Origin of the sequence: Peribacillus frigoritolerans, assembly GCF_004358755.1 — a bacterium.
GTDB lineage: Bacteria > Bacillota > Bacilli > Bacillales > Bacillaceae > Bacillus_P.
The window spans coordinates 57,672-114,133 of record NZ_SMZY01000006.1 but is presented as its reverse complement, the minus strand read 5'-3'; the positions used below and the strand labels follow the sequence as shown (position 1 = coordinate 114,133).

At 34.7% G+C, this 56,462-nt stretch carries 72 protein-coding genes and 4 pseudogenes (2 of these 76 cut by a window edge); 66 read left to right on the top strand and 10 right to left on the bottom strand.

The genetic code is table 11. The features are described from left to right. From E2R53_RS21010 to E2R53_RS23710, 8 genes and pseudogenes are all read left to right on the top strand, one after another. Positions 1-676: the final stretch of an ATP-binding protein gene (locus E2R53_RS21010; RefSeq protein ID WP_133313674.1), read on the top strand. Its footprint begins 1,901 nt before the window's first position; only the last 676 of its 2,577 coding nucleotides appear in the window; its start codon lies off the left edge, out of view; its stop codon occupies positions 674-676. Then, a complete protein-coding gene (locus tag E2R53_RS21005; RefSeq protein WP_133313673.1) occupies positions 673-1,110 on the top strand; it encodes a hypothetical protein in 438 nt (145 codons plus the stop codon). The genes E2R53_RS21010 and E2R53_RS21005 overlap by 4 nt, the downstream gene beginning before the upstream one ends. Then, on the top strand, positions 1,107-3,482 hold the full coding sequence (locus E2R53_RS21000) for a CD3337/EF1877 family mobilome membrane protein (RefSeq protein WP_206197417.1): 2,376 nt from the start codon (positions 1,107-1,109) through the stop codon (positions 3,480-3,482). The genes E2R53_RS21005 and E2R53_RS21000 overlap by 4 nt, the downstream gene beginning before the upstream one ends. Positions 3,483-3,506: 24 nt before the next feature. Beyond that, on the top strand, positions 3,507-4,139 hold the full coding sequence (locus E2R53_RS20995) for a hypothetical protein (RefSeq protein WP_133313672.1): 633 nt from the start codon (positions 3,507-3,509) through the stop codon (positions 4,137-4,139). Next, on the top strand, positions 4,126-5,328 hold the full coding sequence (locus E2R53_RS20990) for an NlpC/P60 family protein (protein ID WP_133313671.1): 1,203 nt from the start codon (positions 4,126-4,128) through the stop codon (positions 5,326-5,328). Before E2R53_RS20995 ends, E2R53_RS20990 begins: the two co-directional genes overlap by 14 nt. A 349-nt stretch (positions 5,329-5,677) precedes the next feature. After that, positions 5,678-6,358: pseudogene (locus E2R53_RS20985) on the top strand (hypothetical protein). A gap of 232 nt (positions 6,359-6,590) precedes the next feature. Beyond that, complete coding sequence (locus tag E2R53_RS20980) at positions 6,591-7,904, top strand: hypothetical protein (protein ID WP_133313670.1); 1,314 nt, start codon at positions 6,591-6,593, stop codon at positions 7,902-7,904. Between the two features lie 143 nt (positions 7,905-8,047). After that, a pseudogene (locus tag E2R53_RS23710) lies at positions 8,048-8,279 on the top strand (arsenate reductase); the annotation flags it as partial. Between the two features lie 251 nt (positions 8,280-8,530). On the opposite strand, the gene E2R53_RS20970 reads toward E2R53_RS23710, so the two are convergent. Continuing rightward, positions 8,531-8,860 carry a YolD-like family protein gene (locus E2R53_RS20970; protein ID WP_133313669.1) on the bottom strand — a complete coding sequence of 110 codons (330 nt, stop codon included), beginning with the start codon at positions 8,858-8,860 and terminating at the stop codon, positions 8,531-8,533. A 709-nt stretch (positions 8,861-9,569) separates the two neighbouring features. On the opposite strand from E2R53_RS20970, the pseudogene E2R53_RS23825 reads away from it, so the two are divergent. The 3 genes and pseudogenes from E2R53_RS23825 to E2R53_RS20960 all read left to right on the top strand — a co-directional run. Continuing rightward, a pseudogene (locus tag E2R53_RS23825) lies at positions 9,570-9,810 on the top strand (ArdC-like ssDNA-binding domain-containing protein); the annotation flags it as partial. After that, complete coding sequence (locus E2R53_RS20965) at positions 9,802-10,407, top strand: zincin-like metallopeptidase domain-containing protein (RefSeq protein ID WP_353653495.1); 606 nt, start codon at positions 9,802-9,804, stop codon at positions 10,405-10,407. The pseudogene E2R53_RS23825 and the gene E2R53_RS20965, both read left to right, overlap by 9 nt. A 232-nt stretch (positions 10,408-10,639) precedes the next feature. Then, entirely contained in the window at positions 10,640-10,882 is a 243-nt protein-coding gene (locus E2R53_RS20960; RefSeq protein ID WP_165971063.1) for a YolD-like family protein, read from the top strand. Positions 10,883-11,154: 272 nt separating this feature from the next. On the opposite strand, the gene E2R53_RS20955 is transcribed toward E2R53_RS20960, so the two are convergent. Beyond that, on the bottom strand, positions 11,155-11,355 hold the full coding sequence (locus tag E2R53_RS20955) for a DUF1272 domain-containing protein (protein WP_133313667.1): 201 nt from the start codon (positions 11,353-11,355) through the stop codon (positions 11,155-11,157). A 145-nt stretch (positions 11,356-11,500) separates the two neighbouring features. Between E2R53_RS20955 and E2R53_RS20950 the strand changes: the two genes are divergently transcribed. The 3 genes from E2R53_RS20950 (at position 11,501) to E2R53_RS20940 (ending at position 13,214) form a co-directional block, all read left to right on the top strand. Continuing rightward, positions 11,501-11,920 carry an Lrp/AsnC family transcriptional regulator gene (locus tag E2R53_RS20950; RefSeq protein ID WP_133313666.1) on the top strand — a complete coding sequence of 140 codons (420 nt, stop codon included), beginning with the start codon at positions 11,501-11,503 and terminating at the stop codon, positions 11,918-11,920. Positions 11,921-12,399: 479 nt separating this feature from the next. Beyond that, complete coding sequence (locus tag E2R53_RS20945) at positions 12,400-12,840, top strand: hypothetical protein (RefSeq protein WP_133313665.1); 441 nt, start codon at positions 12,400-12,402, stop codon at positions 12,838-12,840. Between the two features lie 185 nt (positions 12,841-13,025). Continuing rightward, positions 13,026-13,214 carry a hypothetical protein gene (locus E2R53_RS20940; protein WP_133313664.1) on the top strand — a complete coding sequence of 63 codons (189 nt, stop codon included), beginning with the start codon at positions 13,026-13,028 and terminating at the stop codon, positions 13,212-13,214. Positions 13,215-13,320: 106 nt separating this feature from the next. On the opposite strand, the gene E2R53_RS23420 is transcribed toward E2R53_RS20940, so the two are convergent. After that, entirely contained in the window at positions 13,321-13,494 is a 174-nt protein-coding gene (locus E2R53_RS23420) for a hypothetical protein (RefSeq protein WP_165971062.1), read from the bottom strand. A 175-nt stretch (positions 13,495-13,669) separates the two neighbouring features. Beyond that, on the bottom strand, positions 13,670-13,885 hold the full coding sequence (locus tag E2R53_RS20935; protein WP_133313663.1) for a DUF6366 family protein: 216 nt from the start codon (positions 13,883-13,885) through the stop codon (positions 13,670-13,672). A 187-nt stretch (positions 13,886-14,072) separates the two neighbouring features. Here E2R53_RS20935 and E2R53_RS20930 point away from each other — a divergent pair, with 187 nt between their 5' ends. The 6 genes from E2R53_RS20930 to E2R53_RS20905 all read left to right on the top strand — a co-directional run bounded on the left by E2R53_RS20930 (position 14,073) and on the right by E2R53_RS20905 (position 16,602). Beyond that, positions 14,073-14,501: an HIT family protein gene (locus E2R53_RS20930; protein ID WP_133313662.1), complete on the top strand. Its 429-nt coding sequence runs from the start codon at positions 14,073-14,075 to the stop codon at positions 14,499-14,501. Positions 14,502-14,581: 80 nt separating this feature from the next. Further along, positions 14,582-15,013 (top strand): hypothetical protein, encoded by a 432-nt coding sequence (locus tag E2R53_RS20925; RefSeq protein ID WP_133313661.1) that lies wholly within the window; start codon positions 14,582-14,584, stop codon positions 15,011-15,013. A gap of 214 nt (positions 15,014-15,227) precedes the next feature. Then, positions 15,228-15,524: a hypothetical protein gene (locus E2R53_RS20920; protein WP_133313660.1), complete on the top strand. Its 297-nt coding sequence runs from the start codon at positions 15,228-15,230 to the stop codon at positions 15,522-15,524. An 88-nt stretch (positions 15,525-15,612) separates the two neighbouring features. After that, complete coding sequence (locus E2R53_RS20915) at positions 15,613-15,840, top strand: hypothetical protein (RefSeq protein ID WP_133313659.1); 228 nt, start codon at positions 15,613-15,615, stop codon at positions 15,838-15,840. Between the two features lie 97 nt (positions 15,841-15,937). Next, positions 15,938-16,207, top strand: a complete 270-nt coding sequence (locus tag E2R53_RS20910; RefSeq protein WP_133313658.1) for a hypothetical protein — start codon at positions 15,938-15,940, stop codon at positions 16,205-16,207. Between the two features lie 101 nt (positions 16,208-16,308). After that, positions 16,309-16,602, top strand: coding sequence for a hypothetical protein (locus E2R53_RS20905; RefSeq protein WP_133313712.1), 294 nt, complete (start codon positions 16,309-16,311; stop codon positions 16,600-16,602). Positions 16,603-16,988: 386 nt separating this feature from the next. On the opposite strand, the gene E2R53_RS20900 is transcribed toward E2R53_RS20905, so the two are convergent. Then, complete coding sequence (locus tag E2R53_RS20900; protein ID WP_133313657.1) at positions 16,989-17,489, bottom strand: hypothetical protein; 501 nt, start codon at positions 17,487-17,489, stop codon at positions 16,989-16,991. 27 nt (positions 17,490-17,516) lie between these two features. After that, positions 17,517-18,089 (bottom strand): annotated as a pseudogene (locus E2R53_RS20895) (IS1595 family transposase); the annotation flags it as partial. Positions 18,090-18,407: 318 nt separating this feature from the next. Here E2R53_RS20895 and E2R53_RS20890 point away from each other — a divergent pair. The 34 genes from E2R53_RS20890 (at position 18,408) to E2R53_RS20730 (ending at position 41,566) form a co-directional block, all read left to right on the top strand. Then, positions 18,408-18,923, top strand: a complete 516-nt coding sequence (locus E2R53_RS20890) for a hypothetical protein (protein ID WP_133313656.1) — start codon at positions 18,408-18,410, stop codon at positions 18,921-18,923. Positions 18,924-19,056: 133 nt separating this feature from the next. Beyond that, the gene (locus E2R53_RS20885) at positions 19,057-19,431 is read left to right on the top strand and encodes a hypothetical protein (protein WP_133313655.1); all 375 of its coding nucleotides are present in this window, start codon (positions 19,057-19,059) and stop codon (positions 19,429-19,431) included. Positions 19,432-19,570: 139 nt separating this feature from the next. After that, positions 19,571-19,999: a hypothetical protein gene (locus E2R53_RS20880; RefSeq protein ID WP_286166353.1), complete on the top strand. Its 429-nt coding sequence runs from the start codon at positions 19,571-19,573 to the stop codon at positions 19,997-19,999. 137 nt (positions 20,000-20,136) lie between these two features. Then, a complete protein-coding gene (locus E2R53_RS20875; RefSeq protein WP_133313654.1) occupies positions 20,137-20,604 on the top strand; it encodes an NUDIX hydrolase in 468 nt (155 codons plus the stop codon). Positions 20,605-20,655: 51 nt separating this feature from the next. Then, positions 20,656-21,123: an NUDIX hydrolase gene (locus tag E2R53_RS20870; RefSeq protein ID WP_133313653.1), complete on the top strand. Its 468-nt coding sequence runs from the start codon at positions 20,656-20,658 to the stop codon at positions 21,121-21,123. Between the two features lie 612 nt (positions 21,124-21,735). Continuing rightward, a complete protein-coding gene (locus E2R53_RS20865; RefSeq protein WP_133313652.1) occupies positions 21,736-22,179 on the top strand; it encodes a hypothetical protein in 444 nt (147 codons plus the stop codon). Positions 22,180-22,318: 139 nt separating this feature from the next. Continuing rightward, on the top strand, positions 22,319-22,942 hold the full coding sequence (locus tag E2R53_RS20860; protein WP_133313710.1) for a DUF3885 domain-containing protein: 624 nt from the start codon (positions 22,319-22,321) through the stop codon (positions 22,940-22,942). A 206-nt stretch (positions 22,943-23,148) separates the two neighbouring features. Further along, entirely contained in the window at positions 23,149-23,514 is a 366-nt protein-coding gene (locus tag E2R53_RS20855; RefSeq protein ID WP_133313651.1) for a lipoprotein, read from the top strand. Positions 23,515-23,567: 53 nt separating this feature from the next. Further along, positions 23,568-23,924, top strand: coding sequence for a hypothetical protein (locus E2R53_RS20850; RefSeq protein ID WP_133313650.1), 357 nt, complete (start codon positions 23,568-23,570; stop codon positions 23,922-23,924). Positions 23,925-24,020: 96 nt separating this feature from the next. Continuing rightward, a complete protein-coding gene (locus E2R53_RS20845) occupies positions 24,021-24,593 on the top strand; it encodes a hypothetical protein (RefSeq protein ID WP_133313649.1) in 573 nt (190 codons plus the stop codon). Positions 24,594-24,863: 270 nt separating this feature from the next. Then, positions 24,864-25,052, top strand: coding sequence for a hypothetical protein (locus E2R53_RS20840; protein WP_133313648.1), 189 nt, complete (start codon positions 24,864-24,866; stop codon positions 25,050-25,052). Between the two features lie 261 nt (positions 25,053-25,313). After that, a complete protein-coding gene (locus E2R53_RS20835) occupies positions 25,314-26,156 on the top strand; it encodes a tyrosine-type recombinase/integrase (protein WP_133313647.1) in 843 nt (280 codons plus the stop codon). Between the two features lie 279 nt (positions 26,157-26,435). Next, positions 26,436-27,533, top strand: coding sequence for a hypothetical protein (locus E2R53_RS20830; protein ID WP_133313646.1), 1,098 nt, complete (start codon positions 26,436-26,438; stop codon positions 27,531-27,533). Positions 27,534-28,203: 670 nt separating this feature from the next. Then, on the top strand, positions 28,204-28,518 hold the full coding sequence (locus E2R53_RS20825; protein WP_133313645.1) for a hypothetical protein: 315 nt from the start codon (positions 28,204-28,206) through the stop codon (positions 28,516-28,518). 37 nt (positions 28,519-28,555) lie between these two features. Then, positions 28,556-29,158, top strand: coding sequence for a hypothetical protein (locus E2R53_RS20820; RefSeq protein ID WP_133313644.1), 603 nt, complete (start codon positions 28,556-28,558; stop codon positions 29,156-29,158). Positions 29,159-29,297: 139 nt separating this feature from the next. Further along, the gene (locus E2R53_RS20815; protein ID WP_286166352.1) at positions 29,298-29,768 is read left to right on the top strand and encodes a GNAT family N-acetyltransferase; all 471 of its coding nucleotides are present in this window, start codon (positions 29,298-29,300) and stop codon (positions 29,766-29,768) included. A gap of 114 nt (positions 29,769-29,882) precedes the next feature. Then, positions 29,883-30,173, top strand: a complete 291-nt coding sequence (locus tag E2R53_RS20810; RefSeq protein WP_133313642.1) for a hypothetical protein — start codon at positions 29,883-29,885, stop codon at positions 30,171-30,173. 87 nt (positions 30,174-30,260) lie between these two features. Continuing rightward, positions 30,261-30,848: a hypothetical protein gene (locus E2R53_RS20805; RefSeq protein WP_133313641.1), complete on the top strand. Its 588-nt coding sequence runs from the start codon at positions 30,261-30,263 to the stop codon at positions 30,846-30,848. A 128-nt stretch (positions 30,849-30,976) separates the two neighbouring features. Next, positions 30,977-31,441, top strand: a complete 465-nt coding sequence (locus E2R53_RS20800; protein ID WP_133313640.1) for a hypothetical protein — start codon at positions 30,977-30,979, stop codon at positions 31,439-31,441. Between the two features lie 28 nt (positions 31,442-31,469). Then, positions 31,470-31,886, top strand: a complete 417-nt coding sequence (locus tag E2R53_RS20795; protein WP_286166351.1) for an ABC transporter permease — start codon at positions 31,470-31,472, stop codon at positions 31,884-31,886. A 328-nt stretch (positions 31,887-32,214) separates the two neighbouring features. Further along, positions 32,215-32,739, top strand: coding sequence for a sigma-70 family RNA polymerase sigma factor (locus tag E2R53_RS20790; protein ID WP_353653493.1), 525 nt, complete (start codon positions 32,215-32,217; stop codon positions 32,737-32,739). Continuing rightward, positions 32,729-33,775, top strand: a complete 1,047-nt coding sequence (locus E2R53_RS20785) for a DUF4030 domain-containing protein (protein ID WP_133313638.1) — start codon at positions 32,729-32,731, stop codon at positions 33,773-33,775. The genes E2R53_RS20790 and E2R53_RS20785 overlap by 11 nt, the downstream gene beginning before the upstream one ends. Before the next feature lie 296 nt (positions 33,776-34,071). Beyond that, on the top strand, positions 34,072-34,614 hold the full coding sequence (locus E2R53_RS20780) for a DUF402 domain-containing protein (RefSeq protein ID WP_133313637.1): 543 nt from the start codon (positions 34,072-34,074) through the stop codon (positions 34,612-34,614). A 457-nt stretch (positions 34,615-35,071) separates the two neighbouring features. Then, entirely contained in the window at positions 35,072-35,338 is a 267-nt protein-coding gene (locus E2R53_RS20775; protein WP_133313636.1) for a DUF4279 domain-containing protein, read from the top strand. 216 nt (positions 35,339-35,554) lie between these two features. Next, positions 35,555-36,043, top strand: a complete 489-nt coding sequence (locus E2R53_RS20770) for an NUDIX hydrolase (protein ID WP_133313635.1) — start codon at positions 35,555-35,557, stop codon at positions 36,041-36,043. A 119-nt stretch (positions 36,044-36,162) separates the two neighbouring features. Beyond that, on the top strand, positions 36,163-36,630 hold the full coding sequence (locus tag E2R53_RS20765) for an NUDIX hydrolase (protein ID WP_133313634.1): 468 nt from the start codon (positions 36,163-36,165) through the stop codon (positions 36,628-36,630). 146 nt (positions 36,631-36,776) lie between these two features. Next, positions 36,777-37,442 carry a GNAT family N-acetyltransferase gene (locus E2R53_RS20760; protein ID WP_165971061.1) on the top strand — a complete coding sequence of 222 codons (666 nt, stop codon included), beginning with the start codon at positions 36,777-36,779 and terminating at the stop codon, positions 37,440-37,442. A gap of 77 nt (positions 37,443-37,519) precedes the next feature. Beyond that, complete coding sequence (locus E2R53_RS20755; RefSeq protein WP_286166350.1) at positions 37,520-37,840, top strand: hypothetical protein; 321 nt, start codon at positions 37,520-37,522, stop codon at positions 37,838-37,840. 148 nt (positions 37,841-37,988) lie between these two features. Next, positions 37,989-38,315: a hypothetical protein gene (locus tag E2R53_RS20750; RefSeq protein WP_286166348.1), complete on the top strand. Its 327-nt coding sequence runs from the start codon at positions 37,989-37,991 to the stop codon at positions 38,313-38,315. Further along, positions 38,293-38,448: a hypothetical protein gene (locus E2R53_RS23695; protein ID WP_286166347.1), complete on the top strand. Its 156-nt coding sequence runs from the start codon at positions 38,293-38,295 to the stop codon at positions 38,446-38,448. The genes E2R53_RS20750 and E2R53_RS23695 overlap by 23 nt, the downstream gene beginning before the upstream one ends. A gap of 120 nt (positions 38,449-38,568) precedes the next feature. Further along, the gene (locus tag E2R53_RS20745) at positions 38,569-38,982 is read left to right on the top strand and encodes an HIT family protein (protein ID WP_133313632.1); all 414 of its coding nucleotides are present in this window, start codon (positions 38,569-38,571) and stop codon (positions 38,980-38,982) included. A 253-nt stretch (positions 38,983-39,235) separates the two neighbouring features. Continuing rightward, positions 39,236-39,769, top strand: coding sequence for a uridine kinase family protein (locus E2R53_RS20740; protein WP_286166363.1), 534 nt, complete (start codon positions 39,236-39,238; stop codon positions 39,767-39,769). A 78-nt stretch (positions 39,770-39,847) separates the two neighbouring features. Beyond that, complete coding sequence (locus tag E2R53_RS20735; protein ID WP_286166346.1) at positions 39,848-40,717, top strand: GNAT family N-acetyltransferase; 870 nt, start codon at positions 39,848-39,850, stop codon at positions 40,715-40,717. A 408-nt stretch (positions 40,718-41,125) separates the two neighbouring features. Then, complete coding sequence (locus E2R53_RS20730; RefSeq protein ID WP_133313631.1) at positions 41,126-41,566, top strand: hypothetical protein; 441 nt, start codon at positions 41,126-41,128, stop codon at positions 41,564-41,566. A gap of 99 nt (positions 41,567-41,665) precedes the next feature. Here the strand turns inward: E2R53_RS20730 and E2R53_RS20725 are convergent, their stop codons facing one another. Beyond that, on the bottom strand, positions 41,666-42,061 hold the full coding sequence (locus tag E2R53_RS20725) for a DUF3888 domain-containing protein (protein ID WP_133313630.1): 396 nt from the start codon (positions 42,059-42,061) through the stop codon (positions 41,666-41,668). 259 nt (positions 42,062-42,320) lie between these two features. Between E2R53_RS20725 and E2R53_RS20720 the strand changes: the two genes are divergently transcribed. The 4 genes from E2R53_RS20720 (at position 42,321) to E2R53_RS20705 (ending at position 45,076) form a co-directional block, all read left to right on the top strand. After that, on the top strand, positions 42,321-43,094 hold the full coding sequence (locus E2R53_RS20720) for a Cof-type HAD-IIB family hydrolase (RefSeq protein WP_133313629.1): 774 nt from the start codon (positions 42,321-42,323) through the stop codon (positions 43,092-43,094). Between the two features lie 451 nt (positions 43,095-43,545). Beyond that, the gene (locus tag E2R53_RS20715; RefSeq protein WP_286166345.1) at positions 43,546-43,869 is read left to right on the top strand and encodes a 3-deoxy-8-phosphooctulonate synthase; all 324 of its coding nucleotides are present in this window, start codon (positions 43,546-43,548) and stop codon (positions 43,867-43,869) included. Positions 43,870-43,995: 126 nt separating this feature from the next. Next, positions 43,996-44,415: a GNAT family N-acetyltransferase gene (locus E2R53_RS20710; protein ID WP_133313628.1), complete on the top strand. Its 420-nt coding sequence runs from the start codon at positions 43,996-43,998 to the stop codon at positions 44,413-44,415. Positions 44,416-44,476: 61 nt separating this feature from the next. Further along, the gene (locus tag E2R53_RS20705; RefSeq protein ID WP_286166344.1) at positions 44,477-45,076 is read left to right on the top strand and encodes a GNAT family N-acetyltransferase; all 600 of its coding nucleotides are present in this window, start codon (positions 44,477-44,479) and stop codon (positions 45,074-45,076) included. Positions 45,077-45,648: 572 nt separating this feature from the next. On the opposite strand, the gene E2R53_RS20700 is transcribed toward E2R53_RS20705, so the two are convergent. After that, the gene (locus tag E2R53_RS20700) at positions 45,649-46,014 is read right to left on the bottom strand and encodes a YunG family protein (RefSeq protein ID WP_133313627.1); all 366 of its coding nucleotides are present in this window, start codon (positions 46,012-46,014) and stop codon (positions 45,649-45,651) included. 59 nt (positions 46,015-46,073) lie between these two features. Next, the gene (locus tag E2R53_RS23820) at positions 46,074-46,274 is read right to left on the bottom strand and encodes a GNAT family N-acetyltransferase (protein WP_435796808.1); all 201 of its coding nucleotides are present in this window, start codon (positions 46,272-46,274) and stop codon (positions 46,074-46,076) included. Between the two features lie 160 nt (positions 46,275-46,434). Between E2R53_RS23820 and E2R53_RS20690 the strand changes: the two genes are divergently transcribed. Beyond that, positions 46,435-47,667: an ATP-binding protein gene (locus tag E2R53_RS20690; protein ID WP_133313626.1), complete on the top strand. Its 1,233-nt coding sequence runs from the start codon at positions 46,435-46,437 to the stop codon at positions 47,665-47,667. Positions 47,668-47,694: 27 nt separating this feature from the next. On the opposite strand, the gene E2R53_RS20685 is transcribed toward E2R53_RS20690, so the two are convergent. Next, positions 47,695-47,883, bottom strand: coding sequence for an aspartyl-phosphate phosphatase Spo0E family protein (locus E2R53_RS20685; RefSeq protein ID WP_133313625.1), 189 nt, complete (start codon positions 47,881-47,883; stop codon positions 47,695-47,697). A gap of 995 nt (positions 47,884-48,878) precedes the next feature. Here E2R53_RS20685 and E2R53_RS20680 point away from each other — a divergent pair. The 7 genes from E2R53_RS20680 to E2R53_RS20650 form a co-directional block, all read left to right on the top strand. Beyond that, positions 48,879-49,331, top strand: coding sequence for a JAB domain-containing protein (locus tag E2R53_RS20680; RefSeq protein WP_133313624.1), 453 nt, complete (start codon positions 48,879-48,881; stop codon positions 49,329-49,331). 203 nt (positions 49,332-49,534) lie between these two features. Next, positions 49,535-49,915 (top strand): hypothetical protein, encoded by a 381-nt coding sequence (locus tag E2R53_RS20675; RefSeq protein WP_133313623.1) that lies wholly within the window; start codon positions 49,535-49,537, stop codon positions 49,913-49,915. A 341-nt stretch (positions 49,916-50,256) separates the two neighbouring features. After that, on the top strand, positions 50,257-50,667 hold the full coding sequence (locus E2R53_RS20670; protein WP_133313622.1) for a hypothetical protein: 411 nt from the start codon (positions 50,257-50,259) through the stop codon (positions 50,665-50,667). A gap of 93 nt (positions 50,668-50,760) precedes the next feature. Then, a complete protein-coding gene (locus E2R53_RS20665) occupies positions 50,761-52,224 on the top strand; it encodes a hypothetical protein (RefSeq protein WP_133313621.1) in 1,464 nt (487 codons plus the stop codon). Between the two features lie 185 nt (positions 52,225-52,409). After that, complete coding sequence (locus E2R53_RS20660) at positions 52,410-53,651, top strand: ABC transporter substrate-binding protein (RefSeq protein ID WP_133313620.1); 1,242 nt, start codon at positions 52,410-52,412, stop codon at positions 53,649-53,651. 2 nt (positions 53,652-53,653) lie between these two features. After that, positions 53,654-55,396 (top strand): cache domain-containing sensor histidine kinase, encoded by a 1,743-nt coding sequence (locus E2R53_RS20655; protein WP_133313619.1) that lies wholly within the window; start codon positions 53,654-53,656, stop codon positions 55,394-55,396. Further along, on the top strand, positions 55,389-56,462 hold the 5' portion of the coding sequence (locus tag E2R53_RS20650; protein WP_133313618.1) for a response regulator transcription factor. It continues 51 nt past the right edge of the window; the window shows 1,074 of its 1,125 coding nt (coding positions 1-1,074); its start codon is at positions 55,389-55,391; the stop codon falls past the right edge of the window. The genes E2R53_RS20655 and E2R53_RS20650 overlap by 8 nt, the downstream gene beginning before the upstream one ends.

Below are 56,462 nucleotides of genomic sequence, written 5' to 3'. Positions count from 1 at the left end.
TGGAGATGGTGAGAATGATTCGGCCATCAATCTCAGAACAGCTTTAAATGTATTGCAAATCCAAAACCTTGAGCTTCCGGCGCCGGATACGCCGCAAGAGAAATACAATCTGTCAGAAATGCTTTCTGTTGCAATGATGCTTCCTATTTCATCATTTGCGCTAAAGTTCATTTACAGTGACCGCAGAATTTTTAAAACGGTGCTCTTGGATGAGGCATGGGCTGTCTTGAACACAAGCCAGGGAAGCCATCTGGCCTCACGTCTTGTCCGTGCAGGACGTTCAATGAATGCCGGCATCTATTTTGTGACCCAAAACGCGAATGACCTTCTTGATGAAAAAATGAAAAACAATATCGGAATGAAATTTGCATTCCGCAGCACCGATCCAAACGAGATTGAAAATGTTCTTTCGTTACTCAACCTGAAAAATACGGAGTACAACGCGTCTACCTTAAGAGAGCTTCAGAACGGTCAATGCCTGTTCCAGGACATTACAGGACGTGTGGGAGTCGTATCGATAAATGCCTTATTCAAAGACCTTTTTGACGCTTTTGATACACGGCCTCCAGCAGAAGAAGAATTGGAAGAGGGAGATATTGTTCCTGATGGTAATCTTCCGGTAAATGGACATCAGCAGAAAGAAGAAAAACACAAGAAGGAAGGCGTGTTTGTATGAAAAAATTGTTCTTAATTATGAGTTTATCAGTATTGATGGTGGTTGCTGCGGCTTGCGGTAGCAATGAAGTTAATGGAAAGGGACCTGAAGATATACCGCTTGAATGGGCGAATGCAGATACACAGCGAGATCAGTCCAAATTACTTTCACTTCTTGATAAAAAAGAGACAGCTTTAGATCCTGAAGATAAGGCAGATAATAATAAAACCGTTGAGAAATATAAATTAATTGAATGGAAAGGTAATAACAATAATTATTTCTATGAGATTAGTTATGAAAATCCAATTAAGAAAGACACATTAAAGATTGAACAAATGGAAGTAATTAAAACAGATGATGGCTGGAAAAGAACTGCTTTTGGTGATTTAAAAGATTTTGATAAATTAGTTGAAGATTTAAAACCAAAAGTACTTAGAGAGATGAATGATAAATGAAAAAAATAATAAGGTTTTTCTTGTTATCTGTTACTATCCTTTGGGCATTTCAAGTATCAGTTTCAGCAGAGAGCCTTCAAGATAACTTAGTTCCACAAGATTCCGATGCAGAATCGGTCGGAGAAATTGATCTAGAATACAATGAATATCCTCAACACCACTATAAATTAGACACTTGGGTAGATACCAATGGTGACTGGATGCCTTGGAATTGGGCTGACGGAGCCGGCAAACAAATTTACATTGCCTTGATGGAAATCATCAATTCCATTTGGAATGTCAATATTCTATTAGCTAACTTCACGATGAAAATAGTCCAAGAAGCATTCGAGCTTGATTTTGTTTCAAATTTAACCGAAGAGATTGGCACAGCTATTCAAAATATCGCAGGGTTTGGTCCCGGCGGTTTTGCGGGGGATGGGTTATGGCCGTTACTTGTCACTTTTGTAATCGCGATTGTAGGTGCTTGGGCAACATTTGTGGGAATGGTAAAACGTGAAAGCAGCCGTGCCTGGGGCGGTTTAATTTCTTCCATGATTATTTTTGTTTTTGCACTTGGTTTTTTCTCAAATGCACCAACTATATTAAAAGGGATTAATGACTGGTCCAGTGACCTTCAAAGTGATGTTTTAGCTGTTTCGGCGAGTGTCGTAAACCCTGGTGCCTCTTATTCTAAGGAAGAAGGAATTGCGACTATCCGCAATCAGATGTTTGATTTGATGGTGAAGAAACCTTATATGCTCATGCAGTATGGAACGACTGACGTTGAAGAAGGAAGAGTAAATGATCTACTTGCGGTAGACCCTTTTACGAATTCAGAAGATAGAAATACCAAAGCTGAAGTAGAAGTAACTCAAAATGATAATATCATGATGTCTATTGACGGAATTTCGCAGCGTGCAGGATTTGTCCCTTTGCTTTTTGTAGCAAATAGCATCATTGGCATTTTCCTTCTCATGGTGTCAGGAACGATCATTCTTTATCAGATGGTTTTTCTTGCTTTGGTCCTTTTTGCACCGGTTCCGTTGCTGATGGCATTGGTGCCACGCTGGAAGAATGCAGCCTTTGATTGGGGTATGAAGGTGCTTCATGCTCAGCTGATGAAAATCTCCATTGCTTTGTTGCTTACGATTTTATTCGGTATATCAGCCATCCTGTACCGTGCGACAGAAAGTTCAGATTTAGGATACCTTGGCATGATGCTTCTGCAAATTATCTGTTTTGTTGGGGTTTGGGCGAAACGAAAAGAACTGTTTACTATTGTATCAACGGCTGTAAATAATGTTGAAAGCAGTACAGGAGCTACTTTGCAAAGCTACCGGCAGAAGTTCAGCCAGGCAAGGAGTATAGCCCGAAATGCCAAGATCAGTATGGATACAAGCACCAGTAAAGGGCGAATTCGCAATCTGCCCCTAACAGAACGGAAGCCTTTAGGGCAGCGAAAGATAGGCATACTTACAAAAGAGCAGTTAGCAGAAAGACAACAGCAGCTGAAATCATCAAAAGAAGGTCTCCTTAACAAAAAGGATGCTGTAGCTGCAGGAGCGAACGAAGTCGTGATGGCGGAACGAAGCAATCAGGAGATACAAAGCGGCATGGAAGATTACCGAAAGCTGAAAAGTCCTACAGGAGTTGAAAATGCAAGTGCAGATCGTGAACAGCTGATGGATCGTACCCAAGGCTCTCAACCTGAAACTCAAAAAGGAAACATTACGTCAATTGAAGATTTAAGGCGCCGCAGTCTAGGCAGTCGAGGCCTTCCAATCACCCCATTAGCAAATCGTCAATCGCTGGAGGATGCGCGAAGAGAAATTGCCACCTCATTAGAACGGCCGGAAACGCAGGATGCAGAGATGTCAGATCGAACGCAAAGTGAGCGTAACGTGAACTTGATCAATCAAAACAGCCATGAAGATAAGATTCATGATGAGCAGCGTAATCGATTAGCTGAACGAAGAGTGCTGGACCGGCAGGCGGACCAAGAAGTTTCTGAAGATACGACTAGTCGTGAACGGGTAGTTCAGACAAATAACGACCGCACTATCAATGATAAAGTTAAGCGTCAATCTATTAATCAGGAAGGGCATGAACGTACTATCAATGAGACAGCGACTCGCAATCTAATAGACAATGAAAATAACGATCGAACCGTTAATCAAATGACTGAACGGAATAACGTTGAGACGGAAACGCATCGCAGGTTACAGGAGAACATTACAAACACGGAGACACTTTCTCAAGAAGTTAATCGCCGCAATGAACAGCATGTGAATGGTTCTGAAAATGTCGAAAACGTGGTAAAACGCGATAAACATATTACCCAGTGGGAAGCTCAACAGCAAATTAATGCAAGAAACCGAGAGAAAGAGTAGGAGGAGAAAACAGGAGGCTAGATTATGTTTGGATGGGATTTCCAAAACAGTAAAAGTGATCGGATCAAGTTGTTTCTTTTTCTTCTCGTGCTTTTTCTGGCAGTAGGCTTTACTATGTCAACGCTTCTTAGAAGCTTAAACCAAGAAACAGCTAATGCGAGAGGAGAAAATCCTACAGATTTAGAGAAATCATCTTTAACAGTCGATTCCTCTAGTCAATCTAATTTAAACCTTAGCTCTTCGGAAGATAAGGTCAATGAGTATGATCAGACAGAACATTTTTCCGCAGAAGAGCTTGAGGCTACTAAAAAGATCGCTGTTCAGTTTGTAACAAAGTTTCATACCTATGATGCAGATAAACCGATGGATTACCTTGATAAGGCAAAACCTTATATGACAGAAGCTATATATGAAAAAATGAAACAGAACGGCAGACGCGAAGTACTTGAACGCTCATATTTGACTGTAAAAGAAACGGATGTGACACCAGTTGTTAACAAGAGCAGCATGATTGTTCGCTGGAATGTCATTGTCAGAGGAGAAGCGAAGTCAGTTGATGGAAAAGTTTCAAAAACAGAAGATTGGTACTTAGTGGGCCTCCGAGACGTTAATGGCGAATGGAAAGTAGAGGATGTGCGAGTGAATGTCCCAAATTAATGATTCCAACGCTCACGAGACTGATGGAAGTTCTGCATTAAAGAATGCGGCAGGTACAGCCGGAAAAGGCGCGGCGAAAAAGATTGCAAAGAAAGCTTTGAAAGCAGCAACTGTAAAGGCAGCCTCAGCTACTGGTTCTACCATTAGTCTTCCTGTCATCTTAGGTATTGCAGCTGCCGCCATTGTTCTCATTGGAGGACTTATCATTATCGCTTTTGTTATCCTGTCTTCAACCGGTGGAGAAGAAGAAAAGCAGCCAGGTATGGGTTATTACGGAGGGGAAATCTCAGAGCTCGGAGCAAATGAAATTCCGGCTCAATATCTGCCAATCTATCAAGCTGCAGAAGAAAAGTATGGGGTGCCTTGGAATTTGCTTGCTGCCCATCACAGGGTAGAAACGAGATTTTCAACGTTAGAAGTAATGGTTTCACCAGTTGGGGCAACTGGGCATATGCAGTTCATGCCTTTGACTTGGATTGGGTGGTCCTATCCGGGAGGAAATCGGTTGGGCAATGCCAATATTCCGAATGAAACCTTAACTGATCCTACCATGATTAAAAAGTATGGAGGATATGGCGTAGATGCAAATGGAGATGGAAAAGCAGATCCATGGGATATTGAGGATGCCATATATTCTGCGGCTAACTATCTTGCTGCAAACGGTGCAGCTGAAGGTGATTTAAGACGAGCAGTATTCGCTTATAATCACGCAGATTGGTATGTGGAAGAAGTCCTCGGTTTTGCCGATCAGTATGTGAAAGGTTATGTAACGGTGGGCGGTGAGAGTGGCGGAAATACAGGCATTGAAGTGGTTGACGTGGGCAACAGATGGATTGGAAACTCTGAATACGTATTTGGCGGAGGAAGGAATCAAAGTGACATATCCAGAGGACGTTTCGACTGTTCAAGTTTTGTTCATTGGGCGTTTAAAGAAGTCGGAGTTGATTTAGGTCCATTAACATCGACCAGCACAGAAACCTTGAAGCATCTAGGCAAACCTGTGTCAGCAAGTGAAATGAAGCCAGGGGATGTTGTTTTCTTCGATACGTATAAAAAAGATGGGCATATAGGGATTTACGTTGGAAACGGGAAGTTTATTGGAGCTCAATCGAGTACAGGCGTTGCAATTGCTGATATGACAAAAGGATATTGGAAAGATGTTTTTAATGGTCGTGTGAAAAGGATATAAACAATTTAATAGTAAATATCTCAATTTAATTGGATATAAGTAATGAATAAGGAGTAGAAACATCACGTGAAAAAATTTAGAGATTCAAAATTTATTTTAATTAGTGTGTTTGTTATATCATTTTTCATTGTGCTCTTCTTTACAACACCATAGCCTAATAAAAGCTGAAGTGCTCTTCAGCTTTTATTAGGCTATTTTTAATACGAAGGCTGGTTATATCCAGTAAGACAGAATAAATAATCTTCAACAATCGGGCCATTAATGGAATAAGAGGAAAGGTCTCATCTCAATTTAATAGACCTTCGGATTCGCATACTGATAGAATAATCAGAAATATATTAGAGGTGGAATGGAATTGAGAAAAAGATTAGGATGCTTACACGCACATTATTCGAATATAGAATATATAGAAAATGAACTTTCCCTATTTAACATTGATTTAATACATTTTGTTGACCCAGCATTAATGTATCGAGTTACATCAGATGAAAAATTCCAAGAATCAGATGCTCAAAATAAAGTTATAGAGCAAATAGAATGGATTGCTTAATGTAAAGTTGATGCTATCCTTATTACTTGCACAAACTATATTGCAATTTTACAAGAAGACCAACTCTCAATATCAGTGCCAATTATTAAAATTGATGAACCTTTCTTTGATTTCATCTGCAATTTACAGCAACCTCAGACAATTCTTTTTACAAATCCTGCAACTGTGGAAGGTACAGTGGAACGTCTTAACCATTATGCTAATAACCATCAAAAACCTTTAGATTTAGAGGTTATTGTTATAAATAATACTTTTGAATTGATAATGCAAGGACAAAAAGAAGAATACAATCATGAAATTTCCAAGTTCTTAAACCAAATCATTAAAGATGAAAAGAAAGTTATCTCCGTTGCTCAATTATCTATGGTTGATGCATCTCGGCAAGTGGAATATAAAACATCTAAGACTATTATTAACCCATTGAATACATTAGTATCTTCTATTGTTAATCAATTAGAATTAGAGAAGAAAATTCAATGATGAACTTATGTGGCTTTCTTCAACAATCGGGCCAGATTGTTGAAGAACGCTTTAACGTACTTATTCAATTACAATTAGATGCAGTATTAGCTAAGAGAGCAAACGAAATTTTATGTAATAAATGTAGGTAATGCTGAAAAATCACATAAGAATCCCAAGATATAATTGCTATAATTTTATATAGTCAATAGATGTAGAAGATATTTCAAACTAGAAGTGAAAGGATGAAAAAATGGATTACTTATATATTGATGAAAAAGGTCCGCAAGAAACAATTAGGATAACGACTCCCTATGATGGAGAGAAGAAAATTAAGTTAGGAAATGATAGCATGTATGTTTATGTTGCTGACTTAATCAAGATAAAAGAGGAATGTCTTCATGAAATTGAAGAGAAATATGAAATGTTAGAAAGAAATTACATGTCTTCTAGAAATTTTCTTGACAATAAAAAGGAATTAAAAGGAAAAGATATTTTGGACAAGAATTTCAAGTATGGTATAGCTAGTCTAAAAGGTCTTGAAGTAGATTTTTATAATTCCTTGTTTGACCTACTCCTTGAAAATGACGTTGATAATTTATTATTTTCAATTAATAAAATGTCTCTAGTTGCAGACAATAGATTGTCAGATTGGATTCTTAAAATAGAAGAAAAAAGGTTCATACCATCAGCAAAGCTTTTAAAATATTCTCTTGTAAAATATTTGGAGATTGAAGCTAGTAATATTGTGATTCAATCTTTTTTTGATTCGAATAAGGGGAATAGAGAAGTTCTTACAGAAATTCAGAAAGACATGATAGCATTCGTTGAAAAGAACAAGCATATCCAGAGAATGAAAGTCCAAATACAGAATTATAAGGAGATAATTCAAACAATTAGAAAAACCAAGCATTTAATTCAAGAAGCTCCTTTTGCTGTAGTTTCATTTGATTGGAACAAGGTATCTTTTGACCTTGACTTATGGATTACAGAAATGGACCTTATTAATAAAATTAATATGCAGTCGGCAGAACTTATTCTTGATGAAGGGATCCCCTTAGAACCGTTCAAGAAATTAAATTTTCCATCAATAAAAGAAAATGAAGATTCTGCTACTCATGTTGGACTTCGAATTTCTGATGTTTTGGTCGTAATTGCAGGAAAATATATTTCAAAATTAGCAATTGAAGTCAGGTACGATAAAAACAATCCAGAAAAAAGGAAACTTTTGTCTAGTGATTGGTTTCAATTAAATGAAAAGCAATTTAATTTATTGAAAAAGATGAATAAATATTTTTTTCCTAATGATTCAACCTACTGTTTTGTTGTTGATACGTATTTTGATGATGCACTTCTATTTGAAACTTATTTTAGATATATAGGCTCTTATGAAACTTTTAATGCTTATAAGGAACATTTAGAAGCACATGTAGACCAACATTTTAAATATTTAGCAGGGAAATTTAGTTCCAAATATGAACTAGCATTAGAAAACGATATAGTAACGAGAAAGGTATATGGGAGTACGCTTTCTGGTATTAAAGCTGGAATTGTACGTACTATATGATCAAACTAGTACCAGAGTTATTGAATAATGAAATATACAATTGAAGGATTAGCAGATAATGTGTACCACCATAAAACAAAACAATATTTTGAGCAAGTTTTCCAAAATCAAGGAATAAATACAAAATAATTACTAAACTAGGTAACGCTGTTAAAGCAAAGCAAGAAAGAGGTATTGATTTTTCAAACCAAACATCAGATGTGGTTAATCCTGAAATCTTAAATAATGCAGATTTGGTTGTTATACTATGCGGACATGCAGCTGACAATTGACCTGTTACACCTCCCAATGGAGGGAGAAGAAAAATGGGAGTTCTTCCAGTGTGTGCGTGATGAGATTGGTGAAAGAATTGAGATTTTTGCGAAGACTGGCGATGCCCCCGGCTTTTCTTCTATCAGAAGTATAAGCAAATCATTTTATATTATAAGTTATTAATGTTAACTATATTGATTTTAACTTTGTAATATACAACAACATATATATTATTATATATGTTGTATTGTTGATGTTTAAAAATATATACTGTACGTTCTATAACTAAATAGGTGCTGATAGTCCAACCTGGTTATCCAGTTTTTTATTGTTTTACCTTTTACAGCTGTTTTTAAGCAACTAGTTTCATAATCTCATTTCACTTTCACATCCACAATGTCATAAAAGTTCAGTCTTATCTCTGCATCCCATTCATCTTGTATAATCACTTTTTTTGCGTAGCGATCAATCTTTGTTACTGTTCCAATTCTTGTCGTATTGTATCCTTTTTTCCATATGGTGATTTTGAGTAATACTTTTTCTTGCAGGCTCTCTGCAAGAAGGCGTTCCAAGTCTTCTATTTGTCCCTCATCTAACAGTGGTCTAGCTGTTTTAAGATATTCTTCTTCCATATCCCACAGCAGCTTTACATGTTCCGTCATAAAGAAACCTTGCCACTTTATGTTTCCCCGGTCTCTAAGCATTGGATCATCGCCACCTTTCAATTAACCTATTATACAAACATATGTTCTTTTTTATCAAGGTGTAATTTATGGATTCTCTAATTAATTGATCTTTTCCATATACCAAGGCAGTCTTAAGACTGTATATTTCTTTAGAAATTAGGAATGGATTTTCAATTAAAATATTTATACGATTTAAGCGGCTGCACGACAGACTGATCAGAAAGGAGAGAGCGCCTTTCTGTCAGTCTGTACGTGTCGCTTCGGCATTAAATGAACCGATAGCAACGGTCTGTAAGGGCTTTGCCTACATTCCGTAAGTTCCTGTTCCATTTGCGGCAAGCCGCCATACCGAACGAGCCGGAAAAAATACAGAGTAAAGAAATACAGATAAAAGAATAAGAGATCAAAAGGAAAGCAGCCATTTCGGCTGCTTTTTATTGTGCTTTTCCCTTTTGAATCCGAATCGTAAAACAGCGCAAGCCGGCTACATCTCCATCCGGCAGGAACCCGAACCTTTCCGGCTGAAGACGAAGGCGGCGAGCCAACCTGTCAAGGGGCACAAAACTTTTTTAAAGGCGCCTGCCGCATAAAAAACTTTTGTGCTCAAACCGCCCTTGACCACTTGCCTATGCGTGCTTTTCGTTCTCCTTGCAAAAGGGGAAAAATCATCCCCTTTGGGGAACATCAGCGCTTCTGATTCCAAAGGGAAATTAAAGGAGGAAACAAAATGGCAAAAAGCGTATATGAAATCATTACAGAGAAGATTATTGAAAAACTTGAAAGTGGGGTGGTGCCATGGCGGAAGCCGTGGTCAAATGCCAGCGCAGTTAACTGGAAAACAACCTTACCGGGGCATTAATACATTTCTTGTTGAACCGGGCGAATATGCTTCAAAGAAGCAGATATTAGAAGCTGGCGGACGAATAAAAAGAGAGGAAATGAAGCATTCGCATATTATTGTGTATTGGCTTTGGAAGGAGAAAGAGGACGAAGAGTCAAAAGAGAAAAAGAAATATGCCAAACCCTTCTATTACAGGGTCTGGGAGATTAATAAACAATGTACCGGCTTAAAAAGCAAAAACACTTATGAAACATTTAATCATGACCCCATTGAAAAAGCAGAAGAAATCTTTAAAGGGTATGTCTATTCACCCGATTATACATTTCAGTCCGGGCAAGCTGTTTACTATCCAACATTGGACCGGATTAACTGTCCTCCTATCAGCGATTTTAAGGTCTCAGAAGAATACTACTGCACCTTGTTTCATGAAATGATCCACAGCACCGGACACACTAGCCGTCTGGCCCGTACTGGCATCACGACAAAAGGCGTTGCGTTTGGAGATGAGGTCTATTCAAAAGAAGAATTAGTGGCAGAAATGGGCGCGGCCATGCTGTGCGGGATAGCAGGGATTGACAACAGTACGATAGATAACAGTGCGAGCTATATTGATTCTTGGGTGAGAGTTCTAAAGAAAGAAAATCGTTTAGTTCTGCAGGCTGCTTCACAGGCTCAGAAAGCCTCAGATTATATTCTGGGAGAAACTTGGAAGGATTCAGTATAAGGATGAAAGAATTAATAAATGGCGCCAGCATAATCGCTGGTGCCACCTCCACGCATGGTTAAAAAACGTACGTTTTTTCTTTTTGGGGATACAGGCATACGAGCCTGTCTTTTACATTCAAAGGAATAGTTCTCATGAATAAATGGATTCTTTAATGCATAAAATGATCATCGAAAAAGGGAACAAACATTCGTATACTGAATAATAAATGAACGGTAAAGGCGGTAATGGTATGAATACAATGCCAAACGAAAAAGCAAGGAGCATTCAGCAAACTGTCGTTCTAGCGATGGAGTTTCATCATGAAACGTCCATTATTTATTTGCAAAACGGTCAGGTTCTCCATTTCATCGGATTCATCCATTACTGGAATGAAGAAACGGACGAGGTTAGAATCATTAACCAATTTGATGACATTGTCCGTATTCAGCTCAATGAGATTGTTATTCTGTATGTATTGGATAATCATGACTAACTATGAATATCTTTATCTTTCAATTCAGGTGAAAATGATTAGACTCATTCAGTATAAAGGCTTTGCACCAAATTAGGGTTTTATGAAAACTTTAATTATTCTAAAAAGATAGTAGCATTAAATAATGTTAAATACAAAATATACAATAACATATATGTTATTGTATATTTTGTCGTATATTTCATCATGTCCTTTTATTTAATCTGCTATATTCCCTTTGGAATTCTAAAATCCTAAAGCTAAAAAGCAACCTTAATGGCTGCTAAAGAGTGTTACATACTAACTGGTGCACTGATAGGGCAATAACCAGCTTTCTCAGGTCTCCTAACAAGTTCTCCTGAACAATTAGGACAAACCTTTAGCATTTCAATGGTGCAGTCCTCGCAAAAAGTACATTCATTTACACATATATATGCATTTCCTTTTAATTCCCCTTCGCATTTCTCACATACAGTTTTCATTTCTAATCCCATGTAAAAACCTCCAATGTTTTAATTATCCTTATTTTAGTTTAATAATGAAGATTGAAACATACTTTTCTTATGGAGTTTAGCTCGTTATACTTAAGAAAATAATGTATTTTTGGAAATTTAAATAAAATAATAAAGGTGGCGTCTCATGGACCCAACTAATCGTCAAATACTAAATATATTGCAAGCAGATGGAAGAGTTTCAATGACAGTGCTAGGAAAGAAAGTTTCTTTATCCGTTCCTGCAGTCACAGTACGAGTAAGGAAGTTGGAGGACCAAGGAATTATTAAAGGGTATAAAGCTGAAATTGACAATGTGAAGATTGATAAACCGGTTCAAGCATTTGTTTTAATGAAAACGCACCGGTGTAAAGCTTTTAGAGAATTTTGCAGAGAAAATCCTTTAGTTATTGAATGTCATAGATTAACTGGAGAGTACAGCTATCTTGTTAAGATCGTGACTAAGTCGTATGAGCTATTGGAGGGGTTTATTGATTCATCCATGGAGTACGGGGAACCTCTTACCATGATGAATCTTTCTTCTCCTGTTTCTAATAAAGTTATTTAGACGTTTGTTAATATAATTCTTTGAGCACTAATTCTCAAAACTTTGTCAGATTTGTTCATTCAGCTCAATATTGTCAGAAATAATGACATCATATACAACACAATATAAGTTAACATATATTGTGTTGTATATGAAAATAGAAACTTATCCACCCAGATATTCAATTGTTCGTTTAAATATAAATATTTAATACATTTGGAACAATAAAAAGCAGAGAATTGACTAACAGGTTCGGTTCAGAGGTGCAAAATAATAAAAACGTATACTAAAAAACGCACTATTTAGCACACCATTTAGCAAATGAAATGGTGTGTTTTTTCAATTTTATAATGAGTTATTTGCAGAGCTTTTATATTAAAATGGAAATATCAGTTAATCCATTAAAGGGCAGGATTGTGGAATAAGAAGTTAGGCCAATAATTACCAAATAAATGAAATTTAGTGTAAAATAGGTACATATTACTTAAAGGGGTGATTATATGGAATACACTTTAAATCAATATATAGCTGTACTACAAGGCAATGCTTTTATTAAAGAAACAAAAAAGATTGGTAATAACTTGGTTGTTACCTACTACAGTACATTTGATGAATTCATCACCGATAATCAAGATTCAAGTTTTACTAGAGAAGAATTTGATAATTATTTTTTAACTGGAGATAAAATTAAAAAAATCATCGTAGGAGAGCCGGTTAGAATCTTACGTGAATTTCCTGAAATTTATGCTGTAACTCTGAATATTAATGAATACCACACTCATGTATATAGGACAAAACTATTTAAATATCTTGGTTTTGATGTTAGTGAGCTTTCTGTTGAAGATGGATCATGGAATGAAAAATTTGCAAATAAATACATAGGTGATAAAGAAGGCAGAGAAAAATTCTTTATTGATTTTATTTGCAATCAGAAGTATTAATACGTTACAAGAGGGATTGTAATCTAGTATTATATATTTTTATATTTGGCTTATTACATTAAAGGGGGCTTATCCGGAACAAGATAAGTCTTTTTTTTATACAAATAGTATTGTTATTATGATTATCATTTGAAATAATTGGTAGTATCTAATAGAAATTTCTATTGTCTGAAAAGGAGCTTTCGATGGAAAAGTTAAAAATGAAATTAAATATCCCTCAAGTAATACTTATGTCCTTTTTTGCTGCCACAGTAGTTACAATTTCAAATTCTCTTATAGACTGGGATAAAAAGATATATGCTGGAATTTTTGCTGGATTGACAACTATTGTAGGTGGGATACTAGCCAAGGTTATTATCAGGGATAAAGATTAAAAACAAAAAATTAAAATTCTTTATCAAACAATCGGGGGCAATTCTTGAATAAGGATAATTAGAGGGAAATTAAAAAGAAAGAGTAATTTACTCTTTCAGCTGGAAATTAATAATTAGTATTATTAGAATCTAATTTATCAGAAATCTTTCTTAAAATTTGATTCTTTTCCTGTTGTATTTTTAGAAATTTTAAAAGAAACCAAATAACAAATACAATGGGAGCTATATAAAACAGAATAGTTATAATTGGAAAAAGAGCAAATATCGCATCACCGTTCATTTTTTCACCTCCTTAATTGGATTATTATACCATATAAATTTTGAGGACAAGTGAGCAATTTTTAAAAGCATTAATAGGTTATTTTACAGTCGGGGGCAATTTTAGCAAAGTGTGATTGCTTTTTTGAGGAACGAATGTTAAGAAGTGCATAATAAAAACCTCAAAAAGAGGTTTCTTACTTTAAGAATATTGCTGCTATTATTAAACCTTTAATCATTATCAAAATAAGTATCCCAGTACCTTTCCATCCTAAACTACCAACTAAATCAGTAAGGTTTCCGGTTTCATCCCTGTTGAAAGCATCTTTCACATATCCAGAAGAGTTTCTTTTTAATTCTTCTTGTCTTAGTTTTTCCCTTCTTATCTCAGGTGTCTGTTTCTCTTCAATCATTATCACACCTCCATTTTCTAGATATTAACATATGTTTCAAATCTCTTAAGAGAATTGAGATGATTAAGGCAGAAAATTTTCCATATTCAACAATCGGGGGCGATTGCTTAACAAAGTGTCGCCATTCTTATTGAAGTATGGGGCCAGCATTCCTGTAAAAACAATAAATTAGAAAGGAGATGTAAATATGTCCATAAATTTTGGATGCTTGGGCTGCAAGCTTGCTAATAAAATCGAACCGGTAAATGTTGTATATGAGAATGAATATATTTGTTGTTTTTTAGATATTGAACCATTTAATGAAGGTCATACGTTAATCCTTCCAAAAAAGCACTATCTAGATGTCGATGATCTAGATATAAAAACGGCAAATGCCATTATGGAAGCATCTATGAAGATTTCAAAAGCCATAAAGAAAATATTCGCCCCAGACGGAATTACTATTTGCCAAAATGGTGGGAAATTTAATGATCTAAGTCATTACCATATGCATATTATTCCGAGGTTTGAAGGCGAACCGTTTTATTATGAAGAACAGATAGATAATGCGAAAGAGAAAAATGAATTTTTGGAAACTAAAGCAAAATTAAAGAGGCAAATAGAATTACAATCTTAAGTTATCGGGGGCTTTACTTCAAAAAGAGTAGAGCATTTTTCTTTTGAACTAACGTCGCAGTTTAGTTCAACAAGAATGAATTGAAACAGGAAGAAAAATGGGGTGATTTTATTTTAGAAAAACTCAGGAAAATTAATATGAAAACTGCTGTATTTATGGGAATTATTTTTTACTCTTTGACTATCTTAATCCACTTTCTTATTTTAAACAAAAGTATTCCATTCATATGGGTTAATGGTGGAAGGTCTGAATCATTCGCTGAACAGCTACCAATATTTGTTATAAGTATTGTTATTTCTATTATTGGAGTAGTTTTTACGTTGATTGTTGGTAGAATTAAACTATATAAATACAAAAGAGGAATAACCGTCATATGTTGGTTTTTTGTTGTACTTTGGTCTTTTGGATTTATACTACAATTGTTTGGAACACCTTTTGAAAAAATGGTTTGTTCGTTAGTATTGCTTATTGGAGTTATCTCGAACTTGCGTATGGCGATTGAAAAAAAATAGATGTAACTAATTAATTAATAAATTTGTGAACAATTACACTTAAACTAAAGGGTGCGTTAGTTAAAGAAGAATTGTGAGTTGAGCAATTTTAGGACTGAGGCCATATTGTAGTTATTCCATTAAAGGGGGCGATTGCAGCAAAGTGGATCGCCTTTTCTGATTGAGGAATTGGGCAGGATTGTTGAATAAAAGAATTGAAAAAGGAGAGAACTAAATGACCTTTAAGTACAATTCGTTTATGTGGGTTGGTTTTACATTGCAACTGTTTTTCATATTAATGTTTATCAGTTCGTTGCTTTCTGTTTTGCCTCCTGTTTTAGCTGCTACTTCCTGTTTAATATTTGGAATTACAAGCTTGCTTTGCGGCATCCCATTACTGAAAATAAATAAGCCAAACTACGTTTTCTCAATAGGTTTAGGGATGGTCTTAATTGCATCAATTATCATATTGTTCACTATCTTTGCCTATTTTCTCGGTGAACCTGGATTCAGTTTTAGGCCTATTGCTTAAAAGTTATCGCATCTTCTAATTGAAGTGAAGTGAAGAATGTTGTTTAATAATTCAATTCAATGTCATTACATAGATGGAGGAATTTATTTTGGAGAAAATTTTAGTTAAAACTGCTATTTATTCATTTATTTCTTCTTTTTCATTGCTATTAGTATTCTTAAATAGAACAAAGTTCACAGAAGATGTAAACGGTATGGGTTCACCTGAAGTAACTTCTTATCAAGATTTTTTCTTTGCGATATTAGAGTACTCAATAATAATTTCAATAATTGCTATCATACTTGTCTTTGTTTATTTGCAATTTAATAAGAAATAATTTAAAACCGTATAAGGGGGCGTTAATCCAAGAAGGATTGACGCTTTTTTTGGAGAAATTTAGTAGAATAGCTTATTAAAGGAGCAATAAATAAGTAATGAAAAAACTATTAGCCGCTGCACTACTATTACTCGGTTGTTTAATGTATTTGATTTTTGCCTTATTCCAAAGTGAACTTTATCTTCCCCACTTCTCTGTAGAGGCGGTAAACCCCATTAGTTTGGACTGGAATAACATCAACATAGATACTAAGTTTCAAGATGGAGAGCCTGGATCAGTCTACCGTATTTGGTTAACGCCCATATACGGAATTGTATGTTTGTCTTTAGTATTAATTGCTTTGTCATTTAGAAGGAAAAATACATAGTTATAAATTTTCCGCAATCGGGGACGTTTGCTTAACAAAGCGTCTTTAATTTAGGGTTAAAGAATAAAAAAGGTAATGAAAAAAGAGAGTTGAAATTGAGTATGAATCAATTATATGTGTCTTTGAATAAAGCAGGTTTGATGTTTAAGGGACAGACAGAACAGGGAGAGGCTGATTTTATTCATCTTGAAACTGACGAGAATGGAATTACACACTCTGTGGACGTGAATACATTTGAAACGCTCTTTGGTGATGTGGAAGGTAATCCAAGTTATGAAGCCTTGTCAGGATCTCATACTTTTAAATTAGAAAATACGCAATGCACTATGACAGCAGAGGAAATGGGTTATCAAAAGTATTTTGACAAATGGAAAGAGCAAGGATTGTTTAATTAACGGATATGTTAGTTAAAGATTTAGGAATGAGGCTATTTTTTAGTTATTCCGTTAAAGGGGGCGATTGCAGCAAACTGTGATTGCTTTTTCTTTGAAGGACTAGGACAAAGGGGTGTTTTATTAGGGGAGAAATTATTAACATTACAGCATTAAAGTACCCAAATATCATTCATTATGAATGGCAAGGAGAGTTAATTAAGAAATCATCTGAATACGTCCTAGTGATTTGTAAACCAGGAAGAGAATTAAAACATCATACAAAAGGGAAAACATTTACAATTAATAATTCATCATTAGAATTCTTTTCTTTTAAGCTATGCTAATCTTTAATGTTGATTTTTGGGTGATAAAAAAGAATGCCTTGAAATATAGGCATTCTTAAATGTTTATGACCATTTTTCTTCATCATCAATCCATTTATTATTCTTTAAATCAAACGATTTATAATCATCCTGAAAAACAAAATACGATGGTAAACCCAATGAAGCTCCACCTGCTTTTTCCCAACATTGGCTAAACCATTCCGTAAAAACTTTTTGCTCTTGTGGAACTAATGTCTCTTCATTTTGCTCATAAAACTCAAAAAAATCATCTAACTGACTGTCGTTTAACTGATGATATTCGACTTCTGGTAATATCTCTTCGCTACCAGCAAAAACCGTTGTATCATTTCCTTCATTGAAAACTTCGTTGGCTTCTTTATCCATTGAGAACATTCTTATTGATAACTCGAACCTCGTAGGTTCAATGAATGCTGAGAAGTCCAATAAATCTATATCATTTGAGAAGTTGTAAGCAAAGATATTTTTGAGATTACTCACTAACAAATCAGATTGCTTTTCAAGGTTGGTTTTAATAGAACCAATATAATTATCGACTGTAAACATAATAAAAACCCCCACAAAAAATTAAAGTTAAGCGGTAAAACGGGATAGTCTTAGTGTTTGATTTGTTTCATTAACTGGGTACAAACAAGATGTAATCACCATGTCCTTTAAATTCTTCACAGAGCCTTCAAATCCCTCTATTTCAAGAAAACGAAACTATGCCAAATAATGCTCCAAATATTTTGAAGCTACCCCGTTAAATCTTTTCATCCAGCGTTTTAAACGACTGTGGAAGTTATTGACGTTTTGAATATGATATATACCTTTAATCACACGAACTTTCCCATCAGACTTAAAACGATAGTGTTCAACACTCTTTTCATTAGAGTATGTGCTAAATGCCCTCCATGAGTCAGTGCAAAGAATGTTGTCTTGAGATAGTTTTTCTCCTACTTTTTTTTTTATTCTTCCTCTACCTAATACTGAGGATAAAGTTGTCTTTTGACGGTCACGAGCTACAAGAACACATACTTGGTCTTTGCTAATGCCTCTATATTCCGAAGAACCTCCACGTTTTCGAGGCTTTCTATCAGTAATTTTTCTCTTTCCCTTTTCAGAGTAAAGAAAGTATGTTTCATCCATTTCCACAATCCCGTTGAATTTTACTTTAAGGTTTCTAATGGGGATGAATTGTATTCAGTAACTGCCGTTTATTTAACCAAGGATTATAAAGGGGAATTAATTATTGATAAAGAGGAATCATTGGATTTAAAGTTCTTTAATTTGAATGAATTACCTAAGGGATTGACCGAAGAATATCGAAGTTACATAACTCCATTCCTTGAAAAAATATCTAAATAAAGATTGATTTTGTTTTTCAACAATCGGGGGCGATAGCAGCAGATAGTGATCACCCTTTAGATAAGAATTGGGCAATTTAAAAGGAATAATTATTGTTTTAGAATAAGGAGACTAGTAATGAGAGCAGCAATTGAAATTGAATTAGGTAAAATAAAAGGTTTGAAATTACAGTATGCAGGAAGAGCCTCTAACCTATTTTGGCTGGGATTTGGAGAAATGGTTCAAATTATTAGGAGAGGCCAAACAGAAGAAACAGCAGAATATGCATTACATATACAATGTTCGTGGAGGATTACATTAGAAAACAAAATTGTTATAGCTTCTCGCGATTTCTATTCTCCAAACTCGAAGTGGGACGACCTTAATGAGGATTTCGATTGGGATATTCAAGGTAACAATCGATTTGATGAACGGATTAAATCTTTTTTTAACGATAATGAACAATTAATAGTAGAAGAAATTGAAGCAGATGATATCGGGGGATTCTCGGCCATTTTATCAAATGGTTATAAGTTAGAAACCTTTCCAGACAGTTCAGAAGACGATGAGGATAGTGAGCATTGGAGGTTCTTTAACCCAAAAGAAAAAAGCCCTCATTTTGTTGTTTCTGGAGAAGGGATTGAAAGAGTTTAATCTTCCACAATCGGGGGCGATTGCAGCAGAGTGTGATTGCTCTTCTCTTTATTGAAGACTAGGGGACGATTGCAGTATATAGTGTTAGATCTTCGCTTACTTAAGATAAGTATTATTCTAGGGAGGGGTTTTAATGTCAAAAGAATACTCGAATGAGCAAAACCAAGTATTTATTGAAAATATAGAGGAATATCGTAGTTTAATTGATGGAGAATCACCAAAAGAAACCGAAAGAATTACGAAGCAATATGCAAAAATACTTATGAAGAGTATTTTGCTCCTTTCTGACCGGAACATTGAAGGAGATGGGGTGGCACAACGACTTGTTTATTTCGATAATCTTCTGGCTGGGGTCGAGTTTCCATATCAATATTATTTAGATGGTACATATGAAAAGTATTTCGGTAAGATGCCTAGAAGAAACGGAAGTAAGAATCCAAATAAATGGAACACCATACATCAGAAGAGTAGAGAGAAGAAGTACAGACAAAATATTAGGCCCAATTAGGACTAAATTGGATCTTTACTGCCTTCTTAAACAATCGGGCGCGTTTGCGGAAGTCGTTATTTAGTAAGATCTGTTCAAGTTTGTAGTGGCTGAATAATAACTTCTTTTCTAATGTGAAATATTAGTAAAGAGGTGAATTATGAAGAAATCGATGCTTATTACTTTATTCCTGCTACTATTAAATCCAGCAGCTTTTTCAGTAAATGCTCAACCAAAAGAATGTCCAGAATTGGATAAGTTAGAAGATACATCAATTAAGGATAAAAACGACGTGGTTAATGCGTTAAATAAACTCATTCCAGAGACTTATGAGGTAGGAATCTACCCTGATATCTATTCACAGTGGAAAGTTTTATCGGTAGTCCCTTTTTTTACTGTGGGTGGAAATCAAGAAGAAGAGAACTATTACGGTATGGCTAAAAATTTTTGCGGTAAGCGAATTGCAGATAAGTCTTGGCTGGTACGTTTAGAATTTCCGCTTTCTAAAGGGGCTAGTTCAAGTCAGGGTCAAATTTTTTTAGCGAAAAGTAAGGATCAAGGTTGGTTTGTCTGGTTTAGGTACCACTAAAGAATTGCAGAAATTATACGTTAGTGTTATTCCGTTATCGGGGGCGTTAATCCAAGAGGGATAACGCTCTATTTGTTGAATTAACTATGAGAAGTATTTTAAACCAGTTAAAATTCTAACTTTCAGAGAGGGCTATTATGAACGATTACGTAAAAACAATGAGAAAATTCATTGGTCAAGAAACCCTACTCACTGTAGGTTGCGGAGCCATCATTGAAGATGAACAAGGAAGAATTCTGTTGCAACAAAGGACAGATTATGGGTTTTGGGGAATCCCCGGAGGTATACTGGAACTTGGCGAAACTTTTGAAGAAACAGTTAAAAGAGAAGTCCTAGAGGAAACAGGTCTGTTCATAACCAAATTAGATCTGTTTGGTATATATTCAGGAGAAAAAGGCTTTGCTAAATATGCTAACGGTGATCAAGTATATAGTGTACAAATCATCTTTTATACAACGGATTATACAGGTATCTTAGAATCTAACAATGAAAGTAAAGAGTTATGCTTTCTACATAAAACCGAATTACCGAAAAATATTAACCCGCACCAATCTTCCTTTATTTTAGATTGGAAAAATGAAGTACCCAAACCCGTTATAAAATGAATTTTAATTGGATGTGTATTAGATTCTTAAATTAAAGTATGGGGTAATCTTGTGGATTATATAAAACATTTAAGGTCAATGGTAGGGAATGAAAAAGTAATTATGGTAGTAGCAGGTGCCTTGGTGTTCAATCCAAAAGGTCTTTTGTTGTTGCAGCTAAGATCGGATAATCAAAAGTGGGGACTTCCAGGTGGCTTTATGGAATTAAATGAATCTGTTCAAGACACTGCCAAAAGAGAAGTGTTTGAAGAGACTGGATTGCATCTTGGAGAGATTTCTTTGTTTGGAATCTACTCAGGTCCAAACAAAGAAAAAACATTTCCTAATGGAGATCAAGTAGCTTTAGTTGAAGTATTTTTTAAATGTAATAATTATACTGGAGTTCTAGTTGAAAAAAATGAGGAATCTCTACAAAATAGGTTTTTCTCGTTAGATGAGTTGCCTAATAATATATTTTTAGAACATATAGGAGTAATCAATGATGTGTTGTCTGAGAAGAAACTACCTGTTGTTGGTTGAAAGTTGGAACCTTGGAACCTCTTACTTGATCAATTAGTATTCTACAGTCGGGGGGCATTTATGGAATATCAATGAACCGTGGATGTTCCTGAAGGATCTTCAACAATCGGGGGAGATTGCAGCAAAGTGGATCGCCTATTTCTTATTGAGGAATTTGGGCACTAATGGAGCAGCCATGAACAGGCATAAACAGAAAAAAGTCTCAGAATGGAACGAGCCTTTTTAGTAATCAGCGTTTAAATTTTATTAGTAAACCTTATGAACAAGATGTTTGTAAAACAAAAATGTTTATGCGAAGAAAGTAACAACTCCAATAAATCCTAATACAAGAAAGATTACTGATGCAGCGATAATAAGTAATTTTTTCAATTATTCCAACTCCTTCAGCTTTCATATTTTATCATTTTCAGGTTTTTAATAAATTGTAAATTATTGTATGATTTATTCTGCATTTTTAATTCATTTTCCTTTATAAAATATAAAAATGATCTTATTGTATTACTGTTAATAGAAATCAGGAGTTATTCCACAATCGAGGGCAATTGCTGAATAAAACGAGCAAAATAGGTCAATAACATTTTCTAAATATTAACCAAGCTAAGGAGGGCGATTATGGAAGGCTCTTGGGAAGGTTTCTTAGATATAATTGGTTTAGATCAAGATATAAGACAAAAAGCTGATTTAAAGGAATTGATACAATTCCCATTAGCAAAACCAAATACAGACTTGTTAATAGGCTTATTTGACTACATAAAAAGTATTTATGGTTCTGAAAAATTCACTATTCTTTGGTGGTATGAGCCAAGCTGCATTAATGTTAAAAACATAAGTAATCCATATACTAAAATCATTAGCAAAGCAGATTTAAAATATTTACAGGGTTTATGGGAAAGAATTGCTGGGGATTATATTTTGTTTTTGCCTGAAGAATTCAATGCAAAAGTTGATACCAGTGATGAAGAGGAATTTATTGGAGTATGCTTAACCAAATACTCTCAATTGCTACTAAAAACTCCTGATGCAAATGAAGTACTGTATTTACGTCTAAATGAATGAATTGTCTTATTCAGCTACAGGGGGCGGTTGCAGCAAAGTGGATCGCCTTTTCTTATTGAGGAATTGTTGAAGATTGCGGAATAAAGATTGATAAAACAAAAGAAACAAACGAGGTGCGGATTTGTTTTTAAATGACTATATGAAAGAGAATTTTTCAAACTTAAATCTTCGGCCACCTTTATTTTATAATTGGGAAATTGGTATACGGTTCGAATTAGGTGTCGAGTGGAATAGAGAATATTATTACGAAAACAGCCAATATTTAAAAGGGGTTTATCATAGGGCTTTAACTTTATTTAATTCATTACATTCAGCAGAAGAAGAAATTTTGGTTGTAATAGATGTAAATGACTTTGGAGATAGAAAATCCTATTTACAAAAAGGGAGGCTATTTTCTCCATATGTTTATGAAAAATCAGTCCTATATAAAATAGAGCATACAGTGACACCTTATATTTTCCCGGAAGACAATGAAGATGGAAAATATAAAACACATAGGTTTATTCTTAAATGTAAGACATCTGATATAAAATACATTTCAATGTTAAAAGCAATATGTCATCAAGATTTAGGAATTAAACCAAGTATTTTTCATAGTATTTATTTTTTAAATATTGAAAGAAAAACCATTTTTAATGTTTATGATGACAGAGGGTGTGATCTGCTTGCTGCTTCTCCTGAATCCATACGATATCTATATAACCAATTCAATGATTGGATATTAGATTACGACAGGGATGAAATAGATATGGTGTTCAAATAAGGAATTACCCTTATTTAACAATCGGGGGCGATTGCAGCAAAGTGGATCGCCTTTTCTTATTGAGGAATTGTGCAGGATTGTTGAATAAAGATTATGTAAGCAAAATTGATATTTCTGAAACTTACAGATAATTCATACGTAATATATTAAAAGAACAAGCTGCCTTTAAGTTATAGAAAATCTAATTATGGAAGGGACGATTTGATTTGAAAAGATTTATTCTTTTTATTCTATTGCTATTTGTTTTATCTGCCTGCCAGAGTGAGCCTCCCAAAACAAAATTTATAGGAGAAACAGAAAATTGGAAGGCAATTGCGGAAGTTAAAACTGAAGAAAAAAAGAATAAGTTCATTATTCAATACAAAGGAAATGAAATAAATTCTATAGGAGAGATCGAATTTAAACTTAGCAGTTCTAACGGGCAATGGGGGATGGGAGCAATTGAATTAAACTCTGACGGAACATTTAAGGAAGAAAATAAAAATGCAGATACTTTGTCAATATTTAAAGCGAGCGAAAAGAACGTAACAATAAAGTGGGACGGTAAAGAAGAAACATTCTCTTTAAATTAGTTCCTGTAGTATTCGATAAAAGGGCTTATCTGGTGAAAGGTAAGTCTTATTTTATGGATATTGTTATTCTTTATTCTTTACTGCTGTTTAAAATAGTTTCTAGAGAGGGAAGAAAATTTGGCAGGACCAAATTAAAAAAGGATGGTAGCAGTTTGAATACAATAGTTCAAGCAATTATAGGTTCTGTTATTTTACATCTGATCTACTATATAATCACATTCACAATAGGATATATAAAGACTAAAAGATATATCCCGGATATAGGAAGAGCGTGGGAAAATGCAAATAATCTTCCCAACGAAGTGGAGTTTGAAAGAAAAGCCTCACCTGCAATATTCATAGGTTCTTTTATTGGCGTAACGTTAATTTGTGGTTTGATAATTTTCACTCTGAAAATATCCTTCATTTAAGCAAAAACTACTTGTAACGCATTTCTATTGATAAGAAAGTGGAAATTCATAAATCAATTAAGATAAAGTTGATTGATCGCGAAGGGGGGAATTAAATTGAAAAAGCGTTTGCTATTGTTGTTCATCTTTATTTACCTTTTTATTTTACTTGCAGCTTGCTCTTCTAAACCACCGGTCGAACTAATTCATTCCACTGTAGAACTAAAAAACGATAAGTCACACCTTGGCTCAATGACGATTATGAATGGAGAAAGAAAAGGGGAAGAAGTTATTCCAACAGCTCTTTATTATTCCATTAGACTTAAAAATACCAGCTGGAATGAACTTGGTGAGGAAGATCCAAAAAATAAGGTTACTGTTAAAATTATTCCAAGTGAAAAGTTGATTGAGGCTTCTAGGGAAATTATTGGATTCAATATTTTTAATTCTGATGAGTATGTGGATTCAGGTGTAGGTTTTGGCGAGTCAATCGATGGAATCATCCCAAAAGGAAAAACGGGAAAATATGATATCTATTATGAATTGGGAGTACAGGATGCTAACCAATCAGAATTTAAGGTTGCTCCTTCAAGAGAAGCGATGGGAGAGTTATTAAAAATCTCCTCAGATGCAACCGTCGTTGTATATGAGGGAAAAAAAGAAGTTGCTCGGTTTAATCTGAATAAATAAGAATTACTGCACACTTGCTACGCTATTGTCATATCAACGAGAAAGTTCAATTTGGTGTGTTTTTTCTTTTTGCTGGGACAACAGAATATTTGCTGGAATCTTTGTTGGATTGACTATTATTGTATGCGGAATTCTATCCAAAATTATAATTAGGGTTAAGACCTAACATTGACCCTTATTAAACAATCGGGGGCTTATCTGGAAAAAGATATGTCTATTTATAAAAATATTATTCTTCAGAAAATTGTACGATCCAAAAAGAAGCTATCAATGGAAAAGTTTAAAATGAAATTAAATATCCCTCAAATGATACTTATGTCCTTTATTGCTGCAACTGTAATTACAATTTCAGATTCTTTTATAGAATGGGACAGTAGATTGTATGCCGGAATTTTTGCCGGAACAACAATTATTTTTTCCGCAATTCTAACCAAAATCGTAATTAGGGATGCAGAATAAAATTATTTTTACTTAACAATCGGGGGCGTTAATCCAATAAAAGGTTAGCGTCCTTTTTGTTTAATTTTTTTATGTAGCCTGGATAGCTCAGGTTCAATTTAATAATTAATAATGGAATTCTACAAAATTGGTCTAGTCCTTGCTGACTCCTTATATAAATGCTCTTTTTCCCATATTGTTGAATAAGTATGTTTGTAATTCACACGAATAGCCTATATTAATAATAAGATTAATTGGCTTATAGGGTAGGAATGTGATTATATGCTATTAACGGAAGTCTGGGAAAAATACCAGCTGGATAAAACGATTGAAGGTTATTCCGTTCTGACAGTAAAAACTTACTGTTTTCAATTCAATTTACTAGTCCGCTACTTTGGAAATGTTGATGTGAACGATATAACTACGAGTAAGCTCAAAACTTATCTAATCAATAAAGGAAACCATTTAAAGCCCTCAAGTCTTGGCCATAGAGTTCGTTGTATCCGATCTTTATTTAGATGGACTTATGAAGAAGGGATCATTAAAAAGAATCCGGCAGCGAAATTAAAAGAACCTAAATTAGGTAAGAGAATTCCAAAGTTCCTTAATGAAGTAGAAATTGAGCAATTGCGTGAGGCTTGTCGTAGCACGTTAGAAAATGCATTATTTGAATTTATCTATTCAACCGGATGCAGGATTGGCGAAGTAGTGAAGCTAAATAGAGATGATATTGATTTCTTTACGAATTCTGTCATTGTCCAAGGTAAAGGAGATAAAGAAAGAGAAGTTTATTTTAATACACGATGTGCAATATGGCTGAAAAGGTACCTTGAGGAAAGAAGTGATCAAGAAGTTAGCTTGTTTGTTACAGAAAGACGTCCTAACAGAAGAATGAGCATAGACTTAATGAGATACATTATTAAACGAATATCAAGCAAAGCAGAGATAAAAAAGAACATACATCCACATCAGCTTAGACACAGCTATGCAACTCATATGATAAATAACGGTGCTCCTATCGAAGTTATCCAAAGTTTACTAGGTCACGAAAAAAGCGAAACCACTAAAATTTATGCTCAGCTAAGCGGTAAACTCAGACAAGATCTGTATAGCAAATACTTTTGATTAATATTAGACGCATCTAAATGAGTGCGTTTTTTTATTGTTAATTTTTACATATTCTGAAATAATTGATATTAAGCAATTGGGCAGTTTAATGGAATAAGACTTCCAAACAAAACAGGATATTTATGTTAAAATCGGTGTGAGATTGTGAAGAAATGTACTTAAACTAAGGGGCAGGTTAGTTCAATAAGAAGAAGAAGTTGGTTTTGGTTATATATTATGTACCGAATCTTTTTAAAAGAGAAAGATAACGTAAGAGAATAGATACCGAGGTGTTATATGGATTTACTGCAAATCTCCAGAAGTCAGTTAATTAGTGAAGTATACGAAAGTGAAAAGATGCTAAAACGATTAAATAATGTACCGTTAGATAGTCGTTCGTATTTTTCAAGTTCATTATTACCTTATTTGTCAATGATTTGCGATGGTATTGATAATCTCTTTCCATATGAAGATACGGTTGCACTTTCTAGTGAATTTGAAGATATAAATGGAATGAGCTTTACTACGCTTATCAAAAAAATAAGAGCCAGTTCAAAATTACTTACTGATAAAAAAAACATAAAAACTTCAATCAAGATATTAGATAGTGAAATGACAAAATTTCATGATGAGTTAATAAAAGATTATTATATGTGGCAATTAGCTTATGTGAAGATATTGGGGCAAGATGACTTAGGCGTTTTCTATTACAAAAACAAACCTTTTGCCAACAGCAGTCAAATAAACTTATATATTAAACCATTTAATTCAAGTGTAATGGGAGTTAGGGAGAGTTTATACAAATTTGGTTGCCAGTCCGCAAGATACATAAGCAGGTTTTGTTCTGAATTAGAGGATGGCGTACCACAGCTGAAGAAAGAGGCTTACATTACTACTATAGATTGTAATGATTTCACTTACCGAGATTATGTTTACAGCCAAAAAAAACACAGAAATATTTTTAACAATGCTATCGATAGAGGAGTGGCATTATATTTACTGAATATGCAATGCCAATTAAACTTTGCCCTCATGCTCTTAGATTTACTAATAGAGGAACATCCACTGAAATACAGAATTCAATTATTGATTTACTATTACTCCGTCCAAGCAATAGATTTCGCATTTAATTCGGGCTATTTAGCAGAGTTGGAAGAACATCAAGAAACAATTACCACAGTTATACAGACTCATAAAAAATTATTTAAAGAAAATACTTTGAGAAACAATCTGTTTCATTATAAGCTCTCGGAGGAAGTTAAACCGTCATTTGGTGAAAGTTATTTCCAGGCTATGGTGGAAACACATACAGCTAAGTCTTTAGAAGATTTGCTAGCCACCGTCTATGAGGAAATGGATATCGTTGAAAAATTAATTGAAGAAATTATCTACTAATGTTCGGTTGTATCTTCAACTTTTGAAGCAATTTCGGAATAATGCGTCTCTCTTTTTCTTCAACAACAGTTGAAGAACAATGTGCTGCTTAGGCAGCTTTTTTGTTTTACAAGGGGGCAGTGAAGCCATTAAGAGGAATATTTAAGGCGATATAGAAATACTACCGATACAAAATATTAATAGGAGGAGAATATGGAAACTAAGCTAATAATCAAGGAAATTCGGGGAGTGGAAAAACAACGACTGCGAAAAGTCTTCAAAATCATTTGGAGCACGGAACACTTTTGGTTTCTCAGGATGTCGTTCGCCGTGATATGTTGAAGGTTCACGATAGAGAAGGGAACCTTTCAATTGATGAGTAGTAATAAACAACAGATCTTTTGATGTAGGCTTTCCGCAATAAAATTACAATCCTTATTAAACAATCGGGGGCGATTGCAGCAAAGTGGATCGCCTTTTCTTATTGAGGAATTGGGCAGGATTGTTGAATAAGCAGAAACATAGGAGAAGTAAAAATTAATGGGCCTGCATCATTAACTGTAGCCTTTTTTGATTTGAAATTAAGCCAGAGGAGCAATTAATGAAATTTAACCTTTATAACTATCAGAAAAATGAAACATTTATAACTTAATTTCGTATATTAAGTCATATATATAACGGGGGTGTAATTATGAAGAAGTATATTTTATTAATCTTTTTAACAGTGGTAATTGAATCTATATTAATTACTGCTATCATTTTTACTTTTAATACCCGTTTTCCAGAGACTATGTTCTTTGGTTCATCTTTATTTGTTTTCCTCGCTTTCTTGCTTAGTTCTTCTGGGGGATTTCTGTCAAGTAATTTCGAGTACTCCGTTTTCAGTGCAATGGCAGGAAGTTATCAAATTAAACGAGAAGAAAGTTACTTGATTATTAATCCCTTTTTAGTTGGCTCCATATTGTTTTTTATGAGCTATTTTATTATTTATTATTTTCTTTACTAGCTTTTAATGAATTGAAGAATGAGGTGGGGGAACGTTATTGAAAAAAAGAACTTATGTATTCATTGCATTTTTAATTCTTCTCGCAATGATTATTACCGATAACTTAAGAATGGATAATGTTGCAGAGGAACTTCAAAATGAAAAGGACAAACTCTCAGAGCAGGTTTCGGCTTTTAAACAGGATAAAGCAAAGCGTTTAAATCAGATTGAAGAGACAATGAATGAAAATGAACGATTGAAAAGCAATATTTCCGAACTCGAAAAAGAAATTGAAAGTATTAAATCACCAGTTTCGTACAAAGATTTCTTAGAAGCAGTACGTACAGTCGAAGAATATAAAGGTGAAGAATCATTCGGCAAGGCGATAGATTATTTTGCATACTCAATGTACACAAACTTCGGCACAACTAAAGGAACTTGCCCTAACAGTGTTTCATTTAGAAATCGAGGAGCCATAGATTGGTGTCCTAATTCAGTGCTTGATCTTGAGGAGTTTAAAATTGAAGGAGAAAGAGTTTTCCTCACTTATAAAACAACGGAAATGATCGGATACAATTATCAATTTGCAATGATTAAGTCAAAAGGATTCAACGACGAGGCTATAAGCTGGAGAATTGAATATATCAGACTTGTGAAGTAATACTCTAAGGTTTGTAATTTGATCTTCAATTAAAGGGGGCTATTGCAGCAAATTGGATCGGCTTTTCTTATTGAGGAATTGGGCAGTTTAGTTAAAGAACAAACACTTTGTAATAACAAACTTCAAGGGGGAGAATAAATTGGATACGCACTTTAGAGAAGCCACAAAAAATGATTATGAAGCAGTTCATCAGTTGCAAAAACAAGTTCACGAAATACATACAAAGGAAAGACCTGACCATTATAAGATGGCTGATACCACTTTAGATAAGGAGTATTTCGATAATTTGATTGATGAAGAAAACTCAAAGGTTTTCGTGTTAGTAGAAGACCGACCAATTGCTTATTCAATCATTAATATAAAAAATACAAAGGAAAGACCCATTATAATTCCAAAGAAAGTTGTCTATATGAACGACTTCGGTGTTGACATTCAGCACAGAGGAAAAGGATTGGGGAAAATTTTCTTTCAGAAGATATTGGAATTTGCAAAAAACATAGAAGCAGACTCGTTGGAATTAGGTGTTTATGAATTTAACGAAAACGCTATAAAATTTTATGAATCAATGGACTTAAAGACTAAAATAAGACGGATGGAAATTGGTTTATAGCCCTCTCTATCTTCAAATATAGGGGGCGATTCTTAAACAAATTACCGCCTCTTATTATTAAATTAAAGGGCAAATTTGTTGAATAAGGATATGCTTGATAAGAGGAGTAGTTAAATGCAGTATCTTAAATTTCTTTTTTATGAGTTTATGTTATTTAGTTTATTGGTTATTTTAAATTATTATTTGGATGGCTACCTCAAGCCACCCTTTACAAAAGTTGATTTAATAGCAAGTCTAATATCTCTATGTATTTTTGCTGCGGTTTTTTATATTCTGTTTGAAAAATTGTTTAAACGGTTTTATACCATTTCATTAAGAAATAAGATTTTAATTTCTATCCCAACTTTTATTTTTGCTGCATTAATGACAGGCATTATTATGTCTCACGTTTTTGGTATAGAGTAACTTTGCTTCTTCAGCAATCGGGGGCGATTGCAGCACAATGAATCGCCTTTTCTTATTGAGGAATTGGGCTGATTGTTGAGGAAGGCTTTGTTACAATATTTTTGGATGGTGAATAATTTGGTATTTATATATAAATTGACTGGTGCAGGTTGGGCGGAATGTCATTTAGAAATGAATTCAAGGAAATATTCTTTCACGGCAGGTTATCTAACCAATGCTCTAGGTGATTTACTTCAAGCCTTATTAAATATTAATCCCTTTTATACTGAAGATGTTTATGTGGATTCTGGTTCTGAACTCTTTTGGGATGCAGAACCTAGTAGAACGGATTGGCACTTTCGCTATTTGGGTGATGGAAAAATGCAATTAAAAGTCACGTCCTATGAGGAAGACAATGGTGATGAAAATCCTAAGATAGAACTAAATAATGAGTGTTACTACGACAATTTCCTAGGTGAAGTGATTGGTGAAGCTGAAAAAATCCTGAGAGAATATGGGATTGTCGGATATAAGAATATGTGGATTGAGCACGATTTTCCTTTAAGCACATTTTTGCAATTAAAATTCTATCTAGAACATAGATCAGAGTTTCCAATTACTAAAAATACTATTAGTCATTCAGAAATAATAAAAAGTGATATAGAAATGGAATTGAATTATTTGAACAGAAAGTAATTCTACCCACGGGAGAATTCAATCAAGGAAGTCTGCTCAACACTTTTTTCATCCTCAACAAATCGGAGGCGATTACTGTAAATATATCCTGTTTTTAACGATTAAAAGTTAAGGGGTTAACCTAAAATATGATGTCACGTAAAATAATATCTGCTTCCATTTCAAGTACTCTATACGCACTATTTTTAAGTATATTCTTTAATCCATATGGCTATAATGGCTCTATTTTTCATTCTTTCATTTCTTCCCTTCCAATGTATATGATTTATGTAGTGCCAGCAATTTTTTTATATGGAATAATTACATCTATTCTTAGTGATAAAATTGGTGAACTATCAAAAAGATACATTGATGTAAAGTATATAAGTTTATTTATATCAAGTATCTTTCATTTTCTTTTTGGATTAATCTTGGGATGGTTAAGTTTATTGGCAGCAGGAATCTTTTTAATCACTGACCAGCTTTTATACAAGAAAAAACCAACCTATACCGGTAAAGAGGCAATTATATTTCTTTTACTTCCAGTTGGTGTCTTCATTTCATTTTTAAGTGTAATTTCTTTTTTAGATTTCTTAGATTTAATTACTTATTAATATTATTTCAATTCTACAATCGGGGGCATTGCTTAACAAAGTGTCGCCTTTTCTTATTGAGGAATTGGGCAAGATTGTTGAAAAAGGGTTTATCCTAAAAATATCTGAAGGAGATGCTTATATGAGTGGTGATGGAGCAATCTGGAGCGTATTATTCTTGAGTCTATTAGTTTTAAATATCTTAGCTATAACTTTATACAAGAAAGAAAAAATGCCTTTATGGGGGTCTGGTTTAATTATTGGAATTCTAGGACCAATAATTGCTTTTATATCGGGCTCTGTTTTTGTAAAGGTTGACCACAGTATGGGTGGAGACGGTGTAGGAGCAGCCTTTGGGGCTGCTTTCATAGGTATAGTCATAGTGAGTAATGGAATACTCTATTTCATTATCGGTATCATTTCCGTGATTAAGAATTTAATAAGACAACGTAATTTAAACCAGTGAAGATAGAAAAAACAAGGAGAGCAAATTCAATACTCATATTTAATACTCCTTGTTTTTTATAAGAAAAGTTTTTCAATTATCGGGGGCTTTAGTTTAATAAGAAGTATAACAGGATCTTCCAATCGAAGATTCTTTTTTCATTGCCTATAAGGTCGTTTATATGGAAATTATTACTGTTTTTACTAACATTTTGTCTGATAATAACACTACTTTTTGCTTTCAAACAATTTTTTATCAATACTGACTAAGTATTTTAGGACTTTTAAAAAACCTTCGGCTAAAATAGGAAGTTTTTCGTCTAATAGGTATACACAAAAAACAAAAGAAGGTGATCAACATAATTGAGCCTAATCCAATAAATCCAGGGGATAATGATAAAGTTTTTTTAGGGCTATTTCGGCTATACGAACAGGATATTTACAGGATGGCATATATTTACGTGAATAATAAAGATGATGCACTAGACATTGTTCAGGAAACAGCATACCAGTCCTTTCTAAAATTTAATACTTTGAATGACTTGAAGCTTTTTAAAACTTGGATCATTAAAATTACGATAAATTGTGCAATTGATTTATTAAGGAAAAAAAAGAAAGTGATTCATTTAAACAAAGAGGTTGTTATTTTTAACAGTACGGAAGATATCCCTTTGTCACTAACCCTACAAGATTTATTGGAAGCACTAAATGATGATGAAAAAACTGTTCTATTACTAAAATACTATCAAGGATACACTTTTAATGAGATTTCAGAGATTTTAAATAAACCATTAAGCACCGTGAAATCCGTTTTATATCGAGCATTACAAAACCTTCGCAAAAAAACTAGGAGGTCAGATATGTATGGACAATAAGATAAGGCAAGAGATGAATAAAATAGAGATCCCAATGGAATTAAATAATAGGGTTATATTAGGGATGGAGAATGCAAAAAAAGATTATGAAAAGCAACTTAAACCTGATAGCAAAGGTGATAGAAAAATATGGAGTCTTAGAAAAAAAACAATGTTTTTTAGCAGTGTTGCTGTATTATTACTTGGTTTGTTTATAAGTTCTGCTTTTGTTTCTCCTACTATGGCAAAGGTAATTTCTAATATTCCATATCTAGAATTTATTTTTCAATCTCAATCAGTAGATAGCTTGATTTACGATGAACTACTGGAAAAAGGTTATAACATTACGACAGGAATCAGATACGAGCCTGAAAAAATAGTTGAAGTAAGTATAGAGGGTTCAGATGATTATTACAATGAAGTAAAAGATGATGTCGAAAAGATTGTAAATAGAGTTTTAATATCAAAAGGATATGATGCATATTCAGTAAAAGTTAATAAATTTGTAGCCAAAAGTGATTATGTCCTTAATGACAAAGAAACGATAGAAAAAAACCAACTTGAAAGTGAGGTTACAAAAAAGCTCAAACAATTGGACTATAAATTTGATATGGTACAGGTCGACCCCACAGAGAAAACAATTTTTATAAATATTGTGGGTTCCAAGGAATACTACAATTCGATTCAAGATACTATTGAAAAAAAAGCCATAGAAGTTGCAAATGCGAATAAATATAAAAGTTATAGAATTAATGTAACGAGAGTAACAGTGAAGGTAACAAAACCCGATAAAGGAGCTCAAATTATACCTGTGATTGCTGAAGGGCTTTTGTCGAAAAAGGAATTTAAGGTTACAGGGGTAAGTTATAAAAGTAAACCGTTGAGCATTATGATAAAGACCTCCATCTTAAGTTCTGATCCAACAGCTAAATCACTTGGAACTGAAATTGAATCAATGATTGTTGATTTTCTAACATCAGAAGAAATATCCTCAATATTAAAGAATGAATCTTATGAAATTATTGTAAATAGCAAGGACAATAAGAAGATAAATTAAAGAGAAAAGGCTGCTTAGTCAGCCATTTTTATTTAGATAAGCACGATTATGTTAAAAAGAATCGAAAGAAATAAGATAATCTTATTTCTAAACAAGCAAATAGGACCTTATTGGATATTATATTCAAGAGAGCTATTCACAAAAAGGGAGTCGTGTCCTTTATTCCACAATCGGGGGCTTATCCGTAACAAGATAAGCCTTCTTTTTTATTAAAAAAGATATTGTTATAGTATTAGTAATTTGAAATAATTGGTATAAAGTTAATGGGAATTTCAGAGTAGGAGGTGGGAATTTGATTGCTTAAACGGAAATATGGTGATTACAGAGACTGGAAAAGAGTGACACAGAAAAGATTTGCCCAAACTATAATAAGTTCAACCGATTTTGAGGATTATGCAACATTAATTGATATTGTCCAAGTAACAGATCCATTATTTAAAAAATATGGAGAATCAGATGTTTGCATTGTTGACAACGGGTATAAGTGGCTGCAACATTTTCCTCTAAACGAGAAATATTCGCTAACTACGATGTTTAATTCTAAAGGTGAAGTAATTCAATGGTATATAGATATATGTAAAGAAAATGGTGTAGAAAAGAATGTACCGTGGATGGATGACTTATTTATAGATATTGTGGTATTACCCTCTGGAAAAGTGTTTCATTTAGATACGGATGAACTAGAAGAAGCATATCAACAAGGCTCCATTAATAAACAACTTTATGATATTGCTTGGAATGAGGCTAATCAAGTTACAAAATTGATTATTAACGGAGACTTTAAATTATTTGATTTAGCAAATAATCATAAACATATCTTAGAACAAAAGCTCAACTAGTCTTATTCAACAATCGGGGGCGATTGCAGCAAAGTGGATCGCCTTTTCTAATTGAGGAGTTGGGCAGTTTAATGAGTAAAGGGGACTATCTAAAATTAAGAAAAAAAGCTCAAACACCGATTATAAAGTGATTGCATTGAAAAATTTGCCCGTTTTATGTAGTGTACTTTCGGTTAGCTTAGGTATTTTTATATGGTATCTAATATTAGTTGCCATAAATTAGAAATTATAGTAGTAATAATAATGGTCCAATTTATAATATCGGTCATAGGTCTCTTTAGAAAAAGTGAAAATAAAATTCTTATTTCTATTGGAATTATTCTAAGTATTTCACCAGTAATAGCTTACTTTTATTTATCTGATTAAGTTAACATTAATTTCACTGGAGTGTCTCGTCAGGAATTGAGGGATATCTTGAAAAGTAAAATCGGATTTATTAACTTACACAAGGAGTATTATGAATAAAACAACAACAGTTAGAGCTGAGTTTATTGTATCTAAGGAAGCAATATTCCCTCTATCAGAGTTTACTGATAGGTTAGAAATAGAACCGATACGATCCTATAATTTAGGGGACAGGGTAAGAGATTTAGATTTATACAGAAAGGTTTCTTGCTGGTGTGTAGGGACACAAGATGAGGAGTCTTATGATATTAACAATCAACTCTCACAGCTTATAGATATCTTAGTTGCTAAACAACAAGTGCTTATTGATTTTCAATAACTATTGATATAGAACAAAAGCGGAAGCCGGCAATATGCTTAGAGCCGAAGACAATAGAATTTCTTTATAATATCAAAGCAGAAATAGACATAGATGTATCAGGTTAATCACGCCATTCTTGCAATACTAAAGTCACTTAATTCTTCAACATTCGGGGGCAATTGTGTAATATCGGTTTTCACCCTTTGACGTTCAGAATATAGCGAGGAGAAAATAATGATTACTGATAAAAAGATTCACCGAGCTTTTGGAGTTTATGGCATTTACACCGATGGCAATAAAATACTAGTAATCAATAAGAACAGAGGACCTTACATAAATCGTTATGATCTTCCAGGAGGAAGTTTAGAAGACGGTGAAAGTCTGACAGGAGCTTTAAAACGAGAATTTCTTGAAGAGACTGGTATTAAAGTGAAAATAGAAAAGAACTTAGGTATTGCAGATTTTATGTTACCTTGGAATTGGAATGATTGTGAATTTGTCCATCACATTGCAGCTTATTATTTGGTTGAAAAAGTGGGTGGCGATATAAATAATCCTCATCAGTTTGAAGGTCAAGACTCTCTGGGTGCGTTGTGGTTAACAGAAAAAGAAGCAAATATTAATAATGCATCTCCACTAGTTCTTAAAGCAATTAGGTGGTTAAAGGAAAGTGTATTTGATCCGGATATTGAGCTTTATAATGATTGGAAAATGAAAATGTAAGATATTCAGCAATCGGCGGCGTTAATCCAAGAGTGGTTGACGCTCTATTTGTTGAATTCACTATGAGAAGGGTATTAAACCAGTTAAAAACTAAATGCTAACTTTCAGCGAGGGCTATTATGAACGATTACGTAAAAACGATGAGAAAATCCATTGGCCAAGAAACCTTACTCACTGTAGGTCGCGGAGCCATCATTGAAGATGAACTAGGGAGAATACTATTACAACAAAGAACAGATTATGGAACTTGGGGAATACCGGGAGACTTACTCGAACTCGGTGAAACATTTGAGGAAGCTGTTATAAGAGAAGTTCTTGAAGAAACAGGACTGTCACTAAATAAATTAGAGCTGTTTGGTTTGTATTCTGGAGTAGAGGGATTTTCTAAATACTCTAATGGTGATCAAGTTTTCAGTGTTCAAATCATCTTTCATACAACAGATTATACTGGCATTTTAAAAACTAACAATGAAAGTAAAAAGTTAAGTTTTTTGTATAAGAATGAATTACCTGAAAATTTAAACCCACACCAATCACCATATATATTAGATTGGGTGAATGGCGTTCAAACACAAATAATAAAGTGAAATCTTCTTTATTTAACACCGCAGCCCTTTCAAATATTTACTTCCTATTAATGAACAATTGTAATAATATCTTATTCTACAATCGGGGGCGTTTGTCGTATACAGAAGCATTTTTAAGTGGTTAAATCGACACTAGGAGAATGAAATTGGGTATAGAGAAAAAAATGATGGATATGCAGACTGAAGTATTATTTAAAATCGATAAACTAAAAAGAATAACCGGATTGAACGAACGTGAAGATACAGCTGCACCGTTCCTTTTCATTGGACGTACTAAGACAGGAAATGTAATTCGGTTTGATAAAACTATTTCTGAAATTGAAAAGATTGAAATCCTAACACTGGTAGACAACCAGGATCTTGGAAAACTCATTTTCAATGTTAATATGATCAGGAAGATAAATTCCATATGGTTGGGACCAGCATACGCCTTTCCTGAAGGCTTTAATATGATATCTGATGCAATTAAGATAACTAGTGAAAATAAAGAGATATTGGCTGAAGAATTTCCTAATCTAATGAGAGAACTAGAATGGAAACAGCCATTGTATGTTATTGTACAAGATGGTAAAGCGGTGTCCGTTTGCTCAAGTGCTAGAAAAAGTTCAACAGCTGCTGAAGCAAGCGTGGAAACATCGCCAAGGTATCAAGGTCAAGGCTATGCCACTAGATGTGTAATATCTTGGGCTAATGAAGTGAAGAAATTAGGGTTGCAGCCTCTCTATAGCACTGCCTGGGATAATTTCTCATCACAGTCTGTTGCTAGAAAACTAAACTTATATCAATATGGAATCGACTTGCATTTTAGTTGATTTTATTCAGCAATCGGGGGCGATTGCTTAAAAAAGTGACGTCTCCTCTTATTCTAACTAAGTGTGAGGGGATATTATTGGAAACTAATATTCAAACGTCTCAAAATGTTCAAATAGTAACCAAAAAAGAAATGAGTTTGAGAAAGTTATTAAATTTAATAGGTGGATTCATTTTTGGCGGTTCAGCTTTTACAAGTGTAACAAATCCTATTCCTTCGAATGAATACAAAGAATTTTTATTATTTATTCTTGGAAGTGCTATAATCTATTATTTTTTAGTTAATATATACTTTCTAGGGGGATTTAGGAGAAAAGTGTTTTATTTAAGTCTAATCTTCCTAGCTGGTTTCAGTATATTTATGACTTTTTATCTTGCAACTCATTCAATGACACACTAAATAGATCCTTTAATTTATGTGTTGGGACGTCATTTATCTGAAGAAGGGGTTCAAAGATTTAATCTTCCACAATCGGGGCGTTTGTTAAATAAAGGGTATACGATTTACTTATTGTATTGACTGATGCTGCGTAACTGGAGGGGATAATTTGTTCAAAAAAATTAAAAGATTAGTTGAGGAAAGAAAGCAGAACGAGATTGCCGGAAAATATCTTTCAGTTTCCGAAAATGAGATAAATGAAGAGCTACAAAGAAAAATTGGTGAATTAGAAAGGATAGCAGAAGATTCGAGTAAGGTTCTTCAAAGGAAATATTCAAGTAGTTTCGCAAAACACGGAAAACAAAATCTAAGAATATGGATTTGCAGGGATATTGATGGTGATGAAATTGACGATTTAACATCTGAGAAGTGTCTTGAAAAAGAGTATCGATCTCAAATAGCAGTAGATTACGATGATCCTGAATCTGAAGAATGATTTATATGCTGAAATGATTGAGTTATGGTATTACTTTGGCGGCTACTTAAGGAGTTCTGGTACTATATACGACCTTTCTAAAAACGACCTTGAAAAAGATCTTGAAGATACACTAAAAACATTACTCAGATAATATTCAATTAATTCAACAATCGGGGGCGATTACTGAACATAAGGAACCGTCCCCTTTAACTAATAATTGCACATTATAGTTCAAATAGAATTCTTATTACATATTAATGGAGGAGAAGATATGGTGCCTTGCCTCTTTTGTAAAATTATCGAAAAAAAAGCTGATGCCTACATAATATACGAAAACGATTCGGTGTGTTGCTTTTTAGACAAATTCCCAATAAATAAAGGTCACGTTTTAATAGTTCCAAAAAAACATTACCAAGAATTTAGTGAAGTTGATGTTGAGAGTTTGAATGAAATAATTCTTATTGCTCAAAAAGTAGCTATTTCTCTAGAAACTTTACTCAATACGGATGGAATAACAATTATGCAAAATAATGGAATATTCAAAGATGTGGAACACTATCATATGCATATAATACCAAGGTTTAAAGATGACGGTTTTTCTTGGAACGAACCTAAAATAACAGTGAATCAAGATGATTTTATACAGTTGAAAGCGAGTTTACAGATCAATCTCAGTAAAAAATAAAGATATTAATAGTATTTATTCCACAATCGGGGGCGATTGCTGCAAAGTATTTTGCTTCGGTCCTTCTAATTAACTAATTGTAGGTGTTAATCCAAGGAGGGTTAAGACCTTTTTTGTTAAATTCTTTGTATGTCGTTATCAAATTTTTGAACGAACCTAGAGGGGTATTGAAATTATGAGTGATATGAAATTGGTAAGGGGAAAATTCAACTCCTTTAAAGAGTTTATTGAAACTATCAGTGAGATCTCTAAAATGCAATCAACTTTGGTGATTGGAATAGATGGATGTGGCGGCTCAGGGAAAAGTACATTTGCTGATAAAATGAAAGAAGTGCTACCTAATATAACAATTGTACATAATGATGATTTTTACTTTCCTTCATCACAAATTATAAAAAAACATCCTACACAAAAGCCAGTCGGTGCAGACTTTGATTGGAATCGTCTTTTAAATCAGATACTGGAACCAATAAGCCAAGGGAGAGAAGGGCAATATCAACGATACGATTGGGAAACTGATTCCTTAACAGAATGGCATACTGTGCCTGTAGGTGGTATTGTCGTAGTTGAAGGTATATATACCATTCGGCAAGAACTAGAGAATAAATATGATATAAAGATATGGATTGATTGTCCTAGAGAAACAAGGCTATCAAGAGGTATCAAAAGAGACGGAGAAGACGCTCGTGAATTGTGGGAAGATAATTGGATGATTTCAGAAGATATTTATCTGAAAGAGCAAAAACCATTCCAAAGAGCAGATTTTGTATTCAATGGGACTATGTGAACTTTACATTCGCCATGGGTGAGTTTTAAAAAATATGGATTTACGCCAATTGTGATTCAAATAACATTATAGGAGCCGATGATGATTCTTAACGACGAGGAATTATTGAGTCTAGTTCAACTTAATAAAAATGACGTTTCAGATTTGATTAAGTTATCCGACTCTATTGGGTGGGATTATGATGAAAAAGAAATTGCGACAATTATGAGATCAGGTAAAATATACGGGCATAAAAATTGCAACGGTAAGGTTGTTTCAAGTGCTGCAATCATCACGTACGATACAGCAGCTTCAATTGGGATGGTCATCGTGGATAAAGCATATAGAGGATTAGGATTAGGTAAAGACGCTACTCTAAAATGTATAGATTCTGTCCCTAATACCGTTTCAATTATGTTAATAGCTACTAAAGAAGGGATACCTCTATACGAAAAAATTGGTTTTAAGACTATTAATAGTGTGCATAAATATCTATGTGAAAACTATAAACCTGGAAAGTCTCCGGAAATCAGTGATGTTATTTTAGAAGATTTTAATAACATTCATTTCAATAGTGTTATCAATATTGATGAGAAAGCCTTCGGAGCTAGAAGAAGTAGCTTTCTTTATAATAGGATAATTCAATCGGAGAATTGCATAGTAGCCAAGGATTATAAAAACAATGTTATTGGCTATGGAGCAGCTATTCTAGGTCCCGAAAACTTGATATTAGGACCCATTGTAGCTCCAGACAATAAGGTAGCTGCCTTACTCGTAAATAGCTTGGCATCTAGGCATCAAGGAAAATTAAGAGTAGATGTACCGTCAGGTAAAGAGTCATTTATGATTGTATTACAAGAAATGGGATTTATGATGGTTAATAATCCTCCAATAATGATTATAAATTCATCCACTATGCCAATAAGAAATAATACACTATTCGGGATTGCAGCCCAGGTATTTGGTTGAATTATTGAACATACGATAACGAGCGTTACAAAAATTATTTGATGTTTCGTTAAAGGGGGCTTATCTGGAACAACAAATATTACCGTTTAGAAAATTCTACGGGCCAAAAAGGAGTTTTCAATGGAAAAGTTTAAAATGAAATTAAATATACCTCAAGCAATTCTTATGGGCTTCTTTGCTGCCACTGTGATTACTATCTCAAATTCTTACATAGACTGGGACAACAGAATATATGCTGGAATCTTTGCTGGATTGACTATTATTGTATGCGGAATTCTATCCAAAATTATAATTAGTTGCAGCAAAGTGGACCGCCTTTTCTTATTGAGGAATTGGGCATTTTAATGGAATAAGAGTTCTAACGTAAAATGTTATGAAGTAGTTATTTATTAAAGGAGGGAGGAATAGGTGAACAAGAGTATTATTTTAGTATTCACACTGTTCTTACTGGTAGTAGCAGGATGTTTTCAAATGAATAAACAAACCGACCTATCATATTCTAAAATTAAAATTGATAATGCAAAACAAGATGTGAAGTCATTTATCGGAGAAACTAAAAACGAGAATGGTATTCATCTTTATTTAGAAGGCAATGAAGACATATATGTGTTTTTAAATGGAATAAACGTAACGCTGGGTGAAAAAGCAATTTATTATGATGATTTTAAAGTAAGTGCTGATACCGACATTTTAAAGATTGTATATAGCCAAAAAGAAACTGAAAATTATTCAAGCGAGGAAATAGATTACCAACTACTTTATAGAGTGAGATTAGATAAGAAATACAATGTTATAAAAGCTATAAAAAATGGTAAAGAAGTGCAAATTGGTGTTATCTCAGGTGATTAAGGTCTTCAATTATAGGGGGCGATTGCTTAACAAAGTGTCGCCTCCTCTTATTGAAGTAAAGGGCAGTTGAATAATATAACCGAAGAAAAAACCCCCTTTTTACAAAGGATGCCTGCATTTAGTTATTTCGGTTGGCTTTAACCTTTTGCTTTTGAAATCAATTGCCTGCCAATCTAAGGTCTTTTCATTACTAAAAGTGATAGTCACTAAATCATATTGGGGATTATGGGCACCTTCAAAAGTCCTTACCTGGACTGTGACATTAAATAAGTAACTGCCGTGTTGCAGCTTCTTAATTTGGGTTATATTAGCACAATTACTTTGTTTGATTTCGCCATATTGCTTTTTCAATTCCTGTTGAATTGAGGGATAAATCAATATGAAAATAAGGTCATCACGCAACTGTACATCATTTTTAGTTGCGGTTTCAGCTTTAACGGGTGAATAAGAGAAAAGGGTTAAGCAGACAATAAATATTAAAAGACTTTTTCTCATAAAAATCCTCCATTCCAGGTTTCTCTTATAATTAACAATTAAAGAAATTCTTATTAAGCTAACGGGGCGTTAGTTAAAGAAGAATTGTGAGTTGAGCAATTTTAGGAATGAAGCCATATTGTAGTTATTCCATTAAAGGGGGCTTATACGTAACAAGATAAGCCCTCTTTTTTATGCAAATATTATTGTCATTCTAAATCACATTTGAAATAATTGGTATTATATGAATGGGTAATCTGTAACCGAAAGGGGAAATTATATGGATTTTAAAATAGTCTTCTTTGATATCGACGGAACTATAACTAACCACGATAATGGACGTATATCTGATAAAACTAAAAAAGTAATTAAGACCTTAAAAACTAAAGGGATAAAATTAGTAGCTGCTACTGGCAGGCCATTATCTATGTGTGAAGAGATTAGAGAATTAGGTATTGATACATTTATTACAGCAAATGGAGGATACGTTAAGCATAAAGATGTAATTATTCACAAAGTACCTATGGATAGAAATACAGTAAAGGAAATAGTGGAGTTTTCACATAAAGAACAGCACGGTCTCTCATTTTATACTGAGAAATTCTGTATGAATGGTGTGAAAGAAGATGAAATATCTAAGGCTTTAAAGGAGACTTTATCATTAGATGAATATCCTGAATTAGATGATCTAATCTATAACGAGGATGTTTATTTAATGTGTTTATTTGCGACGGATGCAATAGTTGAAAAGTATAAAGAATCCTTTCCCCTTCTTAATTTTAGAAGATGGCATCCTTATGTTTTAAATATATTACAAGAAGACGTATCAAAGTCTTTAGCAATCTTGAAAGTATTGGATTATTATGGGTTAGATAGAACAGAAGCAATTGCATTTGGTGACGGGGATAATGATATAGATATGCTCGAACTAGTGGGTTTAGGAATTGCTATGGGCAATGGCAGCGAAAAGTTAAAAAAAGTTGCGGATTACGTAACGAAAAAGTCTGGTGAAGATGGAATTCCCTTCGCGTTAAAAAAATACAATATCATCTGACTAAACAAAGGTTTTATTAAACAATCGGGGGCGATTGCAGCACAGCGTGATCGGCATCTTTTATTGAAAAATTGGGCAGTATTGTTTAATTTGGATGTTGGGTTTTATGGTGAAATATCATAATAATGAGTGTGAAATGAAAATGAAGTCAAAGGCTTAGATATATGGTGTCTTGGCACAAATATTGATGGAGATGGCATTGGAGAGAATTTTTTAGCCTTTGAAATAAGTGATAGAGTGCCAGAAGAAAGTATTCCATCATATGCAATTGGATTTTTCATATCAAGTTTAGTTGCTATAATATTATCAGTTGTATTTATTGGGATGGATTTAAAGTTCAGATATAAAACAAGATAGCCATCTTAATCTATTGGGGGCTATTACAGCAGAGTGTGAACGGGCCTGGGAGCAGTCTGTATAATCCTTAAAGAAAATCTCAAACGGTGGGAATATGGTGAATACAAATATCTGTAAACGAATAAAACGAAAGATTGGTTATCAAGTTTATCATAGGTACTCCCTTTGTTTCGAGACTGAAACAGATGGATTTATATATGGTGAAATAACTGATCCCTTTGATTTTGTAGAAGGATGCACCTTTGATGATGGCTTTGTACAGGCACCAAATGGTTCAAGAGCTAGCGTGATTTGGGAAGTAAGCGAAAAACCATATTTATATACTTGCATTGAACTAGAAGATGATGGTTGGGGAGTTTACAATGTGGGGGTCGTAAAACCAATTAAGACTAGAGAAGACCTAATATTTATTGATTAAAGCAGCATATAACAGAGCAGAACGTGGAAAATAGAATCTTCAACAATCGTGGGCGTTTGCTTAAGGATTGCGGAATAAGAGAAACTATTAGATTTATAAACAAAACCTATTAAAAGGGGTAATAAGATGAAAAACGTTCTTATTGCAGACATTGCAAATTTAGACAAAATAGTATACATAGACAGTGAAGTTATAGGAAACACAAACAGACGGAAATTTATTAAAAATGCCATTGAGGAAGGGCGATGTATAATTGCCAAGGAAGAAGATGATATTGCAGGATTTTTAATTTATGATACTAACTTCTTCGAATGTTCATTTATATCACTGATTATAGTGTCACCGTCAAAAAGACGTAAAGGTTATGCGAGCCTGTTGATGGATTATATGATGAGTATATCCACCACTGCGAAGGTATTTTCTTCTACTAATCGCTCTAACGTTAGTATGCATAAAGTATTTGAATTGAATGGGTTTGTTGAAAGTGGAATAGTTGAAAATTTAGACGATGGAGACCCTGAAATTATATATTTTAAATCAAATTAATATTTATGCAATCATCGAGGGCTTTAAAATAAGAATTATTTATTGTTTTTTAGGAGGACTTATGGATAACACAATCTTTCAAGATCAACAAATGTTAGAAAATGAGAAAATCAAATTAATTCCTCTAGAACATCATCATTCCAATGCACTATTTGAAGCAAATCATCCAGAAATATGGAGTTTTATGTTAAGTGAAATTTCAACCTTAGATGAAATGGAACAATGGGTAGCATCCGCTATTCAATTACGTGAGCAAGAGATTGCCTTGCCTTTTGTTGTTGTTTTAAAAGAAAAGAATCAAATCATCGGATCCACTAGACTATTTGATATTAATTTAAATCAAAAATCTTGTGAATTGGGTTCTACTTGGTATAGAAAGTACTATCAAAAGTCTTTCGTAAACTCAAACTGTAAATATTTAATCTTGCAATATTGTTTTGAAGAATTAGAAATGGTCAGAGTTCAGTTCAAAACAGATGAAAGAAATAAACGCTCACAGAGAGCTATCGAAAGGTTAGGTGCTGTTAAAGAAGGGGTTATGAGAAACGAGAGAATTCTTCCTGGTGGTTTTGTAAGAAATGCCGTTCTATACTCTATTATTAATAAGGATTGGAATTCAATTAAAAAAGGATTTGCTTATAGGGATTCTAAGTATCAATAAAATTTTTCTGTAAATTGTAGTTTCATATTCAACAAAGGGCTTCTCTGAAGAAGCAAAAGGAACAGATTAGGAAGATTAGTTTATATATAAGGAGATTAAACTGTGCCTCGCATCAAAGATATTCAGCTGTACGTACCTGCGAACAAGGATATAAACTGGACTTTTTCCATGGAACAAGATGTATCACGTTTTTATATAGCCGTCTATTGTCAAAACTAACCGTAAAAGAAGATAAAGGGATTCAGATTTATTGTGTAGAGAGTCTAAAACAAATAGAGCAGATCGATACGTTTGAACATATCATATTTGATTACTATCCTGTTTTTGTTGTAACAAATGTTGAAGCGATCTTAGCTTTGACTCTGATTGGGAAAAAAAGAACATACACTTGAGATTGGTCGAATATTCCAGAGTCATGTTCCTTGTAAGTCCTCAGTTGTTAATACTTAATTATACTCTTGATTGTAAATATCTAAATGTTTCTTTTAAAAATCAGCTATCACTTCATCCATATCAATCACAATTGTTTCTGTTTTTTCCTGTAAATCTGCATTTTAAGCAACCACCTCCGATTAATGAACACTTAACTTTCTTAGTTCTAGTAAAACACCATTTTTCAGATAGCTGTATTGATCTATGTCTGTATCCGTAAAAGCCTCTTCTCTATTAGATGGCACATCTTCATACTTTATACTTTCAGAGAATTGATAATCGGTAAAATCATACCGTGTATTTTGAATAATATTATAATAGTGCCATCCCTCAGATAAGGGAGTTTTCCTGATCTCCCCTCCTAAAATATCATTGACCACCAAAGATGTTACACCACAGTGTCCTCTTGCGGGATTATCTATAGTCCATTTCGAACTTGATTTTAATGACCAAGTTTTTTTAAAAATGTTTAATAACTGTTCAATAGTTTTTTCATATGTACTCATTAATAAATCTCCAATACTAATAACTTAGTTTTTTAAGAATATGGGATTGTGTACAGACATCATGATTTAAGATAATCTTTTTGTATTATCCCATAGACTGCACAATCCTTGTATTGATTCTTTGAATTGTGGATCATATGTCTAATTGTTTCCTCTTTGTCCAACCCAACCTTTCTCATAATCCTACCAGAAGCAGGATTGTCTGTGTTATGTGCAGCGGTGACCTTATGGATATTCATATGCTCGAAGCCAAATTCCATATTATCTTATTAAAGAAAATGCGTAAGAAGCAGTAGAATCATTTGCCATAGATATATTGGTGCTAAGATTTGAATATACACAGTTTCATTATAAGAATCATCAAAATTATTTTTATTTTGTGCTATGATATATGAATTATTTACATAAGGGGCACATGAGATGAATTACGCGGGGCAAATTTGTTTGGTGATAATTTCTATATTATTTACAGCCTATCAAAAGGTTGTGGGACAAGAACCTTTTTTTACATTAGACTTTTTAATCTTTACCCTTATTGCCTGGCTGGTTGGATGGCAATATGATACGGCTAGATACTACGCGAAAAAAGCACGCATGAATGAAACAAGCTACAAGCATATGATTGATTCATTGCCTGAATCGATCTTTATTCACCGGGATAACAAAATTGTGTATTTGAATAAAGCTGCGGTCAAATTGCTTGGGGCTACTAGTAAAAATGAAATTATCGGAAGAGATTTGTTTGATTTTATTGTACTTGAGTATAAAAATGTATTGCTGGAACGGATTGATCAGGTAAAAAAAGAGAAACAGCCATTACACAATATTGAACATAAAGTTAGACGTTCAGACGGATCAACATTTTTCTTTGAAATATCTTTATTGAATATTATATTTGGTGAAAAAGAGGCTTTGCTTTCAATTGGTAAAGATATTACTGAAAGGAAAGAGAAAACGGAGCTAATGCTTCAAAAATCCGAGAAACTCGCTCTTTTGGGACAAATGGCAGCTGGCATTGCTCATGAAATCCGCAATCCACTCACTGCCATAAAAGGATTTATTCAGCTAAAGAAGGCCGATCATCCTGAAGATGAGTACTATACGATTATGTTAAATGAGCTCGATCGAATAAATGCAATTGTAAGTGAATTTCTCGTTCTTGCAAAACCAAATGCTGTTGTTTTTAGAGAGCAAGATGTAAAAGATTTATTAAAAGATGTGGTTACTCTAATCAATACCCAGTCCATTCTAAATAATGTTCAAATCTTTTTGGAATTTGAGAGGGAACTGCCGAAGGTATTGTGTGCCGAAGGCCAATTAAAACAAGTGTTTCTAAATGTTTTTAAGAACGCTATTGAAGCCATGCCAATGGGCGGAAATATTGATGTGAAGGTTCAGTTAAAGGGGGAAGATGAGATTTCTATCCAGATTACCGATCAGGGAATCGGTATTTCAAAAGAACGGATATCTACACTGGGAGAACCGTTTTATACCACAAAGGAAAAGGGAACTGGGCTTGGATTAATGACGTGCTTTAGGATAATTGAAAGTCATAACGGGATACTGTCGTTCCATAGTAAAGAAAACGCAGGAACAACAGTTGAAATCATTTTGCCTGCAGTAATGAATAAAAAACTCATTAAATTGATATAGAACATAGTAAAGAAAAGGATATTTTGATTAGAGCTTATCTATTTGAAGTAATACATTGAGCGCTGCACTGCTGGACTCATAGATCATTTTGTCTAGTTTTTGACTGTATAGCAGAGTATCAGGGCTACTGAAACCCTGTTTATTAGCAATTCGCATCATAAGTTCTCGAAGAATATTAATCTCATTTAAAAGGTCTCTTTGTTCAATTGCATTCATAACTTGACTCCAACATTAGATTTTATAAGCATGAGTAATTGTTTAATAGAATTCCTATTATTCCATATTTTAGAAAAAAATGAAACGATTTTTATAAAAATTTATATTAGCGATTGTAAAAGAAGAATAAAAGCCAGGAAAGAAGACCTGGCTTATCAAGGGATGGAGTATATAATCACTTTGTAGGTTTCCTTGATATAAAAAGTTTGCACAATCTACATGAAAAATAAACTTAACATTATTCTTTAATATCCATCTGATACCTAACTGATTATCCTTCTGGAGCCCAATACCGTTGATTAACCGGAACTTTTAACTATTTAATTAAACGTTTGTTTAAACTAATAAGTATAAAAATGAGGACTCTTTTACTGGTTTGGCGGCAGCACGACAGTCTGATCAGAAAGGGGGAATCATCTTTCTGTCATTCTGTACGTGTCGCTTCGGCATTAAATGGCCCGATAACCACGGTCTGTACGGCTTTCGCCTACATTCCGTAGGTTCTTGTCCATTTGCGGCCAGCCGCCATACCGAACGAGCCGCAAGCCTGAAAGTCAAAAGGTGAAGAGATAAAAGAATAATAGGCAACAAGGTAAGCAGCCATTCATGGCTGCTTTTTATTGTGTTTTTCCCTTTTGAATCCGAATCGTAAAACAGCGCAAGCCGGCTACATCTCCATCCGGCAGGAACCCGAACCTTTCCGGCTGGAGAAGAAGACGGCGAGTCAATCAGTCAAGGGGCACAAAACTTTTTTAAAGGCGCCTGCAGCATAAAAAACTTTTGTGCTCATACCGCCCTTGACCAATTGCCTATGCGTGCTTTTCGTTCTCCTTGCAAAAGGGGAAAAATCATCCCCCTTTGGGGAACATCAGCGCTTCGGCTTCAAAATGGACAACCCAAGATTTAAAAGAAAAGGAGGATAGAAACAACCTCAAAAACACTCAAAACTGTAGAAAAGTAATATCCAAAAACATTATTACAAAGGAGAATGAAAAATGAATTTAGAATCTATCTTTGAAGTAGTGAGAATCAGACAGGAAATCAGGGAAGCAAAAGAAGCTTTTGCCGCATACAAGATAACTTCCCCAATGGATGCAGAAAAGCTTGCGGCATCTTATATTGCAGATGAGGACAGAGAGGTATTTCTCGTCATGATGCTTAATACAAAAAATGAGGTTATCGGTTTGCACCGGGCACACGTGGGAAGTTTAAATGCAAGTGTTGTTCATCCAAGAGAGGTGATGAAATCAGCCATTTTAAACAATGCGGCCTCTATTATCGTCAGTCACCAGCACCCCTCAGGAGACCCGACACCAAGCATGGAAGATATTGAAGTTACAAGGAGAATTGCTGAGGCAGGGAAGACGTTAGGCATTCAGCTCCTTGACCACATTATCGTCACCCACAAAGGAAACCATATGAGCTTGAAAGAAAAAGGCTATCTGTAAGTTTTAGGATATAGAACAAAGGGCATTGCCCCTTTGTTCTATATAGCATGAGAGTTTTTAGATTGAGAACTTAATAAAGCTGTACGAAAGGAAGAAAAAACAACTGTTTTTTCAAGGATTAAATCTGACAGGCATCGAGCCTGTTATTAATCTTGCTGCCGAAGCTTAATCCAAAACCCAATCCCTTAAGGAGGAGAGCAAGTATGAATGAGAAAACATGTCCATATTGCGGAAGTGACATTAAGAAAATGAATGAATTTCAGTACTTCTGCGGGTTCTGTGACATGAGAGTTAATTCAAATAAGGCCATGCAGAACAATGAAAGGCTGGAAGTGCGGACGCGTGAATTTGTAGCCGATCATTATATTGATAAGAACACCCAGGAATTAATGGGTTTTTCAACGTATGAACTACTGTATTTATTAAAGTTCATCAGGAAAGAAAGAAGTGATATGTATCACCATATGAAAACTTTTCATCGGGCTGGTGAACTGGAAGATACAGATCAATTTGAAGAAATAGAAAAAGAAACAGGCAGAAATTATATATATCTGTCTAAAAAAATGTTCGTTGTCGAAAACTAATTCGCGAGCGATTAGGATATGTGCCTGTAAGGATTACAGAAACCTATCTGCTTAAGTACTTAGAAAACATCAAGAATGATAAAAAGAGCCTTATGACTATTCGTACTGAGCGCGTTAAAAAGAATGGGAGAAGATGATTGATCACACTAATGGGATAAAAATGATATTGATTTGTTACGGCTTTTCCATCACTTAATAGGAAGAGTCTTTTCTATTTCAAATCAGTCAGGGCGATTTAATTGTTAAGCATATTTGAATTTTATGTAAAATTCATTAGGAAAACTGTAATTTCATATACCAGAATTATAAGATGTTAATAGGTCTAAAGGAGGTAATAGAATTTGGAAATTTATAAGATGGGTGCAAAATTTATTTTTGGAGTGAGTGGAGGAAAATTTAATGAAGATTTGAAAGAGCCTGAAGCCATGATATTTTGCAATCACCCAACACCTACAAAACTGTGGAAAACACCAACCGAAAAAAATGAGAACCCTTTTAATCGTGAGAAATGGGAAACACGATATGTATTCAGGGAATTAAAGGGGGATGGGAAGAAGTTTTACATCTTTCAAATGGAATCAACATGGTATGAACCATCCTATTCGACTACAAAAGCAGAAATATTTATGGACGAAAATTACGTTAAAGAAAAAATTAACACGCTTCATAAAAAAGACAATGTAACAGAGTATCATTGGGATCTCGAAAAAATAAAATGGATTGAAATTGACCGTGGTTGCAGTGGGGACTAGTTTTTAAGGTAATCTAAATAGATTTATAGGCTGTTTACAACCCAGTTATTTACTATAATATAATTATGAAATTACTGGGTTAGGAGATATAAAATGGATACAGCGTTACTGCATGGCGAAGAAATAAATATTGTATATGAACTTGTTAAATATCAACGAGATGGGTACTCTCAGCAGGAAATCAAACCTATATTCGAAAAGCAATATCGTGCTTTTTCAAAAAAGAAGGCATTTAAATGCTTGTGCTGCGGCACAAATGTAAAAATTGTTCTTCCTAACGAAAATAAATTCTCGTTTAGTCATTTTGATAAAAGAGAGTGCTCATATAGTGAAAATTATAAATCTTACAATAAACATAAAGATAAATATGAAAACGAAACAACTCATGATATGGGGAAAACCTTGATCCGAACATTCATCGAGGGCCAGATGAAACTTCTTTATCCTCTTCAGGTTTCACTTATCGAGGGATATAAATATAAGGCTCGGCTTGGGATTGTACCGGATTTTATCATTGAGCTACCTGATGGCACAACATGGGCACTGGATTTCCTTACCGGTTTAAAAACGAGTAAGCAATACAGTGAACATATTGAAAAAAGGAAAGCAGTTTATACAGCTCAGGGATTTAAATCATTTTTTTTTATAGATAAACAGTGGCTTGCCTATCATAAGTCTGTTTCACCGCATACGACTCTTGTTGAGGCAGAAGAAAAGTTATTGATAAAGACCCGTCAAGATCAAAAATGGCAGGACGAATTCTACAGCATTCGTTCTGAAGAGCGGAACTATGTACAAGACAGTATGGGAATTCGTCATTTTTCAGTAGTAAGCATTGCTTATTTTAATCCAATGGACAGTAACTGTACCGTACTAAGACTTGTGAAACAAGAAAGTGGAAATTTTGACTATTATGTTGTTGGAAATCCACTTACATTTAGTATTGAACGTGCTCTAACCGTTGATTTAGAGGAAAATCTCTTTACTTTATATGATGAAAATGAAGATGATCTAATTAAAGAATACCAAGAACGTATAGTAACTGATTACATAAAGCATTTAACAATATTAGAGGAAAAGAAGAAGGAGGAACTTGAGAGTCAAAAAAAGAAAGATCATTTGGATCAGTTTAAGAAGAACCCATCGTCATTTTCAGAAGCGCCTCCCTTACTTAAGCAGCAAGCTTATTATAACGAAGGGATCAATGCAGGTTATAAAAAGCAAATAACAGCTCACTTAATGAAGAAGTTTGGCATCAAGGATTTCCCTTTTTATTTAGAAAAAAAAGAAGATGAACTGAATAGCAAAAGAGAAAAGCTGTTAAATAAATCAGTTGTTGGTGAGGCTTATATTAGAAACGGTGCGGGTCCTACATGGAAAAGCATCGTTATCGATCATTTCTTTCTTTTCTTATTTGAAAAAGTTGATATCGATCAACTGATTGCAACCATTAAGGAATCCGGTGCAATATTTACCCAAGAAAAGAGGAGTTTAATAGAACCACCTATAAAGTCGTTTATCGAAGTTATTAAAAAAGAACTCAAGATAAAGAATTAACAATTTCATTTTGCGTCCAGGATATCTAGCTAATCAGAAGACAGAAGGAATTCCCTGTAATTCTGTACGCAGTTACGGGTAAAGAAGTTCTTAATTTCAGCGGCAAATAAGCAACTATATCGATTCCCTCTTTTTGCGTGTTCTTGAAAAACAATATTACAAGTCAGCTTTAGGAGTGTACAAGTGTGAGAGTGAAAAAGGTGTTTATTATCGTGCTTGCTTTTTTGATGGTGGGCTGTTCCAGTCAGACAAAGGTGATCCAGGAACCAAGGTCAGTGGTGTTGGAATTTTTTTCAGTAAAAGAAGAGACAAGACCGATTTTTAACCAATTGATAACTGATTTTGAAGCAAGGTACCCTGGTATTAAGATTAACCAAGTTATTGTGCCGAATGGTATGTCGGTCCTGAAAACTCGAATAGCACGGGGAGATGCGCCAGATTTATTTATTTCCTATCCCTTTGAGCAGGACTATATCACTCGTGCCCGAAAAGGCTATCTGCTTGACTTGAGCCGTGAAATGTTTTTGGACCGTATTCAGCCTACCATTCAGCAGCGATACAGAATAAGTGGACATATGTATGGTGCTGCCTTTACTCAGAATGCGGTGGGGGTTTTATATAATAAACAGCATTTTAAGCAATTGGATTTAAAGACTCCGAGTACGTGGGATGAGTGGGTTGAGGTTATGGAGACCTTGGAGAAAGCAGGGAAGAAGCCATTGGTGATGGCGAATAAAGAGGCGGATCTAACCAGTGTTCTGACGTTAAATTTTGTGGCGAACGTTTTCCCACCATCATATTGGAAGAGTCCGCTTCATCTACAAAATGACTCGTCCTGGATGGAGATAAACACAAAAGTGGAAACCCTTCTTTCTTACGCCCAGAAGGAATCGTTTTCCATGAGTTATTCCGATGCCAATGAAGCCTTCGCTTTCGGAGAAGGTTCCATGTATGTGATGGGTACATGGGCGCTGCCTATAATAGAAAGGTTGAAACCAGATTTGGATTACGGTATTTTCCCGGTGCCTGTCTCCAATTCTCCTGATGAAAACCGAGTATTGGGCGGAGTCGATATCGGCATCTCAATATCTTCCGATACGGAGTACTCAAATGAAGCCAAGCTGTTTCTTGCCTTTTTAACAGAACAGGCGAATGCTCAAGCCCTGTCCTTGTATGAAGGCTCGATCAGTACGATTATTGGCGTGCGAAAAACAAAGGAGTCCCTTGCAATACTTGAAAAAAAAGTGCAGGACGGAGAGGCGGTCAACTGGCCAAATCACTATTGGGCAGGCGGTACAGCGGCGGAAACGGAGTACCGCCTGCTTACCCAGCAGTATTTCTATGACCTGGACAAAACCACGTATCTAAAAAAACTGGAAGAGATGTTTCAAAAGTATACTTACTCTCCCTGGGATGACGGGGAGTAAGAATGATGACTTTTCAGCGCAAAATCATCCTCGCGTTTCTTGTATTTGTTCTGTTCCCCATCTTCATTCTTGGTTATTTGTCCTACTGGATATCGCGGGATACGCTTCAAGAGACGATCTCCAACCAGACAGTGCAGACGCTGAACGTATTGGACAGGAATCTTCTGGAGGCGGTGGAGGAAGTAAATCACTTTTCTGACTACATGGTTTCATCAGGGGATGTTCATTCTTTTTTAGCCAGTCAACAAGAAAAAAGCCTGATAGAACTTTATCATAAGAGACAGGCGATTGCCGGTATGATGTATGCTAATGCAGAAGTACAGCAGTTTATCCTATACGACCTGGCTGGAGACCGGATGTATCAATCCAATGACCAGCTTTTATGGAAAGAGCCTGAATGGATGGTGCAGGAAATGAAACAGAAGAAAGGTGCTTCAGTCTGGTTGAGTCCTACAGCTATTCGGAAGCACCCCTTACAAGGACAAAGTGACCTTTTTCTGACCCAGGGTCGTATCATTAACGATATCAATACGCTGGATCCGCTTGGTTATATGGTGCTAGCCATCCGGCTCGATTTGTTGGATAACGTGTTTGCCTCCGAATCTGAGACTCCATCAACCGAATTGCTTATAAATAAAAAAGGAGATATTTTGTATGCTCTCGATCACCAATTGATTGGAAAAAGATTGGACGTTGGGTCGCTAATAAAAATGCATACGGGAGAAACTGGTTTTTTTCTTGATCAGTGGAACGGAGAAAAGCAATTAATTACCTATAGGCCTTCTACTTTCCAGATGGCAGGAGAAAAGGATGTATGGATGGTTTCCATGAAACCGTGGGATGTGCTCTCAAACAGCACCGTTTACATCCGGAACATCACGTTTCTTCTAAGTGCTGTCGCCCTCCTGGCAGCTGTATGTTTCAACTGGTTCTATTTAAGGAGAATTTCAGGCTTTATCCAGGCCTTGCAAAAGAATATGAAGCTTGTGGAGAGTGGAGACCTGTCTGCCAGAATGAATGAATATTCATTGAAAGAATTGAAGAATCTGTCTTTCCGGTTTAACCAAATGATTATTCGGATTTGGGAACTCATACAGCGGATTAGAAGGGAGGAAGAAAAAAACAGGGAGGCAGAGTTCAAGGTGCTGCAGCAACAAATCAACCCTCACTTCCTTTACAATACGCTCGAATCCATCAATGCTCTTGCTGCTTCCAGCGGACAAAAGGAAATTAGCAAAATGACGATCAATCTTGGCAGGCTTCTGCGCATATCTATAAATGGGAGCTTTGAAGTTCCGGTCCGTCAAGAAATATCCCATGTGATTAGTTACCTGGAAATCCAAAAAATCCGTTTTGAAAACTTATTTACCTATGAAGTGGTGATTGACCCATCCTTGGAAAGCGAGCCTGTCTTAAAACTGGTTCTCCAGCCCCTGGTGGAAAACATCCTGACTCATGCGTTTGGTCAGGAAGATAATGGGCGGATTTCGATACGAGGATCACGATCTCAAACAACTGGGTATTTCTGGGTAGAAGACAACGGGAAAGGAATCCCTCACACTGTTCTTGAAAAACTGCAAAAAAAACGGGATGAGAAGGAAGAACGCGGACACGGCATTCGAAATGTACACGAACGCATAAAACTATACTATGGAGAAAAATACGGGATGATGGTGTGTTCTTGTGAAAAAGGAACAATCATCCGTATTTCTTTTCCTCTCAAAAAGGGTGGGTCAAATGTTTAAAGTCGTGATTGCAGATGACGAAGCATTGATTTTGAAGAACTTACAGTCCATTATTCCCTGGTCTGACCTTCAATGTGAAGTAGTGGGTACAGCCAGAGATGGACAGAGAGCGTTTTCTTTGTGCGAACAGCATGGTGCCGATTTGCTTCTTACGGACATTTCCATGCCGGGGATGACCGGTCTGAACCTGCTGAAAAAACTGGATACGCTTCCGAAAAAGCCTCTGACAGTGATGATAAGCGGATACGACTATTTTGAGTACGCAAGGGAAGCATTGAAAAATAAGGCTTTTGATTATATTTTGAAGCCGGTCGATTATGAAGAGCTTTATCTCTGCATTGAACGGGGGATTTATCATTTAAAAGAAAAAGCAGAACGAGAGTATGAAGTCGAGAAGCAGAGGCTTTACGAAGTGTTTACCAAGGGTTCATACAATGGGAACCCATCCTGCGAATCAAAACCAATAATTCCTATATTGTTAGAGGGCGCTAGTGTTTACTTAGAACCCCCCGTACTCGAAAAAAGACACTATTCTTATTCACTTTCTCCTAATGCTACATTCATCCTGGCAGAATGGCCAACGGAGGAACTTCCAATTTTGCTAGAAGTACTGCGTGATTGGAATGAAGACGCAGATAATACCGTGTTGATTGGATCGCCTGTCGTTGACGAATCCTTGTTAAAGCCAGCCCTAGAGGAACTGAAGACATGGATGAGTACACATCGCTTAGTGGATGAGAATGTGGTTTGGGTAGAAGAACTGAAGGAGAAACATCTCTCCAAAAAATCCGTTGCAGATTCGATTGGAGAAGCCAGTCGTTTTATCCACGATCATTATCAAGAAGACATCTCAGCGGAACAGGTTGCAGGGCATGCGAATATGAGTATCAGTTACTTCAGTTTGTTGTTTAAGCAAGTTACAGGTTTCACCTTTTTGGACTACTTGACCGGTTACAGGATTGAAAGAGCCTGTTTTCTTTTGCTCCATACTGAGTTGAAAACCTATGAAATTGCCGAAAAAGTAGGCTATGGTGATCCACGCTATTTCAGCCAAGTATTTCGCAAA

Bases quoted from the DNA above. Each gene is read 5' to 3' on its own strand.
- E2R53_RS20880 (WP_286166353.1), top strand. From the start codon at position 19,571: ATGAAGAAATCGATGCTTATTACTTTATTCCTGCTACTATTAAATCCA.
- E2R53_RS23820 (WP_435796808.1), bottom strand. From the start codon at position 46,274: ATGGAATTTGGCTTCGAGCATATGAATATCCATAAGGTCACCGCTGCA.
- E2R53_RS20860 (WP_133313710.1), top strand. From the start codon at position 22,319: ATGAAAGAGAATTTTTCAAACTTAAATCTTCGGCCACCTTTATTTTAT.
- E2R53_RS20745 (WP_133313632.1), top strand. From the start codon at position 38,569: ATGGTGCCTTGCCTCTTTTGTAAAATTATCGAAAAAAAAGCTGATGCC.
- E2R53_RS20865 (WP_133313652.1), top strand. From the start codon at position 21,736: ATGGAAGGCTCTTGGGAAGGTTTCTTAGATATAATTGGTTTAGATCAA.
- E2R53_RS20785 (WP_133313638.1), top strand. From the start codon at position 32,729: ATGGACAATAAGATAAGGCAAGAGATGAATAAAATAGAGATCCCAATG.
- E2R53_RS20735 (WP_286166346.1), top strand. From the start codon at position 39,848: ATGATGATTCTTAACGACGAGGAATTATTGAGTCTAGTTCAACTTAAT.
- E2R53_RS20825 (WP_133313645.1), top strand. From the start codon at position 28,204: ATGAAGAAGTATATTTTATTAATCTTTTTAACAGTGGTAATTGAATCT.
- E2R53_RS20900 (WP_133313657.1), bottom strand. From the start codon at position 17,489: ATGTTTACAGTCGATAATTATATTGGTTCTATTAAAACCAACCTTGAA.
- E2R53_RS23420 (WP_165971062.1), bottom strand. From the start codon at position 13,494: ATGAACGGTGATGCGATATTTGCTCTTTTTCCAATTATAACTATTCTG.
- E2R53_RS20700 (WP_133313627.1), bottom strand. From the start codon at position 46,014: ATGAGTACATATGAAAAAACTATTGAACAGTTATTAAACATTTTTAAA.
- E2R53_RS20875 (WP_133313654.1), top strand. From the start codon at position 20,137: ATGAACGATTACGTAAAAACAATGAGAAAATTCATTGGTCAAGAAACC.
- E2R53_RS20980 (WP_133313670.1), top strand. From the start codon at position 6,591: ATGGATTACTTATATATTGATGAAAAAGGTCCGCAAGAAACAATTAGG.
- E2R53_RS20850 (WP_133313650.1), top strand. From the start codon at position 23,568: ATGGATATTGTTATTCTTTATTCTTTACTGCTGTTTAAAATAGTTTCT.
- E2R53_RS21005 (WP_133313673.1), top strand. From the start codon at position 673: ATGAAAAAATTGTTCTTAATTATGAGTTTATCAGTATTGATGGTGGTT.
- E2R53_RS20680 (WP_133313624.1), top strand. From the start codon at position 48,879: ATGAATTTAGAATCTATCTTTGAAGTAGTGAGAATCAGACAGGAAATC.
- E2R53_RS21000 (WP_206197417.1), top strand. From the start codon at position 1,107: ATGAAAAAAATAATAAGGTTTTTCTTGTTATCTGTTACTATCCTTTGG.
- E2R53_RS20940 (WP_133313664.1), top strand. From the start codon at position 13,026: ATGGAAAAGTTAAAAATGAAATTAAATATCCCTCAAGTAATACTTATG.
- E2R53_RS20800 (WP_133313640.1), top strand. From the start codon at position 30,977: ATGATGTCACGTAAAATAATATCTGCTTCCATTTCAAGTACTCTATAC.
- E2R53_RS20770 (WP_133313635.1), top strand. From the start codon at position 35,555: ATGATTACTGATAAAAAGATTCACCGAGCTTTTGGAGTTTATGGCATT.
- E2R53_RS20910 (WP_133313658.1), top strand. From the start codon at position 15,938: ATGAAAAAACTATTAGCCGCTGCACTACTATTACTCGGTTGTTTAATG.
- E2R53_RS20930 (WP_133313662.1), top strand. From the start codon at position 14,073: ATGTCCATAAATTTTGGATGCTTGGGCTGCAAGCTTGCTAATAAAATC.
- E2R53_RS20920 (WP_133313660.1), top strand. From the start codon at position 15,228: ATGACCTTTAAGTACAATTCGTTTATGTGGGTTGGTTTTACATTGCAA.
- E2R53_RS20935 (WP_133313663.1), bottom strand. From the start codon at position 13,885: ATGATTGAAGAGAAACAGACACCTGAGATAAGAAGGGAAAAACTAAGA.
- E2R53_RS20835 (WP_133313647.1), top strand. From the start codon at position 25,314: ATGCTATTAACGGAAGTCTGGGAAAAATACCAGCTGGATAAAACGATT.
- E2R53_RS20830 (WP_133313646.1), top strand. From the start codon at position 26,436: ATGGATTTACTGCAAATCTCCAGAAGTCAGTTAATTAGTGAAGTATAC.
- E2R53_RS20665 (WP_133313621.1), top strand. From the start codon at position 50,761: ATGGATACAGCGTTACTGCATGGCGAAGAAATAAATATTGTATATGAA.
- E2R53_RS20765 (WP_133313634.1), top strand. From the start codon at position 36,163: ATGAACGATTACGTAAAAACGATGAGAAAATCCATTGGCCAAGAAACC.
- E2R53_RS20890 (WP_133313656.1), top strand. From the start codon at position 18,408: ATGAGAGCAGCAATTGAAATTGAATTAGGTAAAATAAAAGGTTTGAAA.
- E2R53_RS20950 (WP_133313666.1), top strand. From the start codon at position 11,501: ATGGACCCAACTAATCGTCAAATACTAAATATATTGCAAGCAGATGGA.
- E2R53_RS20705 (WP_286166344.1), top strand. From the start codon at position 44,477: ATGGATAACACAATCTTTCAAGATCAACAAATGTTAGAAAATGAGAAA.
- E2R53_RS20990 (WP_133313671.1), top strand. From the start codon at position 4,126: ATGTCCCAAATTAATGATTCCAACGCTCACGAGACTGATGGAAGTTCT.
- E2R53_RS20690 (WP_133313626.1), top strand. From the start codon at position 46,435: ATGAATTACGCGGGGCAAATTTGTTTGGTGATAATTTCTATATTATTT.
- E2R53_RS20740 (WP_286166363.1), top strand. From the start codon at position 39,236: ATGCAATCAACTTTGGTGATTGGAATAGATGGATGTGGCGGCTCAGGG.
- E2R53_RS20715 (WP_286166345.1), top strand. From the start codon at position 43,546: ATGGTGAATACAAATATCTGTAAACGAATAAAACGAAAGATTGGTTAT.
- E2R53_RS20810 (WP_133313642.1), top strand. From the start codon at position 29,883: ATGCAGTATCTTAAATTTCTTTTTTATGAGTTTATGTTATTTAGTTTA.
- E2R53_RS20885 (WP_133313655.1), top strand. From the start codon at position 19,057: ATGTCAAAAGAATACTCGAATGAGCAAAACCAAGTATTTATTGAAAAT.
- E2R53_RS20685 (WP_133313625.1), bottom strand. From the start codon at position 47,883: ATGAATGCAATTGAACAAAGAGACCTTTTAAATGAGATTAATATTCTT.
- E2R53_RS20960 (WP_165971063.1), top strand. From the start codon at position 10,640: ATGAATACAATGCCAAACGAAAAAGCAAGGAGCATTCAGCAAACTGTC.
- E2R53_RS20720 (WP_133313629.1), top strand. From the start codon at position 42,321: ATGGATTTTAAAATAGTCTTCTTTGATATCGACGGAACTATAACTAAC.
- E2R53_RS20955 (WP_133313667.1), bottom strand. From the start codon at position 11,355: ATGGGATTAGAAATGAAAACTGTATGTGAGAAATGCGAAGGGGAATTA.
- E2R53_RS20655 (WP_133313619.1), top strand. From the start codon at position 53,654: ATGATGACTTTTCAGCGCAAAATCATCCTCGCGTTTCTTGTATTTGTT.
- E2R53_RS20775 (WP_133313636.1), top strand. From the start codon at position 35,072: ATGAATAAAACAACAACAGTTAGAGCTGAGTTTATTGTATCTAAGGAA.
- E2R53_RS20710 (WP_133313628.1), top strand. From the start codon at position 43,996: ATGAAAAACGTTCTTATTGCAGACATTGCAAATTTAGACAAAATAGTA.
- E2R53_RS20970 (WP_133313669.1), bottom strand. From the start codon at position 8,860: ATGCTTAGAGACCGGGGAAACATAAAGTGGCAAGGTTTCTTTATGACG.
- E2R53_RS20675 (WP_133313623.1), top strand. From the start codon at position 49,535: ATGAATGAGAAAACATGTCCATATTGCGGAAGTGACATTAAGAAAATG.
- E2R53_RS20840 (WP_133313648.1), top strand. From the start codon at position 24,864: ATGGAAAAGTTTAAAATGAAATTAAATATCCCTCAAATGATACTTATG.
- E2R53_RS20905 (WP_133313712.1), top strand. From the start codon at position 16,309: ATGAATCAATTATATGTGTCTTTGAATAAAGCAGGTTTGATGTTTAAG.
- E2R53_RS20995 (WP_133313672.1), top strand. From the start codon at position 3,507: ATGTTTGGATGGGATTTCCAAAACAGTAAAAGTGATCGGATCAAGTTG.
- E2R53_RS20725 (WP_133313630.1), bottom strand. From the start codon at position 42,061: ATGAGAAAAAGTCTTTTAATATTTATTGTCTGCTTAACCCTTTTCTCT.
- E2R53_RS23695 (WP_286166347.1), top strand. From the start codon at position 38,293: ATGATCCTGAATCTGAAGAATGATTTATATGCTGAAATGATTGAGTTA.
- E2R53_RS20945 (WP_133313665.1), top strand. From the start codon at position 12,400: ATGGAATACACTTTAAATCAATATATAGCTGTACTACAAGGCAATGCT.